Below are 57,671 nucleotides of genomic sequence, written 5' to 3' on the forward strand. Positions count from 1 at the left end.
TATATGCCCGAAATGAATCAAAAAAATGGGCTTGGATCGATAATTTAATTATTTACAACGCAACCATCTATCCCATGCTGTATTGGTTTTTATCGGCTCCCAGAAAATTTAACTGGTTTGTTGAAAATGAATTTATACATTTTCATGAGCCTTACTTAATTTCAATCTTGACGTGGATATATGCTTCTATTCTTGTTTTTTACATAATTAGAACAATCTATTTATCCCTTAAAACTAAATATTTTAATATTCCAAAAAATGCCATAATTGTTGGTACTATTTTATCCTGGTACTTTGGCATTGTATATTTTAATAACTATTTAATATTTACATTGCTAAATGTAGTTTCTCATGGAATTCCCTATATCGCCTTAATTTATCTCAATGAAATAGATAAAAAACCAGTATCAGAATTAAACTGGCTATTCTATTTTAAACAATTCAAAGGACTTTTACTATTTCTAATCGTGTTACTTTTTATTGCTTTCTCTGAAGAATACCTATGGGAAATTCTGGTTTGGAACGAACAATTTTCAGGCACAACAAAAGATTTTTCTAATTGGTATTTTTTAATTGTACCCTTGTTAACAGTACCTCAATTTACCCATTATCTCTTGGATGGTTTTATTTGGAAATCGAAAAAGGGTTAAAAAAAAAATCCCAAATTCCAGTAATGTTGGATTTTGGGATTTTTTGTTTTAAATTTTAAATAACCATCGTCAGCTGAATACGTTTCCTATCTTCATCTACTTCAGTTACTTTTACCTGTACTTGTTGGTGTAGCTTCACTACTTCATTTACATCGCTTACGAAGCCTGCTTTAAGCTGAGAGATATGAACCAAACCGCTTTCTTTGATTCCTAAATCAACAAAACAGCCAAAATTGGTAATGTTATTCACAATTCCGGGTAAAATCATTCCTGATTTTAAATCTTTAATCGTTTTTACCGTTGGATCAAATTCAAAAACTTTAGCGACTTTTCTTGGATCTAAACCTGGTTTTTCTAATTCTTTGATAATGTCCTTAATCCCTAAAATCCCAATCGTTTCATTGGTATAATTTTCTGCTTTTATCAAAGCTGTTTTTTCTTTGTTGGCAATCAAATCATTTACCGAAAGTTTTAAATCTTTGGCCATTTTTTCCACAATAGGATAAGCTTCCGGATGTACTGCCGAATTGTCTAATGGATTTTTTCCTTCTTTTATTCGAATAAAAGCCACACCTTGCTGATACGCTTTTTCACCTAATCGAGGCACTTTTTTCAATTGTTTTCTATCTTGAAAAGGACCATTTTCAGAACGGTATTGCACAATATTTTCGGCCAGCTTCTCTCCTATTCCACTCACATAACTCAACAAATGCTTGCTCGCCGTGTTGATATTAATACCCACCGAATTCACACAACGAATTACAGTGGAATCCAGTTCTTCTTTCAACTTATTTTGATCCACATCATGCTGGTATTGGCCTACGCCAATGGCTTTCGGGTCAATTTTTACCAATTCAGCCAAAGGATCACTCAGCCTACGACCGATAGAAACCGAACCACGAACCGTTACATCATAATTAGGAAATTCTTCTCGAGCAATTTTCGAAGCCGAATAGACCGATGCTCCAGCCTCAGAAACCACAAAAACCTGTACTTCTCGGTCAAAAGCAATTTTTTTGATAAAGAATTCTGTTTCTCTCGAAGCTGTTCCGTTACCAATGGAAATAGCATCAATGTTATACGCATTAACCATCGAACGGATTTTTTTCATTGCCATGGCCGATTCATTTTGAGGAGCATGCGGATAAATGGTTTCGTTATATAACAAATCGCCTTTTTCATCCAGGCAAACTACTTTACAGCCACTTCTAAAACCGGGATCAATGGCTAAAATTCGTTTTTCTCCTAAAGGCGGAGCCAATAACAACTGCCCTAGATTATTGGCAAAAACCTGAATCGAATTGGCATCGGCCTTTGCTTTAGCCTCCTGTAAAGTTTCATTTGCAATAGCGGGTTGCAACAAACGTTTGTAACTATCTTCAATGGCTAATTGCACATGAGGCGTAGTGGCATTTTGTCCTTTTAAAACCAATTCGTCTATAATATCATAAGCTTCATCAACATCCACTTCGACTTTAAACTTGATAAAACCTTCATTCTCGGCACGCAACATCGCCAATAATCGGTGCGATGGTGCTTTAGAAACAGGTTCTGACCAATCAAAATACTGACTGAATTTTTGGGCTCCCTCCTCTTCCTTTTTACTTTTAACCACTTTGGTTGTAATGGTCGCTTTTCGTTGGTACAATCGTCTTAATTGTTTACGAACAAAAATATTTTCGTTAATCCATTCGGCAATGATATCTCTTGCTCCTTGCAGAGCGGAATCTTCGTTTACCACATTTTCATTCAAATATTTAGAAGCTATAAAATCAACATCATCATTGTTTTGAGCCATGATAATTTTTGCCAAAGGTTCTAATCCGTTTTCGCGGGCTACATCGGCCTTTGTTTTTTTCTTCTTTTTGTATGGCAAATAAAAATCTTCCAGTTCTTGCAAATCAAAACTTTGCTGTATTTTTTTCTCTAATTCCGGCGTCAACGCTTTTTGCTCTTCTATAGATTTAAGAATGGCTTCTTTTCTTTTTACGATGCTCTCGTATTCTTTGTTTAATTTGGCAATCTGCTCAATTTGAACTTCATCCAGATTCCCTGTAGTATCTTTACGATAACGGGAAATAAACGGAATGGTGCAATCTTCTTCTAATAATTGAACGGTTTTTTGAATATTTATGGCTGCTGTTTGAACAGACTTAGCGATGAATTGTATGTTAGTCATTTTTTGAATTTTCTAACCGCAAAGAAGCGAAGTTTTCTCAAAGTTCGCAAAGTATTTTTAGTTTATTAGAGTATAATTATTTCAAAAATTTTATTGGGTTTGGATAATAATTCTTTATCTGATTACTTTTTATTTTTATAGCTACATAAATTGAATAACAAATGTTTAAAAAGGTAAAGCTATAATAAGCAAGGAAAATAGATACTATTCCTAATCCCAAATGCATTATTTTACCTAAAACCGCAATAATTAAGATTAGATTTGAAATTATTGAAAAGAGAATTTGAAAATTTAAAATATTTTTTCCTTGGTTGTTAACTTCAATTATACTATCTCTTTTATTTAACCATAAAATAAGCGGTAAAATGATATTTCCCAGAGGTATTATGATATTGGAAATTATTGATAAATGAAGAAAAATTAAATAACTATTATCTTCTTTTTTTCCAAAATCAAGTATTTCTTCAATGTTGATTTCTAAAACTTCACAAATCTGTTTTAACGTATTTCCTCGGGGTTCATTTTCATCTTTTTCAATTCTTTGTAATGTTCTTAAATTGATTTTTGACAAGTCAGCAAGTTCTTCTTGAGACATTCCTTTTTGCTTTCTAATTTTTGAAATTTTTGTTCCAATAGTTTCCATAATATAGCTTTTAAAAATTTCCTCAAAATTAGATTGCTTAACCTATTTTATCTTGCGGTTTGTTTACGACATGTTTACGACATTCCTGTCCAGAAGCTGGTTTTATTAGATTTACTGTATAAAATCTAAATAATTCTGCTTGTTAATCACTTCAAAACTGGCTTCCGGATAAGCTTTGGCGAAAGCCGTAGGAATCTTGGCTTTTCGGTTTTCATTCCATTTGAATTCGAAACCGTGTAAATTACCGTTCTCTTCTTCTACCCAGTCTAATTCTTGTTGGTCATAAGTGCGCCAAAAATAATTAGTAACCGTTTTTTGAGTATAATTTTGGTATTTAATTCGTTCGGAAGCGAGATAATTTTCCCATAATGCACCAACATCCGTTCTGGAATCCAAACGACTAAAATTGGCTATAATCGCATTTCGGATACCATTATCATAAAAATACCATCGGTTTGATTTTGTAATTTCCTTACGTAAATTTCTACTGAAACCTGGTACTTTATAAATAACAAAAACTTTAGAAAGTAAGTCTAAATAACTTTCGACCGTGTTTTTAGAAATACCCAATTGTCGGGCTAATTCCTGTAGCGACACTTCTTGCCCAACTTGAAAAGCTATTAATTTTAACAAATCCAGAATTTTATTCGATTGTTTAATACCTTCATAAACCAAAATATCCTTCAATAAATACGAATTGACTATCTCCTTTAAATAATTGATTTTCTCATTCCAATCCAGGTATTGTTCCAATTCCGGATACGATCCAAAAAGTAATCGTTCTTCTAATTTTTGAGTAGTTTCTTTGAAATTTTCATATTTAGCAAACTCCATTTGAGCCAATGGAAATAAATAAATAGTGTTTTTTCTGCCTACTAAAGGTTCGCCCAGCTTATTCGATAAATCAAAAACCGAAGATCCTGTAGCAATGACTTTTATATCTTCAATAGTATCTACAATCAATTTCAAAATCAATCCTATTTCAGGAATATTTTGGGCTTCGTCAATAACTAACAATTTTACATTCGCTAAAAGACGTTTGTAATTAACAACTGATCGTTCTTTCAATAAATCGGCATCTTGAATATCTTCCCCATTTAATTGTAAATAATCTTCTTTAGGAATCGTAGAAAGATAATTTTTGATGAAAGCCGTTTTACCCACACGTCTTGCTCCCAATAAAATCAAAACTTTATTAGGTAAAACTTTTTTGGAAAATACTGTATCTATTCCTCTTTCTAAAAAATTCATGACTTTGAATTTTTAACTATTTAGATACAAATATAATCAAAAAACGTTAATTCAGTCAGTACGTTGACTGAATTAACATTAATTCAGTCAGTATGTTGACTGAATTTACATTAATTTAGTCAATAGAAAACAAAAAAAGCCCGGTGAAATACCGAGCTTTTATTAATTTTTGGTGCGCAGCACCGCGAATTTTTATTTACAAGCAATTTTGTCCACTCTGTTTTGGTGTCTTCCACCCTCAAAAGCAGTTTCTAAAAAGGTTTCTACAATTTCAATAGCTTGCTGAATTGAAGTATATCGCGCCGGAATACTTACAATATTAGCATCATTATGCAAACGTGTTAAATAAGCAATTTCTTTAGTCCAGCACAAACCTGCTCTCACTCCTGCGTGTTTATTAACCGTCATTGCAATTCCGTTTCCGCTTCCGCAAATAACAATACCAAAATCTGCTTTTCCTTCTTCAACATCTGTTGCAACCGGGTGACCAAAATCAGGGTAATCAACAGAAGCATCTGTATCCGTTCCATAATTAGTTACTTCATATCCTTTAGCTTCTAACCATTTTACTATAGCTATTTTATATTCCGGACCTGCGTGATCATTTCCTATTGAAATTTTCATTATATATCTTTTTAATTTTTTGCAAATTTACCAAAACTATTTGTCTTTTAACAGATTTTAAAAAGGAAAACTATGATAGCTATAATTATCAGATTATTAGCAGCATAGGAGCTTATTAACATTTTTTAATAATGTATAAAATACTGGTAATCAATTCATAAAATAGATTTAATCTGTTAAAATTTTGCATTGTTAATAGTGAATTCTAATTCGTTGATTTTCAGTTAACTTTAATTTAACATGAATTGTTAATAAGTTAAGAAAGAAAATCAGAAGTTTTTTTTGTCTGTATCGAAAAAAAATCTAATCCAAAATTGGAATTTATAAACCTAAAAAAGTTTGAACGATTTTTAGAAAAGTTATAAACACAAAAAACAAGTTTATCAATATAATTTCAAAAATTACTTATTTACATTTTAAAATGATTTTTGGTTATCAACCATTGTTAACTAAAAATCAAAAACACTTTAAAATTAAATATTTAGCTTCATGTAACTATGTTAATAACTCATAATAACAAACTAAAACTTCATTTTTAAACTATTTCTAAAAAAATTATTGCAGCTATTAACACGCTATAATAACAAACAATAATTTAATTAATTTAAAATTTTCTTTTTTATAATATTAATATATGTTGACAACTTTGAAAAGATTAAACAATTTTTAGATTGTTATCGTTTCTCATTTCTTCAAGAATTGTTTTTACAGTTTCAAAATCGTTAGGATGAATTTTAAGTTTGATTCCTCCTAAAGCTGTGGAATACATAGGAGCGAAAGAAGACATGATTTCATTTTGAAAATAATATTGCAGACCTTCATGATTCAATCGGTGTTTTAGAATTTCGATTTCATGGATGTAATCAAAAGTGGCAATGGTTATAAAAGCTTCCATATCGAATTGTTTAATGTTGAAACAACTGCTAATCCGTTATATTTTATTTAAAACTGGCTTCATATCTCTTTTAAGTGTTAACTATTTTGTAATTTTCGACTTTTAAGAAAAGACGTATGGGAAAAAGATTAAGAAAGCCTGTTAAGAAAGAGAAAAGTTTCTCAGATAAAATTATAAAAATATTATCGAATAGTGCTAATAAAGCTTTCAATTATAAGCAAATAGCAGCAAAATTAGAAGTAGATGATACACAAAGCAGAAATCAGATTATAAAAGACTTAAAGATTCTTGCTGCGGAAAAGAAAATCACAGAATCTGAACCCGGAAAATATTTAATCAAGGCGGTGAGTCAGGATTATTATGAAGGAACAATTGATATGACGAGTCGTAAAACGGCTTATTTTATTTGTGATGAATTTGAAGAGGATATTTTCATTCCAACAAATAATTTAAATCGTGCTTTAGACAAAGATAAAGTAAGCGTTTATGTTTATAACAGAAGAAAGGGCAGAAGAGCTGAAGGAGAGGTAATTAAAGTTTTAGAAAGACATAAAACGGACTTTGTTGGAGTAATTGATATTCAAAAGAACTTTGCTTTTGTATCGACTGCAAATCCAAAAATGTATACTGATATTTTTATTCCAAAAGACAATTTAGGCGAAGCTGAAAATGGTGATGTGGTATTAGTTCACATCGAAGACTGGCCTAAAAGAGCTGATAGTCCGTTTGGGAAAGTGGTGAAAGTTTTAGGAAAACCCGGAGAACACGATACGGAGATTCATGCTATTTTGGCGGAATACGGTTTGCCTTCTGAATTTCCAATTGAAGTAGAAACTTACGCTCAAAAAATTGATACTTCAATAACAGAAGCTGAAATTGCGAAGCGTCGTGACATGCGGGATACGCTGACTTTTACGATAGATCCAAAAGATGCTAAGGATTTTGATGATGCACTTTCTTTTAAAAAATTAGAAAATGGTAATTACGAAATTGGTATTCACATTGCCGATGTTTCGCATTATTTAGAAGAAGGAACTATCCTTGATGATGAAGCGTATCAAAGAGCAACTTCGGTTTATTTAGTAGATAGAGTAGTGCCAATGCTTCCTGAAGTGTTGTCTAATTTTGCTTGTTCATTGCGTCCGCAGGAGGAGAAATATACTTTTTCGGCTGTATTTGAAATTACTGAAAAATGTCAGGTGGTCAATCAGTGGTTTGGCAGAACCGTAATTTATTCAGACCAACGATTTGCTTACGAAGAAGCACAATACATCATAGAAACCAAAGACGATACTATTCCGGAAGAAATTTCACTTACTGGTAGTTCTTATCAGGTTTCAGAAGAAATTGTCTCAGCAACGCTTAAATTAGATGAATTAGCTAAAATTTTCCGTAGAAAGAGAATGAATGACGGAGCCATTTCATTTGATAAAGTAGAAGTAAAATTTAATCTGGATGCCGAAGGAGAACCGGAAGGTGTTTATTTTAAAGTTTCAAAAGATGCCAATCATCTGATTGAAGAATTCATGCTTTTAGCTAATAAAAAAGTAGCGGAATACATTGGAAAACAAAAGAAAACTTTTGTTTACAGAATACACGACGAACCCAATGAAGATAAATTAATTGCGATGCAGAATGTAATTGCAAAATTTGGTTATAAAATTGATTTCCGTAATCCTGACGATATTTCCAAATCATTGAATCAGTTAATGGCTGATGTAAATGGAAAAAAGGAACAGAATTTAATTGATACACTGGCTATCAGAAGTATGAGTAAAGCCAAATATTCTACAGATAATATTGGTCATTACGGATTAGCTTTTGATTATTATTCGCATTTTACCTCGCCTATTCGTCGTTATCCGGATGTTATGGTACACCGTTTGTTACAGTATTATCTGGATGGAGGAAAATCAGCCGATGAGGAATTGTATGAAACCAAATGTCTGCATTGTTCTACGATGGAAGGTTTAGCTACTAATGCCGAAAGAGATTCGATTAAATACATGCAGGTAAAATACATGCAGGATCATCAGGATCAGGAATTTTTAGGTGTTATTTCTGGTGTTACCGAATGGGGAATTTATGTTGAAATTGTCGAAAATAAATGCGAAGGGATGGTTCGGATAAGAGACATAAAAGAAGACTATTATACCTTTGATGAAAAACAATATGCCTTAGTTGGCGCTACTTCAGACAAATTATTACAATTAGGAGATGAAATTTACGTTAAAGTAAAAAATGCCGATTTAGTCAAAAAACAATTGGATTTTAATTTTATAAGAAGAGCAGAATAAACAATTAAATTAATGAAAATGAGAAAATTATTTATAGCAGCATTAGTAATCCTGTCACAAGCAGGTTTTGCACAGTTAACAAAAACATTAGGTGATTTTAGCAGCTTAAAAGTGTATGATAAACTAACAGTAAAATTAATAGCTTCTACTGAAAACAAGGTGGTTATTAGTGGAAACAGAGAAAAAGAAGTAGAAGTGGTTAATAATAATGGGGAATTAAAGTTAAGAATGCCTTTCCCTAAATTGTTATCTGGGGATGATATTTCTATCAAATTGTATTATAAAAATATTGATGATATAACGGCTAATGAAGGATCGTCGGTATCCGGTGATGCTGTTTTTAAGCAAACTATTTTTAATTTAAATGCTAAAGAAGGTGCTTCTATTAACATAAAAGTAGATGCTCAGAAAGTCAATGTAAAAGCTGTAACGGGAGGAATTATAGAATTGAGTGGCGGAGCAATCAATCAGGATGTAATTATTATGTCTGGCGGGGTGTTAAAATCTAAAAATTTAGCTACTTCACAATCCACAGTAAGTGTTTCTGCAGGTGGAACTGCTGAGATTAATGCAAGTACTTTAGTCGATGCAAAAGTGAAAGCAGGAGGTAATATTTTTATCTACGGTAAACCGAAACAAATTAATCAGCAAACAGTTTTAGGAGGAAAAATTGAAGAAAAAGAATAAAAAAAATGTATTTTTATTCTAAAATAAATTCTGAAATTAATGATTAACGATATTTTATCAGGTATTCCCTGGGGAATTTTCCTGAGTTTTATGATTGGTCCTGTTTTTTTTATTTTACTGGAAACCAGTATTTTAAAAGGATTCAGAGCCGCTCTTGTTTTTGATTTAGGAGTAGTTTTAGGTGATATAATTTTTATTTCAATTGCTTATTTAGGTAGTTTCAGATTAATACAGAGTTTAAAAGATAAGCCGGCTCTTTTTATTTTCGGAGGTATTTTAATGTTTGCTTATGGTATAATATCATTAATAAGTTTAAGAAAAGAGAAGAGAATTAATACCAAAGAAATTGACAGGGAAATACTTAAAAAGGATTATTTCAGTTTGTTTATAAAAGGACTTTTTTTAAATGTTATTAATATTGGAGTTTTAGGATTCTGGCTGGCAGTAATTATTTCAGTTGGACCTAAATTAGATATGCAAACTTCCAGAATGATGACTTTTTTTACTACCGTAATTATTACTTATCTGTTAGTAGATTGCATTAAAATTTTGTTAGCTAAACAACTAAAATCTAAAATGACTCCTGGGAATATCCTCAGAATTAAGAAAGGAATCAGTGTTGTTTTAATGGTTTTTGGGATTGTTTTAATGATTCAGGGTTGGTTCCCTAAAGAAAAAGAAATGGTTACTAAAGCCTTTCAACATATTGAAGAACAAAAATAAAATGAATTATTAAACCGCTTATAATGAGCGGTTTTTTTATAGACTTAATATTTTTGAATATGAAAAATATCTCTGTATGTACTTTAATTATTAGTTTATTCTTTATTAGCTGTAATAATACTGATAAGTTTGAAAATCAATGGTTTTCCTTGAATAGTAAATTAAAAATTAATAACGATAAAACTTTGAATTTGAACGTTTTAATTCCATTTCTTCTTCTATTTCCAAAGGTAAATGGGAAGTTGTTAATGATACTTTGATTTTAAATAGTTTTCAAACTAATCAATGCTATTTTTATGAAAATTTCAAACTAAAACCTTTAAGAAAGAATGATAAATATATTCTTGTAAAGACTAATAAAGATTGTCATCCAAATCAAGGTTATGTAAATTTTAAAAATGAAAAATTTTATTTAAAAGATTCTATTTTAATTTATAAAACTGAAATAAATAATGACAATCCTAAGTTGAATACTATTTATAATTTTACTAGAAAAAGTAGATATATGTAGAATGAAATACCTCTAAATTACTTTGTAGGTTCTTGATTTATCGTTAGGATTCGAACCTAACTTTACTTAATTTTTCTCAAAAATTAGACATAAAAAAAACTCCAAATTACTTTGAATATTTTTGAGGTATCGTCCGGATTCGAATCTATCTTTATTTAATTTTTTCTAAAAATTAATCATAAAAAAAAGAGACACATTTCTGTGTCTCTTTTTGAGGCATCGTCCGGATTCGAACCGGAGTAGGAGCTTTTGCAGAGCCCAGCCTAGCCGCTCGGCCACGACGCCATTGTTTTTATGGACTGCAAAAGTAATTAAAAACTTTAAAGTTTAAAACTTTTACTCTAAAACTTTTAATTTTTAATTTCTGGTTTCTTCTAAAATTATGGTAACTGATTCAACATCACCACCAATAGGAGGATTGATTTTTGAGACTTCCACAATGGTTTTCATTACCATAGGAATTTCAGCCAATACTCTTGTATTAATTCTTTTAGCTACATGTTCTAATAATTTAGACCGAATAGCCATTTCTTCAACAACAATACGATTTAAATGCACGTAATCTACTGTATCTGCTAATTCGTCTGATTGTGTAGATTGTTGTAAATCGGCCTTAATTTCTAAGTTAACAGCATAATCAGAACCTATTTTTCCTTCTTCAACTAAACATCCGTGGTATGAAAAAGTTCGGATATTTTTTAATTTAATAGTTTCCATATTATTCTTGTTGTTATTAGTTGTTTTTTAATTCGGCACTAAAGTACAAAATATTTGAAATTTTTAGCTTTAAAGTAAATATGCAATTCTTCAAGTCCTTATTTAATCAACAATTTTGATAACTTTGTGTTTTTAAAACTTAGACATGTCAACTGAAGAAAAATCACTGCATTTTATAGAACAAATTATCGAAGAAAACTTAACTAATGGTTTTCCTCAAAATAAATTAAGATTCCGTTTCCCACCTGAACCTAATGGTTATTTACATATTGGACATGCTAAATCCATTTGTTTGAATTTTGGTTTAGGATTAAAATACAATGCTCCGGTAAATTTACGTTTTGATGATACCAATCCGGCTAAAGAAGAGCAGGAGTATGTGGATGCCATTAAAGAAGATTTGCAATGGTTAGGGTTCCAATGGGATAAGGAATTGTATGCTTCTGATTATTTCCAACAGTTGTATGACTGGGCTATTATTTTAATTAATAAAGGCAAAGCTTATGTAGACAGTCAATCTTCTGAAGCAATGGCAGAACAAAAAGGAACACCTTCTCAAGCAGGGGTTGACAGTCCGTATAGAAATCGTTCTGTAGAAGAGAATTTAGCTTTATTTGAAGGAATGAAAAACGGTGATTTTCAAGAAGGAACTCATGTTTTGCGTGCTAAAATTGATATGGCTTCTTCTAATATGTTAATGCGTGATCCTATCATGTACCGCGTTTTACATAAAGAACATCATAGAACCGGAAACGATTGGTGCATTTATCCAATGTATGATTATACACATGGAGAAAGTGATTATTTAGAGCAAATTTCACACTCTATTTGTACTTTAGAATTTGTCATGCACCGTGAATTATACGATTGGTTTTTAGACCAAATTTATGATGAATCTAAGGTTAGACCACATCAATATGAATTTGCTCGTTTGAACCTGAATTATACGGTAATGAGTAAAAGAAAGTTGTTACAATTAGTACAGGAAAACTTTGTTTCTGGATGGGACGATCCCAGAATGCCTACGATTTCCGGATTAAGAAGAAGAGGATATACAGCAGCTTCTATTAGAAAATTCTGTGATATTATTGGTGTTGCTAAACGGGAGAATATCATTGATTATTCGTTATTAGAATTCTGTTTGCGTGATGATTTGAATAAAACTGCACCTCGTGTAATGGCTGTTTTAGATCCGGTAAAAGTGGTAATTACTAATTATCCTGAAGGAAAAGAGGAGTGGTTGGATGCCGAAAATAATCAGGAAGATGAAAGTGCAGGTTTTAGAAAAGTACCTTTTTCTAAAGAATTTTATATTGAAAGAGAAGACTTTTTAGAAGTAGCTCCGGCTAAGTTTTTCCGCTTAAGTATTGGTAATGAAGTACGTCTTAAAAATGCTTATATCATTAAAGGAGAAAGTGTTGTAAAAGATGCTGATGGAACAATTACTGAAATTCATGTTACCTATGATGAAGACAGTAGAAGTGGAAGTGGAAGTGAAGCTTCTAAACGTAAAGTAGCTGGAACCTTGCATTGGGTTTCAATTCAACACGCTGTTGAAGCCGAAGTACGTTTATATGACAGATTGTTTATAGATGAAGCTCCGGACAGTCATAAAGAGAAAAATTTCCTTGATTTTATAAATCCAAATTCATTATCTATAGTAAAAGGATTCGTAGAACCAAGTTTAGAAACAGCAGTTTTAGGAGATAAATTCCAATTCCAACGTTTGGGTTATTTCAATGTGGATAAAGATTCAACGGCTTCTAAATTAGTGTTTAACAAGACTGTAGGACTAAAAGATGCCTGGGAAGAAAAAGGTAAAAAAGAAACTAATAGTATTAATAATGCTTTAAAAGATATCAACAAATATTTTAAAGTTAGTACCAGAGAAGAGCGTAATGCAATACGAAATGCAATAGGAGAGACCCTGGCCGGAATTTCGAATTATAGTTTATTGCAAAATTCATTTAAGAAAAATATCAACAATAATAAAAGTTCGTTGTTGTTTGCTAATTTGATTTTGAAATATGCTCCTTTAAAAGCATCTGATTACGATAGAGAAGATTTGCAAAAATTATTTACAATGTCCCTTAGAAGTGAATCGACTTTTGTTCGTTCGAGAACTGTTTTAAATTTGTATCATTTAGAATATGATTCAGAATTTAAAAATTCTTTCAGAGATGAAATTTTAAAGTTAGAATCGAATCCTCCAAAAAATTCCTCCGAAAGAGAAAAAGAATTTATAGAACAATTTTTAAATAAATTATAACTATTGAAAAGCGCTAATTAAGCGCTTTTTTTTATTATTATAAAATCCTATTTATATTTTTAAAACTATAATTTTTATAGATTAAAAAAGGCTTTCATATTTTAATTTTAAGCGATTTTTTAAAAGAATCCGATACAGAATATATTTTTATTTTTTGAATCGATTTAAAGGTTTAATTTGGGTTTTTAGTGTTCGTTTTTTGATAATTTAACTATTCCTGACCAGAGTTTCATATTTCGACTTTTTTTATAACCATTCCTTAAGAAAAGATTCGAAAATTAATTAGTATCTTTAAGGAAACTTAAAAAAATAAATAATTATGGCAACTAATACTGGAAACACAATAATAGCTCTTGTAAGTGGTGCAGCCATTGGAGCCGCACTGGGAATTTTATTTGCACCTGATAAAGGGGATAAAACAAGAAAAAAAATTAAAGACGGGTATAAGGATCTTGAAAAAGATTTAAAATCGAAATTAAATAATGCTAAAATAGATTTAGAAGAAACTTATGGAGAATTAGTTTCTAATATGAGCCATAAAACAGAAGATGTCATTTCGTTTTTAGAAATAAAATTAGCTGAACTTAAAGAGCAAAATGCTAAACTTCAAAAATAATTTTATAAAAATTGAAATAAAACAATATGGCTTTTGATGATTTAAAAGAGCATTCAGAAAACATTCAGGAACAAGCTAAAGATTATATCTATAAGAATTTATCTTATTATAAATTGGTAGCGTTCAAGATGGCTATGAAATCTACTACAATGGTTTTTAAGTTTACCTTGATTTTGCTGTGTTTTTGTATGGTTTTATTGTTTTGTTCCATCGGATTAGCTTTTGCTATTTCGAGTTATTTAGGAAGTTATACTTTAGGATTTTTAACTGTCGGTTTCATTTATTTGCTTTGTACCGGATTATTGTTTTTGGTAAAAGACAAAATTGTTGAAGGACCTATTTTAGAGAAATTTTCAGAAATCTTTTTTAATGATTAATTATGCAAACCAAAAAATATTCTTCTTATGCACAAATTGATAACGAATTAGAAATTCTGAAAATTGAAAAAGAAATCAGTTATCAGAAAATGGTTTTGAGTGTTCAGAAAACAAAAGAAAGTTTTACTTTTCTAAATGTAGCATCAAATGTAGCAGATGCTGTAAAAAGCACTTTTTTTAGCTCCTCTGGGACGATATTAAGTTTGATGATACCAATTATTATAAAATGGTTTACAAATAAAAAAAGAGGCAATTAAGCCTCTTTTTTGTGTTTAAGTATTTATTCTTCATCATTTTCATCATCGTTATCTGATGAATAATCTTCAGGTTCTTCTAATTTTGTTTGTTCTTTTTTAGGTAAAACTTTTCTGTTTTTCTTCATCATTTCACCTACCTGATTGGATGCCGAGAATGAAGCTACCATGTTATTCAGCATCTCGCTTCCTGCTTGTGGAGAATTAGGTAATAAAATTAAATTAGAATTGGTATCAGCTCCAATAGCTTGCAAAGTATCATAATGCTGTGTAACTACAATTAAGGCAGAGGCTTCCTGAGAATTGATTCCTACGCGGTTCAATACATCCACACTTTCTACTAATCCACGGGCAATTTCGCGTCTTTGATCTGCAATACCCTGTCCTTGTAATCTTTTGCTTTCGGCCTCAGCTTTTGCTTTAGCTACAATTCTAATTCTGGATGCTTCTGCTTCAAATTCAGCTACTGTCTTTTCTCTGTCGGCAGCATTAATTCTGTTCATCGCATTTTTTACCTGAATATCCGGATCAATATCAGTTACCAGAGTGTTGATAATGGTATACCCATAAGTAGTCATCGCTTCATTTAATTCTCTTTTTACAGCAATGGCAATATCATCTTTTCTTTCAAAAACATCATCTAATTTTAATTTAGGAACTTCGGCACGAACTACGTCAAATACATAAGATGTAATTTGATCATGCGGATATTCTAATTTGTAAAAGGCATCATAAACGGTTTCTTTAACTACCATAAACTGAACGGAAACTTTTAGTTTAACAAACACATTGTCTTTAGTTTTCGTTTCAATAATAACGTCTAATTGCTGAATCTTAAGATTTACACGACCTGCAATTTTGTCAATTATAGGAATTTTTAATTGCAGTCCGGAATGTCTGATACTTAGAAATTTTCCAAAACGTTCCACAATCACCGCTGTTTGCTGTTTGACCGTAAAGAAAGAAGAGAGGAAAATAAAGAGCGCAATAAATAATAGAAAAATCATTGGAATATTCATGATATATAATTTAGTTAAAATTTCCCTGTTAAATTACAAAAAAACTTTAGGTTTGTGTCTGTTTAAAACACTTATTATGAAAAAGCTTACGTTATCTTTTTGTTTTCTATTGATTTCCTTAGGTAGTTTTGCTCAATATGGTTATCGCGATTCTAACAGAATTGGGATTACTGCTGGAATCAATCAGTTTACCTTAAATACCAATAATTTTGATACCAAACCCCAAACGGGATGGAATGCAGGTTTATCTATGAGAGGAAATTTTCATGATAACTGGGATATGGTGTATGGCATTCAGTTTTCTGAAAACAATTTTTCTGTGGCTACTGACCAATTGGTTTTAGGAAAAGAAGATGTGAATTATAAATTACCATCCGCACAAATTTCGTTACAACTCAGTTATATTTTAATTGAAAATCATTTATCATTTGAGTTTGGTCCTTTGGTTCAGATAAACGGAAAATACAAAGTAGAGTCAGGCAAAGAAAACAATATAATTTCAGGGACTACTTTACAAGCTAAAGACATTGTGGATATTTCTAAATTTAATTTTTATCCCACGGTTGGAATTACAGCAGGAGTGAAGCATTTTAGATTAAATGTTTCCTACCAATATGGAATTTCAAATATGCTGGGTAATTTGAATTCTAAAAATCTGGGATATAAGTTCAAAGGAAACCCAGGAGTTCTAAACGGAAATGTTATTCTTTATTTATAAAAAAAGTCCCGACAATTAATCGGGACTTTTTTAGTTTTATATGTTTTCAATTGCTTTTTGAATTCTTGAAATGGTTTCTTCTTTTCCAATGACTTCCACAATATCAAATAGGTGAGGGCCTTTTAAGGCTCCAACCAAACTCAAACGGAAAGGCTGCATTACTTTACCCATTCCAATTTCGTTTTTAGTTAACCAGTCTTTTACAACTGTTTCAATAGTTACAGAAGTAAAATCGGTGATTTCTTCTAGAACAGAAACTAATTCCTGCATTAAAGCTGGTGTTTCTGCTTTCCAGTTTTTCTTTGCTTTTTCATCATATGAAGTTGGAGCTACAAAAAAGAAATCACTTAATTCCCAAAATTCAAATACAAAGTTTGCTCTTTCTTTGATTAACGATACAATTTTTGTAATCACTTCAAGTGAAGTATCGAAGCCTTTTTCTTTTAAAATAACATCAAAATCTTCTGCTAATTTTAAATCTTCTGCCTGAATCAAATATTGGTGATTGAACCATTTGTTTTTTTCCGGATCAAATTTAGCTCCCGCTTTATGAACTCGATTCAAATCAAAAGCTTCCACTAATTCTTCTAATGAAAATAATTCTTTATCTGTTCCGTCATTCCAACCTAATAAAGCTAAGAAATTAACCACAGCTTCCGGGAAGAATCCGTTTTCTCTGTAACCGGATGAAATTCCCTCTTGTGTTTTCCATTCTAAAGGAAATACTGGAAAGCCTAATTTATCTCCATCACGTTTGGATAGTTTTCCGTTTCCAACAGGTTTTAAAATCAAAGGTAAATGTGCGAATTCTGGAGCAGGCCATCCAAAAGCGTGATACAGTAAGACGTGCAATGGCATAGAAGGCAACCATTCCTCACCACGAATTACATGGGTAGTTTCCATTAAATGATCATCAACGATATTGGCTAAATGATAGGTTGGCATTCCGTCACTTTTAAACAAAACTTTATCGTCTAAAAGATTACTTTCAAATTTTACATGTCCTCGAATGATGTCTTTTAAATGTAAAATTTCATCTACCGGAGTTTTAAAACGAATCACATAATGTTCTCCGTTAGCAATTCTTTTAGCTGTTTCATCTGCAGAAATAACTAAAGAAGTATCTAACTTTTCTCTGTTGGTATGATTGTAAATAAAAGTTTTTCCTTGTTCTTCTTCAGATTTTCTATAAGCATCCAAAGCTTCTGGAGTATCAAAAGCATAGTAAGCCCAACCGGAATTAATCAATTGGTCAGCATATTGCTTGTATAAATCTTTTCTTTCGCTTTGACGGTAGGGACCAAATTTTTCATTTTTTCCAATAGTTTCATCCGGAGCAATTCCTAACCATTCTAATGCTTCCATGATGTATTCTTCCGCTCCTGGTACAAAACGGTTTTGGTCAGTATCTTCAATTCTTAGAAAGAAGGTTCCACCGTTTTTTTTGGCAAACAGATAATTAAACAGGGCAGTACGAACTCCGCCAATATGTAAAGGTCCCGTTGGACTAGGTGCAAAACGCACACGAATTGGGTTTGACATTTGATATATATTTTATACAAAGATACAATTTTAGTCAAAAGTCATTAGTCGAAAGTCGTAAAGCTTTTAATTCAAAATCATAACTTTTGACTTTAGACTTTTGTCTTTCAAACTTATGTTTATAATTATTACTTTTATGGGTTATTAAAAAGCAAAATAAATTTGAACAGTTCCAATTTCATATATCAAAAATTAGAGGCTTTTATTAGAAAGTATTATCTGAACGAATTGATACGAGGCATAGTTTTCTTTATCGGTTTGGGTTTACTGTATTTTCTATTTACGCTTTTTATAGAATATTTTCTTTGGTTAAAACCTACTGCAAGAACTATTTTGTTTTGGACTTTCGTTGGAGTAGAAGTGATTTTATTGTTCCGTTATATTGTATTTCCCCTTTTTAAATTGTTCAAATTCAAAAAGGGAATAGATTATAAGGAAGCTTCAGCTATTATAGGAAATCATTTTTCAGATGTAAAAGATAAGTTACTCAATTTTATTCAATTGTCAGATTCTGATATTCATCAGAATAAATCAGAATTGCTTCTGGCTTCTATTGAACAAAAAGCAAATGCTTTGCAACCAATTCCATTTAGTAAAGCAGTAAATTTCAACTCCAATAAAAAATATTTACCCTTAGCTATTGTACCTGTTTTATTGTTAGCTTCTTTTTATTTTTCAGGAAATAAAGGAGTCATTACTCAAAGTCTAAATAGAATAGTTCATTTTAATGCTACTTTTTTACCACCAGCTCCTTTTGAATTTGTGCTTTTGAATTCTAATTTACAAACGGAACAGAACAAAGATTTTACTGTTAAGCTTAAAACCGTTGGGAAAATCGTTCCAGAAAATGCAATGATTTTCATAAACGACGAAAGTTATTTTATGGAAAGTACTAAAGCAGGCGAATTTGAATTCAAAATAGAAAAACCTACTCAGGACATTTCTTTTCATGTTGAAGGAAATGCTGTTTCTTCTCAGGAATATCAATTGAAAGTTATTGCTGTTCCTTCTATTTTAAATTTCGAAATGCAGTTAAACTTTCCTGCTCATCTCAATAGAAAAGCTGAAATTATCAAAGGAACCGGAAATGCTATTATTCCCGAAGGAACTAAAGTTACCTGGAAAATTAATACTCAATCTACTCAAAAAGTAGTTTTTTCGAACGCTAATTCAGTTTCTGAATTCAATAAATCTGAAAATAACTTCATTTTAGCTAAAAATATTAATGAAAATACAGATTATCAAATCATTAGCTCTAATAATGCTGTAGTTGACTATGAAAAACTGAATTATCAGTTAACAGTTATCAAAGATCAGTTTCCAACCATTACCGTTAACCAGGCACCAGACAGTTTAAAGCTGGCTACGAATTATCTTTTAGGAAAAATTTCAGATGATTATGGCTTACGCCAATTACAGATTGTGTATTATGAATCGAATAAACCAACAACTGCCAAACGTGGAACAATTGCAATTAAGTCAGGAGTTTTTGATCAGTTTGTATTTGCTTTTCCTGCTAATCTTCCTGTTCAGGAAGGAGTCAATTATGATTATTATTTTGAAGTTTTTGACAATGATGTGTTGCATCATTTTAAAAGTTCTAAGTCAGCTGTGTTTTCTAATCGAATACGTACTGCACAAGAAATACAAGATTTGGTTTTACAACAACAATCAGATAATATTCAAGGTTTACAAAAATCTTTAAAGAGCCAGGATAAGCAATTTTCTCAATTGGATAAGATTCAAAAATCCGGAAAGGAAAAAGAAAATTTTGAATTTAATGATCAACAAAAGATAAAGGATTTTATCCAACAGCAAAAAAAGCAAGATGAATTGATGCGTAATTTTATGGATAAAATGAAAAATAATTTAGATGATTCTAAAACTAAAAAGGAGGATGAGTTTAAAAAAGAATTAGAAAAGCGTTTAGAATCTAATAACGAAGAAATAGAAAAAAACAAGAAACTGTTAGATGAGTTAAAAGCTTTAAATGAGAAGATGAAGAACGAAGATTTACTTGATAAGTTGGATCAGTTCAAACAAAAAAGTAAAAATCAAGTTAAGAATTTGCAACAACTTGTTGAGCTTACTAAGAAGTATTATGTTCAGAAAAAGGCAGAACAAATTGCTGATAAATTAGATAAACTTTCAGATAAACAGGATAAGCTTTCGGAAAATGAAAAAGAAAATACACTTTCAAAACAAGAAGAAATTAATAAAGAGTTTGATAAAATTCAGAAGGATTTAAATGATTTAAAAAAGGATAATAAAGAGTTAAAAGCTCCTTTGGATTTACCTCAAGATAATAATACAGAAAAATCTATTGATACCGATCTGAATAAAGCATCCGAAGAATTAAAGAATAAAAATTCTTCTAAAGCTAAACCGAATCAAAAAAATGCTGCTAAGAAAATGAAATCCATGTCTATGAAAATGGAACAAGGTATGGAAGGAGCAGAGATGGATCAAATGGAAGAAGATGTAAAAATGTTACGCCAGATTTTAGATAATCTATTAGCTTTTTCTCTTTCTGAAGAAGCCGTCATGTTGCGTTTTAAATCATTGAATACTGCTTCACCAGCTTTCAATAAGAACATAAAATTACAACAGGATTTACGTTTACAATTCAAGCATGTTGATGATAGTTTGTTTGCTATGTCTTTGCGTAATCCTAAATTAACGGAAGACATTACTCGAGAAGTTGGTAATGTACAGTATAATGTAGATAAAGCTTTAGAAACCTTATCCGATTCTCAAGTTTCAAAAGGAGTTTCTCATCAGCAATATGCAGTCGCTTCTGCTAATAAATTGGGTGATTTTTTAAGCGAAGTTTTGAATAATATGCAAATGTCTTTGTCTTCTATGGGACAAGGAAAACCAAAACCGGGTCAGGGTGAAGGGATGCAATTGCCGGATATTATTGCTAAACAACAATCTTTGGGTGACAAGATGAAGCAAGGGATGAAACCTGGTGAAGGTAAAGAAGGCAAAGGCAAAGATAAAAATGGAAAGGATGCCGGAGAAGGCGAAGACGGGGAAGGAGATGCTAAAGCTATAATGGAGATTTACAAACAGCAAAAGGAGTTGAGAGATGCTCTGGAAAGTGAATTGAAAAAGCAAGGTTTGGGTAATGCTGGACAAAATGCTTTGGACCAAATGAAGCAACTTGAAAAACAATTATTAAATAAAGGTTTTAAAAATGAAACGCTTCAGAAAGTAACGAATATTAAACAAGAATTATTGAAATTAAACAATGCTATTCAACAACAGGGAGAAGAAAATAAAAGACAATCTCAAACAAATAATAAAGAGTTTAATAATCAATCAAGGGCACTACCTAACAGCTTGTTAGAATATTTGAATAGTATAGAAATTTTAAATAGACAATCATTACCTTTGCGCTCCAATTTCAACCGTAAGGTTCAAGAATATTTTAAAACAAAATGATAAATTTTAACTACGAGAATGACTTTAATCTGGATAATGAAGAAGCAATTGCTTCATGGTTATCTGCTGTAATTGTATCTGAAAAAAAGAAAGAAGGTGAAATTAATTATATTTTTTGTGATGATGATTATCTGCATAAAATCAATCTTGAATACTTAAATCATGATACGTTGACAGATATTATTAGTTTCGATTATACGGTTGGTAATGAATTAAACGGAGATATATTTATTTCTGTAGAACGTGTTCAGGACAACGCTTCTGATTTTAATGTTTCTTTTGAAGAAGAATTAAAACGTGTATTGGTTCATGGTGTTTTACACTACTGTGGTTATAAAGATAAAGATGAAGAAAGTGAACGGTTGATGCGTTCAAAGGAAGATGAAAAAATTGCTATGTTCCACGTGGAACAATAAAGCTCTTTTTTGTCTTTCGATATAAAATGTTTCACGTGGAACATTTTAAAATTGAATATTGAAATGTCTCGTTTTCGAGACGGAATTTAAACTCGGGTTTTGATTTCAAAAATGTTTTTGAGATTAAAATTGCATCCCTGATTTCAGGGCAAATAATAAAAAGAATGTTTCTAGAAGAGTATGATGTAATTGTTGTTGGTGCTGGTCACGCAGGTTCAGAAGCTGCTGCCGCTGCCGCAAATTTGGGTTCGAAAACCTTATTGGTTACAATGAGTTTGCAAAACATTGCCCAAATGTCTTGTAATCCTGCTATGGGTGGAATTGCAAAAGGTCAAATTGTTCGTGAGATTGATGCGCTTGGTGGTTATTCAGGAATCGTTTCTGATAGAACAGCAATTCAATTTAAGATGTTGAACAAGTCTAAAGGACCTGCAATGTGGTCTCCTCGTGTTCAAAGTGACCGTATGCGTTTTGCCGAAGAATGGAGAATGATGTTAGAAGGAACTCCAAATCTTGATTTTTATCAGGAGATGGTTAAAGGTTTGATTATTGAAAATGGAAAAATAAAAGGAATCACTACTTCTTTGGGAGTTGAAATTAGATCCAAATCGGTGGTGTTAACCAATGGTACTTTTCTAAATGGATTGATTCATATTGGCGAAAAGCAATTTGGTGGAGGTAGAGCAGGAGAGAGTGCTGCTCATGGAATTACCGAAGATTTGATCAAAGCAGGTTTTGAAGCAGGAAGAATGAAAACGGGGACTCCTCCCCGAGTGGATGGTCGTTCTCTGGATTATTCAAAAATGAATGAAGAAAAAGGAGATGCAAAACCTTCTAAGTTTTCGTATTCAGATTTGACTTCGCCATTAACGCATCAGCGTTCTTGTTATATGACTTATACTTCACTTGACGTACATGATATTTTGCGTGAAGGTTTTGATCGTTCGCCAATGTTCAACGGACGAATTAAAAGTTTAGGGCCTAGATATTGTCCTTCTATCGAAGATAAAATTAATCGTTTTGCTGATAAAGAACGCCACCAATTATTTGTAGAACCGGAAGGTTGGAATACTTGTGAGGTTTATGTGAACGGATTTTCAACTTCACTTCCAGAGGATATTCAATTTAAAGCATTGAGTTCTGTTGCTGGTTTTGAAAAAGTAAAATTCTTTCGTCCAGGTTATGCTATCGAATATGATTATTTTCCTCCGACACAGTTAAAGCATACTTTAGAAACTAAATTAGTAGAAGGTTTGTATTTTGCCGGACAAATTAACGGAACTACAGGTTATGAAGAAGCAGCTTCTCAAGGATTGATGGCGGGAATTAATGCGCATTTAAAAGTGCATGAAAAAGCGCCGTTAATTTTAAAAAGAGATGAAGCTTATATTGGTGTTTTAATTGATGATTTAATTACAAAAGGAACTGAAGAGCCATACAGAATGTTTACTTCCCGTGCAGAATACAGAACCTTATTGCGTCAGGATAATGCCGATTTTAGATTAACACCAATGTCGTATGAAATAGGTTTGGCTTCTGAAGCCCGTTTGCGTAGAATGGAGCGTAAGCTAAATGAATCGGAAAAGATGGTTGCTTTCTTTAGAGAGACTTCCGTTTCAGTTGCTGAAACAAATCCTATCCTAGAAGAAAAAGGAACTGCTCCAATTTCTCAAGGGGATAAGATGTTTAAAATATTTTCTCGTCCGCAAATTGATTTAGAAGATATGATTAAGTTTGATAAAGTTCAGGCTTACGTTGCTGAGAATGATTTAGACGAAGAAATTTTAGAACAGGCAGAAATCCAAGTCAAATATTCAGGTTATATTGAAAAGGAAAGAAACAACGCTGATAAATTGACGCGTTTAGAAGATGTGAAAATTCCAGCTGATTTTGATTATAATAAAATCAAATCGATGTCTATAGAAGCCAAACAAAAATTAAACAAGATTCGTCCTGTAACTATTTCACAAGCTTCAAGAATTAGCGGGGTTTCTCCTAGCGATATTTCAGTCTTGTTGATTTATATGGGTAGATAAAAAAGTAGTCAGTGTTCAGTAAGTTTTTTTTACTTTAAGTTGAACACTGATTTCTGATTACTAAAGTTATGTTCCACGTGAAACTACGGCCGTAAGCCTTGATATCACTGGAAAGTTCCGATTCAAAAAAAAATAAAAGGAGTAATAGATATTTTGATTTATTACTCCTTTTAAAAATTACAATAAATTTTAATGTATAATTTCGTCCTCGATTTAACTGAATACTAAAAAGACCACTAACCGCTAAAAAATGGATATTTCAAATAAAACACATTTCCTTACTGTAAAAGATCATTCTGTTTCTAAGGAAATTTTCGAATTGTATTATGATAAAGATTTGGATATGCTAATTACACATCCACAACCCAGTCTTGAAAATTTAGGTAAATATTACGAGAGTGAGGATTACATTTCGCATACCGATAATAAACGTTCTTTATTTGAAAAAGCATATCATTTTGTAAAAAGCATTGCTTTAAAAAACAAATTGAATTTAATCAATTCGCAACAAACTGCAAAAGGTCGAATTTTAGATATAGGTGCAGGAACAGGTGACTTTTTAACGGTTGCTAAAAATGACGGTTGGCAAACTGTCGGAATTGAACCGAGCGATAGAGCAAAAGGAATTGCAATTAACAAAGGAATTTCATTTGTTGAAAATACAACTGTATTAGAAAATAATTCGTTTGATGTCATTACGATGTGGCATGTTTTAGAACATATTCCAGATTTAGATTTTCAAATCAAAGAATTAAAACGTTTGCTAAAACCGGATGGAACTTTGATTGTTGCGGTTCCTAATTTTAAATCTTTTGATGCAAACCATTACAAAGAATTTTGGGCAGCTTTTGATGTGCCTATTCATTTTTGGCATTTTTCAAAAAAAGCAATCCAGATGCTTTTTGAAAAAGAGAATATGAATTTGAAAAAAGTACTTCCCATGAAATTTGATTCTTTTTATGTGAGTCTGCTTTCCGAAAAGTATAAAAATGGAAAAATGAATTTTGTTAAAGCTTTTTTTATAGGATTACAGTCTAATTGGAAAGCAAAACAAAATTTAGAGTATTCTTCATTGATTTACGTCTTAAAAAACAACTAAAACGCGTTTTAAAGCTTTTTTACGGGTTTTTTTGGCATTGAACGTGAATTATATTTACCTTTTTTTATTTTTGCTTTATTTCAAATGTATTTACTTCGTTTTTAATAAATTTAAATTATTGCTTTTGTTCAAAGCATAGTAAATGATAATAGTTTAAATTTTTGCCATTTTTTCAGTGTTTTTTAGGATGCTGTCTATTTTTTTATATTTTTGCTCACACACACATTTTTTAATTACAATTTAGTTCAAAATGAAATCAATGATTCACGAATACCAAAAAGGAAATATTTTTAATATGAATAAAAGAATATTATTAATCATCGCAATTTCTATTTCAGTTATTGCTTGTAATAAAACTACAGAAGAAGTTAAAGAAGTTAAAACAGCTTATGTAGATACTTCTGAATTGATGAAAGAATATACAGAAGCAAAAGATCTGGAAGCAAAATACAAAGCGCAATCAGAAGAAAAAGGAAGACAGTTAGACGCAGAGATAAAACGTTTTAAGCAAGATGCTGCTAATTTTCAAAATCAAGCGCAAGCTAATGGTCAGGAATGGGCTCAAAAAAGAGCAGCAGAATTGCAAAAAAGAGAGCAGCAATTAGGTTATGCGCAACAAGCTTTAGCACAACAATTACAACAGGAAAGCGGTGCTGAGATGGATACCTTAATTTCAGGTATTAAAAAATTCATTAAAGATTACGGTAAGAAAAACGGTTATGCTTATATTTACGGTACTGGTGATGCAGCTTCTATCTTATATGCTGAAGACAAATACGATATCACTAAAGAAATTATTACAGCATTAAATGATAAATACAAATCTTCATCTAAATCAGAAGAAAAAGTTGAAGAAAAAGCTGAAGATAAAAAAGAAGAAAAAAAATAATCTGCTTTAAAAGTCAAAAAAGCCTTCAATTCTAATTTGGATTGAAGGCTTTTTTATTTAATTTAGTTTTTAAATCAATTTTTAAGAAAAAACCTATACTAGTTATCTAATGCAAACCTTATCCGAAGCCGCAAAATATACTTTACAGTTTATCAATCAAACCCAACGTTCGGTTTTTTTGACAGGTAAAGCAGGTACGGGTAAGACTACTTTGCTGCGCGAAATTATTGAAACCACGCATAAAAATACTGTTGTTGTAGCACCTACAGGAATTGCGGCTTTAAATGCCGGCGGCGTAACGATTCATTCGATGTTTCAATTGCCATTTAGCGGTTTTATTCCTTCGCATACTGCTGAATCACAGTTTTCAGAAACGATAAAATTTGAAACAAAGGAAAGTTTGCGCAGGCATTTTAAAATGAATGGTTTGAAGAAATCAGTCATTCGGAATATGGAATTGCTCATTATTGACGAAGTAAGTATGCTTCGTGCCGATTTGCTGGATGCAATGGATTATATGATGCAAACGGTTCGGAAAAAAGCTGCTCCCTTTGGCGGGGTTCAGGTACTGTTTATTGGAGATTTATTGCAATTACCACCCGTAATTCGTGATGAAGAATGGCGTACTTTACGCAATTATTACCGTGGAAAATTCTTTTTTCATTCGCATGTTATTCAGCAATATCCGCCTTTGTATATTGAATTGTCTAAAATTTTTAGGCAAACAGATTCTAGTTTTATTTCGGTTTTAAATAATTTAAGAAACAACCAAATCACGCCCGAAGATATTCAGGTTTTAAATCAGTATGTCAAACCTGATTTTGATTTAAAGGCCAACAAAGGTTATATCACTTTAACGACTCACAATGCTAAAGCCGATGCGATGAATGCACAGGCTTTGGAAGATTTGAAAGGGGAATTAATTACCTATACACCAGAAATTATAGGCGATTTTCCCGAGAAAATTTATCCCGTAGAATATAATTTGCAGTTGAAAGTAGGTGCCCAAATTATGTTTGTCAAAAACGATTTGGCTTTCGAAAAAAATTATTTCAATGGCAAAATGGGAATAATTAAATCACTTTCCAGCCAGGAAATTCTGGTTCATTTCCCTGAAGAAAATAAAACCATCGAAGTGGAACGCTATGAATGGCAAAACATCCGATACAAAGTCGATCCTTTGACTAAAGAGGTCGAGGAGGAGGTATTGGGAACTTTTGTGCATTATCCTATCAAATTAGCCTGGGCCATTACAGTGCATAAAAGTCAGGGATTGACTTTTGATAAAGCTGCAATCGATGTTTCGCAGGTTTTTATGCCCGGACAAGCTTATGTGGCTTTGTCGCGTTTACGTTCGTTAGAAGGCTTGGTTTTGCTTTCTCCGTTGCGTATGAATGGGATTTCTAACGACCAGGATGTGATGGATTATGCGCAAAATAAAGCTTCGGAAGAAGTTTTGAAAAATTCGTTGCATTTTGAAACTAAAAATTTCATTCATAATTATTTGATTAACAGCTTTGATTGGCAGGATTTGGCACAAGAATGGCGCAATCATAAGTTCAGTTATTCGGATAAAACGGAAAGTTCTGCCAAATCTAAGAATGCACTTTGGGCAGCCAAACAATTGGAGAATATCGAAGCGTATTTGGATCCATCCAAAAAATTCATCCTACAACTGAATAAAATATTTGCTAATGAAACGGTCGATTTAATTTATGTTTCCGAAAGAATTCAGGCAGCAATCACTTATTTTTTCAAACCCATGGACGAATTGGTTTTTGAAATTTTATGGAAAATTGAAGAAGTGAAACGACTCAAGAAAGCCAAAGCTTATTTTGAAGAATTATCCGAATTGGAAGAATTACAATCCAAAGCCGTTTTGCGCTTGATGAAAGCCAAATTGTTAATGGAAACCGTGATTGCAAACGAGGCGATTTCGAAAGAAAAATTAACTTCTGAAGAAATCAAAAAATATCTTTCGAGAAAAAAAGAAGCTATTCAAAATCAATTTAAAGAAACGCATGTGACTTTGATTGAAGATGAAGAAGATTTAAATCGATACACTTCGAAGAAAAAAGATAAAAAAGCACCCAAAAAATCGACTGTTGAAGAAACTTTTGATTTGTGGATAGCCAAAAATTCGATTCAGGATATTGCTGCTATTCGAAAATTAACAGTTAGCACTATTCAAAGTCATTTGGTCAAATTAATTCAGGACAAAAGAATTTCGATTAGCGAAGTTTTACCTCAGGATAAAATTGATGAATTGGCGGAAGCTTTTAAATATTACAAAGAAGAATCACTTACTCCAATGAAAGAACAATTTGGTGAGAAATACTCTTGGGAAGAACTGCGTATGTTTAAAGCGAGTTTGAATTAAAAATCATTACGAGTTCCGATAGCTATCGGAACGAAGCAATCTCACTAAATGTTATACAGTGTTTGATTTTTGAAATGAGATTTCTTTGTGAATTTTTGCGTAATCACTAAATCATTTATTTTTTATACTTTTGCAAAAAATATTCTCACTTAAACTGTTTATAGCATGCAACTGTACAACACCTTAAGCGCAGAAGAAAGAGCTGAACTCATTGATCAAGCGGGTAAACAACGTCTTACGTTGTCTTTCTATGCGTATGCCAAAATTGAAGATCCCAAAAAATTTCGCGACGATTTATTTCTTGCCTGGAATGCACTCGATGCACTGGGTCGCATTTACGTTGCTCACGAAGGTATTAACGCTCAAATGAACGTTCCTGCCGAAAATTTTGAAGCTTTCAGAGAAACACTGGAAGTTTATGATTTCATGAAAGGCATTCGTTTGAACGTAGCTGTTGAGCAAGACGATCACGCTTTTTTAAAATTAACCATCAAAGTGCGCCACAAGATTGTTGCTGACGGACTAAACGATGATACTTTTGATGTAACAAACAAAGGCGTACACTTAAAAGCCAAAGAATTCAATGAAATTCTGGAAGACCCAAACACCATTGTGGTAGATTTTAGAAATCATTACGAAAGTGAAGTCGGTCACTTTAAAGGCGCTATCACTCCGGATGTAGAAACTTTTAGAGAAAGTTTACCTATTATCAATGAACAATTACAGGATTTTAAAGAAGATAAAAAGCTGGTAATGTATTGCACCGGAGGAATTCGTTGTGAAAAAGCCAGTGCTTATTTCAAGCATCAGGGTTTTAAAAATGTGTTTCAATTAGAAGGCGGAATTATTAATTATGCCAAGCAAATTGAAGAAGAAGGTTTAGAAAGTAAATTTATTGGAAAAAACTTTGTTTTTGATAATCGTCTGGGCGAAAGAATAACAGATGATATTGTTTCGCAATGCCATCAATGTGGAAAACCATGTGACAATCATACCAATTGTGCTAACGATGGTTGTCATTTATTGTTTATCCAATGTGATGATTGTAAGGCAGCTATGGAAAATTGTTGTTCCAGTGAATGTCAGGAAATTATTCATCTTCCTTTAGAAGAACAATTAAAATTAAGAAAAGGAAAACAAGTTGGTAATAAAGTTTTTAGAAAAGGAAAATCAGAAAGTTTGAAGTTTAAACATTCCGGAGACTTAACTAATAAAGCATTAGCAACTGCGCAAAAAACGACTGATATTCGTCAAAAAATAAAAGTAAAAAAGACTTTAGTAGGTAAAGCAGAGCATTATTATGTGAAAGCTCAAATTGGACTTTTTACTATTGAAAATCAGGAATTGAATCTGGGAGATAAAATTATAATCTCAGGACCTACAACAGGAAATCAGGAATTGGTTTTAGACAAAATGTTTGTAAACGGATACGAAGGAACTCAGGCAAAAGCGGGAGATAAATTAACTTTTGCAGTACCATTTAGAATTCGTTTATCGGATAAATTATACAAGATTTTAGACTAAAACATTCTTCAACATACTTTAAAGCCTGTTTCAAATTTGTTTGTAACAGGCTTTTTTTATAAAAATTTTAATCTTTTAGGAAATTCTTAATTTTGCAACTTAAGATTAAAAAATACTATCTTTACAGATTAAACGTTTTAAGAACTTAAGTTGTGCCGGTCACAACACTACATATAAAATTATGGCATGTGCAAGTTGTTCAACTTCTGATGGTGGCGCACCTAAGGGTTGTAAAAATAATGGGACTTGCGGCACCGATAGCTGCAACAAATTAACGGTTTTTGATTGGCTTTCAAATATGAGTTTACCGGGAGGTGAAGCTCCATTTGATTGTGTTGAAGTTCGTTTTAAAAACGGAAGAAAAGAATTTTACCGTAATACCGAAAAGTTAACTTTGAGCATGGGAGACATTGTAGCCACAGTGGCTTCTCCAGGGCATGATATCGGTATTGTTACTTTGACTGGTGAATTAGTCCGTATCCAGATGAAGAAAAAAGGAGTAGATCCTAATAGCAACGAAGTTCCAAAAGTGTACCGCAAAGCTTCTCAAAAAGACATTGATATCTGGTCAGCGGCCAGAAACAGAGAAGAGCCGATGAAAGTGCGTGCCAGAGAATTGGCTATTCAGCATAAATTAGAAATGAAAATTTCAGATATCGAATTTCAGGGTGACGGATCCAAAGCAACTTTCTATTACACCGCAAATGATCGTGTTGATTTCAGATTATTAATAAAGGATTTTGCTAAGGAATTCAGTACCAGAGTCGAGATGAAACAAGTAGGTTTTCGTCAGGAAGCGGCCCGTTTGGGAGGAATTGGTTCCTGTGGACGCGAATTATGTTGTTCTACCTGGTTAACTGATTTCAGAAGTGTGAATACCTCGGCGGCACGTTACCAGCAATTGTCTTTGAATCCTCAAAAATTAGCCGGACAATGCGGGAAACTGAAGTGTTGTTTAAACTATGAATTAGACACTTATATGGATGCCCTGAAAGGATTTCCGGAATTTGAAACCAAATTAGTAACCGAAAAAGGAGATGCTGTTTGTCAAAAACAAGATATTTTCAAAGGCTTAATGTGGTTTGCTTATACCAACAATTATGCTAACTGGCATGTTTTAAAAATTGAGAAGGTTAAAGAAATTATCGCCGAAAACAAGTTAAAAAAGAAAGTTTCTGCATTAGAAGATTTTGCTATTGAAGTGACACAAGAAGTTGAAAAAGACTTTAATAACGCCATGGGGCAGGAAAGTTTAACTCGTTTTGATCAGCCTAAAAAGAATAAAAGACACAATAAAAAACCAAAAAAAGCAGTTGAAAATGCTGCGGGTGGTCCCAACAATAAAAAACAAACGAACAAACAAGGTAATAAACCGGCTCAAGGCAATCAGGCTCCTCAAGCCCAACAAAAACCCGCTGGTGAAAAAAAGCCTAAAGGACCCAGAAAACCTATAATTATTAAAAAGAATGAAACTAAAAAATAGCATTTTACTACTTTTAGTTAGCCTGATTTTTTTTTCATGTGATGAAAAAAGAGTTTTTGATGAATATAAATCCGTGGGAAGTGCCTGGCATAAAGACAGTATTGTTTCTTTTAGTTTACCTGAATTAGATTCAACAAAGCGATACGATCTTTTTATAAACATCAGAGATAATAATAATTATCCGTTTAACAATCTTTTTTTGATTGTAACTTTAGAAAAACCAAATGGTTATACTAAAGTGGATACCTTAGAATATCAAATGGCTGCTCCTGACGGAACTCTTTTAGGAAACGGATTTACAGATATAAAAGAAAGCAAATTGTATTTTAAAGAAAATGTAAAGTTCAGGGGAAAATATAAACTTAATATAAAACAGGCGGTAAGAGAAGGAGGTAAAGTTCCCGGAGTTACCCAATTAGAAGGAATTACCGAAGTAGGTTTACGAATTGAAAAAAAAGAATAAATAGTTATGGCAACTAATAAAAAAACAAATACAACTCGCGATTTTAAGTATTACAATAAAAAATTCTGGACACTTTTTATTTATGGAATGGGAGCTATTGTACTTTTTTTCCTGTTTGCTTCCTGGGGGCTTTTTGGTTCCATGCCTTCATTTGAAGACTTAGAAAATCCGGATTCTAATCTGGCTACCGAAATTATCTCTTCAGACGGAGTGGTTATTGGAAAATATTTTCAAACCAATCGTTCGCAGTTAAAATACTCTGATTTGCCTAAAAACCTGGTAGACGCCTTAGTAGCTACCGAAGATGAGCGTTTTTATGAACATTCGGGTATTGACGGTCGTGGTACACTAAGAGCTATTTTTACTTTAGGAACTAATGGTGGTGCGAGTACTTTAACTCAACAATTAGCTAAGCAACTTTTTCATGGTGAAGGGTCAAAATTTTTACCATTTCGTATTATTCAGAAAGCTAAAGAATGGATTATTGCTATTCGTTTAGAAAGACAATACACTAAAAATGAAATTCTTGCGATGTATTGTAATGTATACGATTTTGGTAATTATGCTGTAGGAGTGAGTTCAGCTGCACATACTTATTTTTCAAAATCCCCAAAAGAATTAACTGTTGATGAATCAGCAATTTTGGTTGGAATGTTTAAGAATTCAGGTTTGTATAATCCGGTAAGAAATCCTGTAGGTGTAAAAAACCGAAGAAACGTGGTGCTTGCGCAAATGGAAAAAGCCAATATGATTTCTAAATCTGAAAAAGAAAGATTGCAGGCTTTACCTATTACGCTGCATTTTAAATTAGAGAGTCACAGAGAAGGAACTGCAACCTATTTTAGAGAATATTTACGTGATTACATGAAAAAATGGGCCGAAACGAATAAAAAAGCAGACGGTACAGATTATGATATTTACAAAGACGGATTAAAAATATATACCACCATTGATTCCAGAATGCAACAGCATGCAGAAGAAGCTGTAAAAGCACACATGGCAAATCTTCAGGAGCAGTTTTTTATTGACCAGAAGAATAATAAAAATGCACCATTCGTTAATATTTCTGAAAAAGAGACCAATCGTATCTTAAAACAGGCAATGAAAGCGTCAAATCGATGGTATGTGATGAAATCAATGGATAAGTCTGAAGATGAAATTATAGAGTCTTTCAGTAAAAAAACAAAAATGACTGTTTTTACATGGAAAGGAGAGAAGGATACCATTATGACACCTTTAGATTCCATTCGTTATTACAAACATTTTTTACAGAGCGGATTGATGGCTATGGAACCGCAAACAGGTAACATAAAAGCATGGGTTGGTGGAATTGATTATAAATATTTCCAGTACGATCACGTAGCACAAGGAGCAAGACAGGTAGGTTCTACTTTTAAACCATTTGTATATGCTACCGCTATTGAACAACTGAATATGTCTCCTTGCGATTCCATTATTGATGCGCCATTTACAATTCCTGTAGGACGTCATCATGTCACCGCAACCTGGACTCCAAGAAACTCTAATAACACTTATCTGGGAATGGTAACTTTGAAAAAAGCACTGGCCAATTCGATTAATACTGTTTCGGCTAAATTAATTGACAAAGTAGGACCGGAAGCAGTTATTAAATTAACCCATAAGCTGGGTGTTAAAACCAGCATCCCTGCACAGCCTTCTATTGCACTTGGAGCAGTAGATATTACAGTGGAAGAAATGGTAGCAGCTTACAGTACGTTTGCAAATCAGGGAGTATATAATAAACCTCAGTTTTTATCCAGAATTGAAGATAAAAGCGGAGTAGTTATCTATGAACCTATTCCGGAATCGCATGATGTGCTGAATAAAGACATTGCCTTTGCCGTTATCAAATTACTGGAAGGCGTTACCGAAGGGGGCTCCGGGTCAAGACTGAGAACACAGTACGGAGGAAACGGAGATAAACGCTGGACGGGTTATCCGTATATGTTTACTAATCCTATTGCAGGTAAAACAGGTACTACACAAAACCAGTCTGATGGATGGTTTATGGGAATGGTTCCTAATCTTGTAACAGGAGTATGGGTTGGATGCGAAGATCGTTCGGCACGTTTTAAAAGTATAACTTATGGACAGGGTGCTACTGCAGCATTACCTGTATGGGGATATTTTATGAAGTTATGTTATCAGGATCCCGATTTAAAAATTTCGAAAAAACCATTTGACCGCCCTGCAAATCTTTCAATAAAAGTAGACTGTTATCAGGCACCAAAAGTAAAGGATACCACAGCTGTGATTCAGGATACTGATGAATTTGAATTTTAAAATAAACAAAAAAATAGCTTCTCAACAGGAAGCTATTTTTTTGTTTATCAACGAATGCGAATATTGTTTTTTCTTTTGGAAATAAAGCCTTATTTTTAGAATGGAAAAGAAATCAATTCGTTATGATTAATAAAAAAGTAAAATCCGTTCAGGAAGCACTTCAAGGAATTGAAGATGGAATGACTTTAATGTTAGGAGGTTTTGGACTATGTGGTATTCCAGAGAATTCTATTGCCGAATTAGTCCAAAAAGAAACTAAAAACCTGACCTGTATTTCTAATAACGCAGGTGTAGATGATTTTGGTTTGGGATTGCTTTTGCAAAAAAAACAAATCAAAAAAATGATTTCTTCTTATGTGGGAGAAAATGCCGAATTTGAACGCCAAATGCTTTCTGGCGAGCTCGAAGTAGAGTTGATTCCACAAGGAACTTTAGCCGAACGTTGTCGTGCTGCTCAGGCAGGAATTCCCGCTTTTTATACTCCGGCAGGTTATGGAACCGAAGTTGCCATTGGCAAAGAAACCAGAGAATTTAACGGAAAAATGCATGTAATGGAATTGGCTTTCAGTGCCGATTTTGCCATTGTAAAAGCCTGGAAAGGCGATACAGCCGGAAATTTAATTTTTAAAGGAACTGCCAGAAATTTTAATCCTGCTATGGCGGGTGCTGCTAAAATTACCATTGCTGAAGTCGAAGAATTGGTCGAAGCAGGAACTTTAGATCCCAATCAAATTCATATTCCGGGCATTATGGTGCAGCGTATTTTTCAGGGAGAGAAGTATGAAAAAAGGATTGAGAAACGTACTGTTCGAAAAAGAGAATAGAATAAAGAAACTAGAGAAAAGAAACTAGAGAAAAGAAATAGTGTTCAGTTTGAATAAAACTTAAATGACTTTTATGTTTCAAAAATATAATTATGGCTTTAACAAAAGAAGATATCGCAAAACGAATTGCTCAGGAACTCCAAGACGGCTTTTACGTTAATCTGGGAATAGGAATACCTACGCTCGTGGCAAATTATATATCGGAAGGAATAAACGTTGAAATACAAAGCGAAAATGGCGTTTTAGGCATGGGTCCGTTTCCTTTTGAAGGCGAAGAAGACGCTGATTTAATTAATGCCGGAAAACAAACCATCACAACACTTCCCGGGGCAAGCTTTTTTGATTCGGCGATGAGTTTTGGAATGATTCGTGGTCAACACGTTGATTTAACGATTCTGGGCGCTATGGAAGTGGCTGAAAACGGTGATATTGCCAACTGGAAAATTCCCGGAAAAATGGTTAAAGGAATGGGAGGGGCGATGGATTTAGTGGCTTCGGCCGAGAATATCATCGTAGCAATGATGCACGTCAATAAAGCAGGCGAAAGTAAAATTTTAAAAAAATGTTCGTTACCCTTAACAGGCGTTGGATGCGTAAAAAAAATAGTAACTGAATTAGCGGTTATGGAAATCACGCCAAAAGGAATTAAATTGCTCGAAAGAGCCCCAGGCGTTTCGGTAGAATATATTATCGCTTCTACTGAAGCCAATTTAATCATTGAAGGAGAAATTCCGGAGATGGTAATTGATTAAAAATATAAACCGCAGATTCACAGATTTTTAAAAATTAATCTGCGAATCTGCGGTAACTTTTTTTTTAGTATTAAAATCTAAGTGACTTAGCAACTTAGAGTCTCACATTATAAATTCTCAAAGAAATCATTTCCTTTATCGTCCGTAATAATAAAAGCAGGGAAATCTTTTACAGTGATTTTACGAACGGCTTCCATACCTAATTCTTCAAAATCAACTACTTCTACTTTCAAAATATTATCCTGAGCTAAAATCGCCGCTGGTCCTCCGATAGATCCCAAATAGAATCCGCCGTAAGTTTTACAGGCATTCATCACATCTTTAGTACGGTTTCCTTTAGCAAGCATTACCATGCTTCCACCATTTTTCTGGAATTCTTCTACATACACATCCATACGTCCGGCGGTCGTAGGACCAAAACTTCCTGAAGGCATTCCGTCCGGAGTTTTAGCCGGTCCAGCATAATATACGGGGTGATTTTTAAAGTATTCCGGCATTGGTTTACCAGCATCCAATAATTCTTTGATTTTAGCGTGTGCAATATCACGGGCAACAATCAAAGTTCCGTTTAGTTTCAAACGCGTTTTAATTGGGTATTGCGATAATTTTTTAAGGATATCAGCCATTGGCTGGTTCAAATCAATTTCAACCGCTTCCTCCAAATGTGGTGGTGTTTCAGGCAATAATCGTTTTGGATTTACTTCTAATTGTTCTACGAAGATTCCGTCTTTGGTAATTTTACCTTTGATGTTTCTGTCTGCTGAACAAGAAACTCCTAATCCTACCGGACAGGAAGCAGCATGACGTGGCAAACGAATCACACGAACATCATGTGTAAAATATTTTCCTCCAAATTGTGCTCCAATGGCACTTTCCTGGCAAATTTGCTGTACTCTTTTTTCCCATTCCAAATCACGGAACGCCTGACCTGCCATGTTTCCAGTAGTTGGTAAATTATCAAAATAACCTGCAGATGCTTTTTTAACTGCGGCTAAATTTGCTTCGGCAGAAGTCCCTCCAATTACTAAAGCCAGGTGATAAGGTGGACAAGCTGAAGTTCCTAAATCCATGATTTTAGCACGAATAAAAGCATCCATAGATTTTTCATTCAATAAGGACTTCGTTTGTTGGTACAAATAGGTTTTGTTAGCCGAACCGCCACCTTTTGCTAAAAACAAAAATTCATAAGAAGCGCCTTTTTTAGCATAAATATCAATCTGTGCCGGAAGATTAGAACCTGAATTCTTTTCTTCAAACATGCTGATAGGCACAATCTGTGAATAACGAAGGTTTCTTTCCTGATAGGTGTTAAAAATCCCTTTAGAAAGCCATTCGGCATCATCAACACCTGTATATACATTTTCTCCTTTTTTAGCCATTACAATCGCTGTTCCGGTGTCCTGACACGAAGGTAGTTCACCATCTACTGCTACGGCTGCATTTTGTAAAAGATTATAAGCTACAAAACGATCATTGTCCGTTGCTTCAGGATCGTCCAGAATAGCTCTTAATTTTTCCAAATGCGAAGTCCGCAACATAAAAGAAACATCTTTCATGGCTTCCTGTGAAAGCAATTCCAAACCTTTTGGGTCAACGGTCAGTATTTCTCTGTCACCTAGTTTTTCTACTTTTACGTAATCAGAAGTAATTTTTCGGTATTGAGTATCGTCTTTTAAAATTGGATAAGGATCCTGATATATAAAGTCCATGGGTATTTTATTTTTTTGGCAAAGATAAAAATTATTTAACGTAGGCACAGTCTTTTAATAGCTGCTATTCTTTCGTAAAATCAGACATTTTGTTATAAAATCAAACAAAAAGAGATGATATTTATCAAATACCACCTCTTAGTTTGTATAATTAATCTTTTGAAAACTAGGCTAATAAGCTCGTTACTAAAAAAAGAATAAGCAATCCTATCGCGATGTATTTGGTGTATTTTGACATTTTGTTAGTTGGTTTAATGATTAATAAATGTTTTTTTTCAAGAAATCAAAAGAATGAAAAATTGATTGAAAATCCTAAAATTATTTTCAGATAAATCCGTTGAGATAATCAAATCTATTTAGATGAGAGTCGTAGGCTCGGTATATTAAATTTAAAAAAACCAACTCGCCACAAAAATCGCCGTAATCACACAAATTAAATCCACTAATAGCATAATAGGCAAGGCATATCGGGTATTTTTGATGTTTACAGAACCAAAGTAAACCGCAATAACATAGAACGTACTTTCGGCACTACATTGAAAAATACTACTCAGTCTTCCGGTTAGAGAATCCGCACCAAAGGTGTTCATTGAATCAATCAAAAATCCTCTGGATCCTGCTGAACTGAATGGTCTTAACATCGCTACAGGCAAAGCATCTGTAATTTGTTTATTGACACCCATATTCGAAAAAACAAAAGCAATTCCATTGCTGATGATTTCAAATAAGCCACTGTTTCTGAATAACGAAATAGCGACTAACATCCCTAAAACATAAGGAAAAATAACCACTCCGGTTTTCACACCATTATTCGCTCCCACAACAAAAGCATCAAAAACGGTCGTGCCGGATTCGGCAAATTTCCTCTCTTTAAAAAAGGAAAAGATTAAAGTAAAAACGATGATGGCTACCAATATTAATGCTGAAAGATTAGAAGTAAAATAGTTTTTACCTATTAAATCCAAATGATTCACATACATTAAAAGGCCGATGATGGCTGCAATTAAAGTGATTAAAGCCAATACCAGAGAAGCACTTTTGAAATTGATTTTTTGTTTGACCCCAACAATTAAAAAAGCTGCAATAGTACCAATAAAAGAAGTAATGATACAAGGTAACATCACATCAGCAGGATTTGCCGCACCAGCTGCTGCGCGATATCCAATAATCGAAGTTGCAATTAAAGTCAGTCCCGAAGCATGCAAACACATGAACATAATTTGGGCGTCACTGGCTCTGTCTTTTTCAGGATTGAGTTCCTGCAAACTTTCCATGGCTTTAAGTCCAAAAGGCGTTGCAGCCGAATCCAATCCCAGGAAATTAGCAGCAAAATTTAAAGTCATATACGATATTGACGGATGATTTTTAGGAATAGTTGGAAATACTTTTACAAATACGGGACTCAAAACAACAGCCAGTTTCCCGGATGCTCCTGAGATGATTAAAAGCTCCATCAAGCCACAGAAAAAAGCCAGATAAGCAATCAACGGTAAAATCAAATCAACTAAAGTACTTTTACAGGTAGGTAATAATCCATCCGATTTTTGAACACCGCTGTAAATTTTTACCGTTTTTGCAGAATAAACATAAGTAGTATCCGGATTTGAAGTAATATTGTTAATGACCATCGTTTTATCGGGAGCATTTTCGATGCTGTCTTTTATAAAAACAGGCAATTGATCGATGTATTTTTCAGAAATTAAAATAGGTTCATCTTTCTTACCATTTAGTACATGATCAATCGTGTAACTGTTTCCAGTAAATAAACTCACCACAATAAAAACAATTGATGAAATAAAGATCACCAACCAAAATCTGCTTAATACCATAATTTATAATTTTTGTAAATGTAAATATTTAACCGCAAAGTTCACAAAGGGTTTTCGCAAAGAGCGCTAAGAAATAATTTGTTGTTTTTTATTTCGGTTTAAATAATATTTAATTACGAAGACAAGCATAGTTAATTGTTGAAATAATAGTATATACGCTCCATAAACTAACATTTCTGGGGCATTTATGAATACAATTGCAAAATAACCAATAGTAAGTATATTCAATGAAATAATAACTAGGTGTTTTTTGTAGAAATAAATTATGGGAGTAAATAGAATTGAAATAAATATTATTGATAACCAGATGCTATCAATAATAGAAAGTAATTCTAATTTAAAAAGTTTTATATTATCATAAAAATCTTGATATAAATATCTCGATTCATATGTTATAGTACTTGTTTCGAATCCACAGCCTATTACTGAATTTTCATAAAAAGGAAACGTTAATCCAATAACTCCCAATATATATAAAGCATATAATATTTTCTTTTCCATAATGGTTGATTACACATGAATAATCTCCTCCTCAATCAATAAATCTTCTCTTCTTAATCGAAGGAAAATTTGTGCTACGGCAATAGTGTCTTTTTCACAATAGGTTACAATTCGGTCAATGTCTTTGTCTACATAAAAAACATGACCTACCTGACTGCCATCGATATCGCCTTTGGGAGAAGGAATCCCCAGAACTTTACACATCAGTTTTAAAGAAGTGTAATGTTTGTAATCGCCAAATTTCCATAATTCTAAAGTATCTAAATGTGGAATTTCCCAAGGTTTTTTTCCAAATAAATTCAGTTTGTCCGGAATTGCAATTTGATTGATAATCATTCGGCGCGCCAGAAACGGAATGTCAAATTCCTTAGCATTATGTCCGCACAAGACATGTTGCGGTCCGTTGAAATGATTGTTTAATAAATTGCTGAAGTCTTTGAGGATTTTCTTTTCTTCTCCAAAAAAAGAAGTCACCCTAAAGTTCCGAATGTCATTTTTATTGGCAAAAAAGCCAACAGAGATACAGACAATTTTACCAAACTCAGCCCAAATTCCGGCACGGTCATAAAATTCTTCAGCTGAAAAATCATCCTTACGCTGGTATTGCGTTTTTTGCTCATACAAGGTTTTCATTTCATCATCTAATGAATTGAAATCAGCTGTTTCAGGAACCGTTTCTATATCCAGAAAAAGGATGTTGTTGAGGTTGATTTTTTCTATCATGTGTTATTTTTTGGTTTGTTGAAGCATTTTATAGGTTTCTTCTAAATAAATATAGAAATCATCGCTGTGCGGCGAACCGTTTGTACTGTGCTTACTCTGATGTCCCAGTCTTACAATAATTAATTGATCCTCAGGAATAATAATGACATATTGCCCTAAATGGCCCCGCATATAAAATACTTTTTTGTTATGAAAATTACTTAACCACCAGCCATAACCATATTCCGGAGAAATCGCAAATCGAGGGTTTACTGATTGGGCAACAAAAGCGCTATCCAGAATTTGTTTTCCATTCCATTTCCCATGCTGCAAATACAGTTTCCCAAAACGGGCAAAATCTCTGGCGTTACTGGCAATGCAGCAATAGGCTTTTACCATTCCGTTTTCACTATCCGTTTGCCAGAGCGCATCACTTTCGGCTCCCATAGGTTTCCAGAAGGATTCAGAAACATAATCCGCCAGACTTTTCGCTGTCGCTTTTTCAATACACATAGCTAAAAGTTGGGTATTTCCACTCAGGTATTTGAATGATTTTCCGGGTGCTTCGATGCCTTTTAAACCCAGAATAACTCCTTTTAGATTATCATCAAAATAGGCACGGGTGGTTATTGAAAACGGACTGTAGTAAGACTCATCCCAGTCTAATCCCGAAGCCATGGATGCTAAATCACCTACGGTCATAGTTGCGGATTTTCCTTTTTTAAATTCCGGGAAAAAATCAGAAACTTGCTGGTCTAAGCTTTTAATTTTTCCTTCCATTATGGCTTTTCCTAAGCAAGCTGTTACAATACTTTTGGCCATAGAAAAAGAATTGGATTTAGAATCTTTAGAGTAATTATTATAATAACTTTCGTGCCGGATGCTATCGTTTTTGATTATTAAAAATGCAACTGTACCAATGTCTTTATGCAGTTTTTCAAGCTTTTCGGTCGCTTTAATCTGGTTGTAGTTTTTAGCAATTTTCCAAGGTTGTGCTACGCTACTGTTGGCAATTGTTCTGTTATCAAAGTATTTATAATCGTCTAAAAATGCTGTTTTATGTCCGTTTAAATAAGTTACCCGAACGGCTTTAAATAAATAATCAATGTTGAAAACATAGAAAACAATTTCTACAAGGAGTATCAAAGCAATCAATCCGATTAAGAGTCTTTTTAGCCATTTCATGATGTAATGCTTTAGGATTCAGTACGAATTTACATAAATTAAGCCTTTCTTTTGGAATCGTTTTTTATTTTCTTAGAACAAACTTTGTTGGCTAGTTGGATTCTCATGTTCCAATAACCATTTTTTTCGCCATAAACCACCAGCGTATCCTGTTAAAGAACCATCAGTTCCAATAACTCTGTGGCAGGGAACCACAATCCAAAGCGGATTTTTCCCATTGGCGGAAGCCACAGCCCTAATGGCTTTGACATCACCCAGTTTTTTGGATAAATCTAAGTAACTCATCGTTTTTCCAAAAGGAATTTCCAGCAAAGCCTGCCATACTTTTTGTTGAAATTCGGTTCCCGAAGGATTCAGTTTAAAAGTGAAATCAGTTCTTTTTGCTTCGAAATAGTCTCGAAATTGTGTAACGGCTTCTTGTAAAACAGCCGGAATTTCGGAACTAATTTCGCCTTCATCAGTAATCGAAATTATTGAAATTCCATTTTCATCACCTGTAATTTCAGCAATTCCTAAAGGGGTTTGGATATAGGCAGTTGATTTTTCGTTAGTACTCATCTTTCAGGTTTTGTTTTGTTAGAAATTGTATGGCTAATTTCGAAATTTCCGATGGATTTCCTTTTGGTGTAACCAATAAAATATCGGTAAAATGATGTGCTTTTTTAAGTTCTAAAAATTCCAATTCCGGATAATTATGACTTTTCATTATTGCCGTTGGCACAATTGAAATTCCCAGTCCGTTTTTGACTAATTGAATTATCGATGAAATGTTATTTGATTCGTGAACTACTTTGGGTTTAAAACCATATTGGGCACAAATTTCTAATAAAGAATCATAGAAATAAGGCGCATATTGTTTGTTAAAAAACACAAAAGTTTCCTCTTTCAAATGTACCAAATCTTCTTCGGATGTGATATTATATTTATTTCGATTAAAGACCAATGAAAAACTATCTTTATACCACAATCGGGAGTCAATTTTTGGTGAATGCAAGGGCGCACGGATGATTCCGAAATCGATTTTTCCTTCTTCTAAAGCAGCAATTTGTTTGACTGTGGGTACTTCGTACAATCTGAAATTGACAAATGGATATTGAGCTGACAAAAACTGAATTAATGCCGATATATCTCCCGAAAAAGTCGAACTTACATAAGCAATTCGGAATTCGCCGCTTTGATTCTCACTGATTTTTTTGGTGGTAGCATTGATTCGCTCCAGGTTTTGAATTAATTCCAAAATTTCCTTTTGGTAATATTTTCCGGCATCGGTTAGGATGACGCGTTTGTTATTCCGCTCAAAAAGTGTCGCTCCCAGTTCTGTTTCTAATTCTTTAATTTGCCGGCTCAAGGGCGGTTGCGAAATAAATAGCTTATCAGCAGCGCGAACAAAGCTGAGTTCCTCAGCTAATTTCAGGAAATATTTTAAGTGGCGTAATTCCATAAATACTTTTTAGGTATTAATAATTGACAAAATAAGCATTTTTACGACATATATAAAAATGATAGGTTTGTAAAAAAACCAAGAATTATGAAAAAATCAACAGTAACAGAAATCAGAGAACGTTTTGACAATGAGGTAGAACGTTTCTCGAATTTAGAAACCGGTCAGGTAGCTACAATGGATGCTAAAATTGCATTAGAATTGATTACCTGCACGGCAAGAGCTATAAAACCGGAAGCAAAAACCATCTTAGATTTAGGTTGTGGAGCGGGAAATTATACATTGAAAATGTTGTCTAAAGTACCCGATTTAGAGTGTACTTTAATCGATTTGAGTCAGAATATGTTAGACAAAGCATTTGAACGTGTTTCTGAGGCAACAACTGCCAAAGTGGAGACGATACAAGATGATATTCGGAATGTCGAATTGCCTGACAACAAATATGATATTATTTTGGCAGGAGCCGTTTTGCATCATTTACGTGATGATTCCGATTGGGAATTGGTATTTCAAAAATTGTATGACAGCTTAACACCGGGAGGTTGTTTCTTCATTTCAGACTTGGTAACTCAGGATCATCAAGCGGTAAATCAATTGACCTGGAAAATGTATGGAGATTATTTAAAGCAACACGGAGGTTCAGAATACCAACAAAAAGTATTTGATTATATCGAAAAAGAAGATACACCAAGATCGATGACCTATCAATTGGATTTAATGAAAAAAGTGGGTTTTTCAAGTACTGAAATTTTGCATAAAAATGCCTGTTTTGGAGCTTTTGGAGGGATAAAGTAGTTGCTTTAAAGGGCAAAAATATGTTGTTTATAAATGTAAAAACCATTCGATGTTCCGAATGGTTTTTGTGTATGTAGCCCTGATGGCAGCGGCAGCCTTTTATGGAGGCGTTCGCCATAAAAGCTATAGCGTACAGCAGGAATAGCTTCTTATTTTAAATTTGAATAAATATAGGCTTCCAGACTTTGTAATTCTTTATCCGTGAAAGTTTTGGTAAGCGTTATATTCGCCTGCATTACTGGAAATTGTGAAGGATCGACAATAGCATCGCTTTCTCCTTTTAGAAAAGCCACCATATTCCCATTTTTTTCTTTATATACTTTAGCAATTTCCTGAACACTTGGACCTATTGTTTTGCTGTCTGTCTGATGGCAGGAAGTACAGTTTCCTTTGCCTTCAAAAATCACTTTTCCAATTTCTTCTGCAGTTAATTCTTTGTCTTCAGTGGCGACAGCAGTTTGTTCATTATTCCCAAAAGATTCTTCGGATTTATTTTTACAGGAAAAAGTAACAATTGCAATACTAAGAAGGATTAATTTTTTCATTTTTAAGTAATTTAATCTCAAATGTATATCATTTCCGTGCTTCCGGAAATGATATATGTCATATGTCAGTTTATTGATTTAAAAGTATAGCAGCTTCTTTAGCAAAATATGTTGAAATCAAACTAGCTCCGGCACGTTTAATACACATTAATTGCTCCATCATGATTTTGTCGTTGTCTAACCAGCCTCTTTCGGCAGCGGCTTTAATCATCGCATATTCGCCCGAAACGTGATAAACAGTTACTGGTACGTTTACGGCGTTTTTAACCTCTCTAACGATGTCTAAATACGCAATTCCGGGTTTTACCATAACCATATCGGCACCTTCTTCAACATCCCAAAGGGCTTCCTTGACGGCTTCAATGCGATTGGCATAATCCATTTGGTAGGTTTTTTTGTCTTTTGGTACCACAACATCAGCTTCTTTTGGAGCGGAGTCCAAAGCATCTCGGAAAGGTCCGTAAAATGCCGAAGCATATTTAGCCGAATAACTCATGATTCCCACATTATGGAAACCGGCAGCATCTAATCCCTGACGTAATCTTAAAACTCTTCCGTCCATCATATCTGATGGGGCAACAAAATCGGCTCCGGCTTCGGCATGAGAAACTGCCATTTTTACCAAAGCATCGTTAGTTGAATCGTTTTCCACATCGCCATTTGCAATAATTCCGTCATGACCATAAATAGAGTAGGGATCTAAAGCCACATCGGGCATTACAATCATTTCAGGACAAGCTGCTTTGATAGCACGAATGGCATTTTGCATTAAACCGTTGGGATTCCAGGCTTCTGTTCCGGCATTGTCTTTAAGTTTTTCGTCTACTTTTACATAGATGTTTACCGCTCGGATGCCTAAAGTGTAAAGTTCTTTGACTTCTTCAACGGTTAAATCAACCGAACGACGAAAAATACCCGGCATCGATGGAATTTCTACTTTTACGTTTTCGCCTTCGGCAATAAACATTGGAAACATAAAATCACTTGGACTTAAGGTTGTTTCTCTAACTAAACTTCTAATTGATTCGTTTACTCTTAAACGGCGGCCTCGTTGTAATGGGAACATATATTTTAGCTTTTAGCTGACAGCTTTCAGCAATTAGCTTTTAGCCGTTAGCAATTATAATTTAATTACTTATTTAATTTAGATATTAAACTATTGAGCATTTTTTTGATTTCTTCGACTTGAAATAAAAGCTTTTGACCATTTTCAAATTCAATGAATTTTAAATCAATGCTTAGTAATAGTTGGTACTCTAATTCATTTGCAGAACCAAATGCAATATATAAAAAACGACAAAAATCTTTATCTGAATTTCTACCGCAACCTTCAGCAATATTTGTAGGTATTGAACTTGAAGATCTCTTCATTTGACTGATTAATCCAAATATTTCATCTTTAGGAAAAGCAATGGTAATTCTATATACATCAAGTGTAAGTTGATGTGATTTTTCCCAAACCGAAAATTTCTTATAATCTCTCATTTTCTTGGCTAATATCAATTTATGATTTTTTACATAGCTCAAAAGCTAACTGCTAAAAGCTGATAGCTAAATTATCCAATCAACAGGATTTTCCAACACTTTCAATAACTTTTCTTCTTCGCTTTCTGCTTTTGGATGATGGTCGTAAACCCATTGAACATGAGGTGGTAAAGACATCAAGATAGATTCAATTCTCCCGTTGGTTTTTAAGCCAAATAAAGTGCCTTTATCATGAACCAAATTGAATTCTACATAACGACCTCTACGGATTTCCTGCCAGTTTTTTTGCTCTGCTGTATAAGGCAAATCTTTTCTTCGCTCAACTATTGGAACATAAGCCTGAAGGAAACTATTTCCGACTTCAGTAACAAAATTGTACCAGTTTTCCATTGACATCTGCTCTGTTTCTTTGCAATAATCAAAGAATAAACCGCCAATACCACGGGCTTCGTTGCGGTGCGCATTCCAGAAATACCCATCACATTGTTTTTTATATTTTGGATAAAACTCCGGATTGTGTTTGTCGCAAGCGGTTTTACAAGTCTGATGAAAATGAACCGCATCTTCTTCAAACAAATAATAAGGTGTTAAATCTTGTCCGCCGCCAAACCATTGCTGGATTACGTTTCCATTGTCATCATACATTTCGAAATAACGCCAGTTGGCATGAACCGTAGGTACCAGTGGGCTTTTAGGATGAATAACTAAACTCAGTCCGCAAGCAAAAAAATCAGCTTCGCCTACGTTAAATAGTTTTTGCATGGAATCGGGTAATTTTCCATGAACAGCAGAGATGTTCACTCCGCCTTTCTCGAAAACGGCACCGTTTTCAATTACACGGGTTCTTCCACCACCGCCTTCCGGACGTTTCCAAAGATCTTCTTTAAACTTAGCCTGACCGTCAACGGCTTCTAGTCCTGTTACTATTTGATCCTGAAGTGTTTGTATGTATTGGTAAAATTTGTCTTTCATATTCCTCACCCCCAACCCCTCTCCGAAGGAGAGGGGAGCAGAGGACTTATTTTATTAATAATTATTTTTTAAAACAGCAATTTTATTAAAAATATCAAATGAAAAAGTCTTGCTTGACGCTTGGATATAATTGTAAATCGCAATCGCTTTTTCTAAAAAATGGAATTGATTTTTCTGAGGCATTTCTACTAGAATATCTGCGAAATGTTCCTGATGATTCCAGTCCAGATGACAACGTTGAAGGAGTTCAATCAGTTCGTCTTCAGAAATTTCGTTTATTCTTTCTAAGTCTAAACCAAAATTTTTTAACTGCTCATCAATAGCTTTAAAATCATCATTATCATTCCATTTTGGTACAAAAACCAACGAATGCAAGGTTTTAAGAATATTGTCTATTCTTATTTTTTCCTTATCTCTTAAGCTTTTGTTGAGCATTTCTTTTTAGTTATTGGTTGATTGTTGTTAGTTGATAGTCGTTAAGTATTTTCTAACAACTATCAACTAAAAACCGTCAACTATTTATTTCCGTACTCTTTCACCGCATCAATGAACGCTTTGGCGTGATCCACAGGAATGTTTGGTAAAATTCCGTGACCCAGATTTACGATGTATTTGTCTTTTCCGAATTCGTCAATCATTTCGTGTACCATTTTTTTGATGGTTGGAATTGGCGAAAGCAATCTTGAAGGATCGAAATTCCCTTGTAAAGTTACGTTTCCTCCTGATAAATAACGGGCATTTCTGGCCGAACAAGTCCAGTCTACACCAAGAGCTGAAGCCTTACTTTTCCCCATGTCGTTCAAAGCAAACCAACATCCTTTTCCGAAAACAATTACCGGAGTTACTTCAGCAAGAGCTTCAACGATTTGGTTGATGTATTTCCATGAGAATTCCTGATAATCAACCGGAGAAAGCATTCCTCCCCAGGAATCAAAAATCTGAACGGCATTCACGCCTGATTTTACTTTTTCTTTTAAGTATAAAATGGTAGTATCGGTGATTTTTTGTAATAAAGTGTGAGCAGCTACCGGATTTGAGAAACAAAATCCTTTAGCAGTATCAAAGCTTTTCGAACCTTTTCCTTCCACAGCATAGCAGAAAATTGTCCAAGGTGAACCTGCGAAACCAATTAACGGAACTTCGTCATTCAGCATTTCTTTGGTCAATTTCACGGCGTCAAAAACATAACCTAAAGTTTCATTCACATCCGGAACATAAACCTGATTTACCTGTTCCATGGTGCGAATTGGATTCGGGATAATAGGTCCCAAATTATCTTTCAATTCCACGTGAATTCCCATAGCTCTTGGAACAACTAAAATATCCGAAAATAAGATAGCGGCATCCGGAGCAATACGACGAATAGGTTGTACTGTGATTTCGGCAGCCAGTTCCGGAGTTTCACAACGGGTAAAAAAATCATATTTATCACGTAAAGCTCTAAATTCTGGTAAATATCTTCCTGCCTGACGCATCATCCAAACCGGTGGACGTTGTACAGTTTCTCCTTTTAGTGCTTTTAAAAACAAGTCATTTTTTAACATAATTCTATCTTTTTTTATTCCTCAACGGGGTTTTTGGATTTTTTTATTGTCAGCTAGACACTTTCAGATTTATAATACTCTATAACTTCAACAATAACATCTTCAATTGTTGGTGTTTCCGGAATTATAATTTTTTTGATTTTATTTGCTTCTAATGTTTTTGCGGTGGTATTACCGATGCAAAAGCAAATTTCTTTTTTGATTTTATTATTTGTTAAATAGCTTTCAACAGCTGAAGGGCTAAAAAACAAAATTCCATCAAATTTTTCCTCTTTGGATATTTTAAAAGGAGCTAATGCAGTTTGATACACTTCAATTTCATTGAATGTGATGCCTGCATTTTTTAATGCTTGGGGTAAAGTTTCTTTGCGTAGGTTTCCGCTGAAAAAAGTATAGCTTTCTTTGTTGTAAATTAACGTAATAATTTCGGCTAATTCCGAGGCATAGTCCATATATACATCTACTGTAAAACCGTTAAGCTCCAGTAATTCTTTAGTTTTTATGCCCACACAGAAAACACTTTTGGTTTGCAGTTTTTCCCAGCCGTTTTGTTCCATTAAACTTAAAACGGCATTTTGACTGCTGAAAATCAGATTTGTATTGAGGTCTTTTAATTCGAAATTACTGTTTTTAATTTCGATAAAATCTTGTTCTAAAAGATCAAAACCAGCATCAAGAAATGCTTGTCTTTGTTCGGGGGATAAGGTTTTGGTAGACAGAATACTTATTTGACTCATTATTTTTTCAAATTAGTTTTAATTGCTGCCATCAGTTCAGCTCCGCCATTTTCCAGAATTTCTTTTGCCATATAAAATCCTAATTTCTTCCATTCGGATATATCCACGATTTTATGGACTTCGATTTTTTCTTTTCCGTCTAATGAAAACAAAACGCCATCAAAATGTATGGTGTCTTCCTCTTCATTGTATTTTACCAAAGCACCAATAGGAGCGGTACAACCACCTTCTAAAGTTCTTAAAAACTGGCGTTCTATATGCGTGCAAATTTGGGTTTCAACATGATTTAAATTAGAAAGAGCATCCAGTGTATAATTGTCATTCCCCATAGCAACCACTAGCATAGCGCCTTGAGCCGGTGCCGGAATCATCCAGTCTAAATCGATGTAATCGCTTGGTTTTAAATTGATTCTTTCCAGTCCTGCTGCTGCAAAAACAGCTCCGTTCCAGTCGTTGTCCTGTAGTTTTTGCATTCTGGTATTTACATTTCCACGCAAATCGACTACGGTATGATTTGGGTATTTGTTCAGCCATTGTGCCTGACGTCGTAAACTTCCGGTGGCAATAGTTCCGTTGCCTTCCAAAAAGTCTAAGTTTCCTTTATGCACTAAAATATCTAAGGTATTGGCTCTTTCTAAAACAGCAGCCTGAACAATTCCAACAGGAAGAGCCGTTGGAACATCTTTCATCGAATGTACGGCAATATCGACATCACCGTTAATCATGGCAATATCCAGAGTTTTGGTAAAAATTCCGGTAATTCCTAATTCGTAAAGGGGTTTGTCAAGAATAATGTCGCCTTGGGATTTTACGGCTACAATTTGAGTTTTATAACCTAAATCATTTAGTTTATTTTGAACAGTGTGGGCTTGCCATAATGCGAGTTCGCTATCTCTTGTACCTATACGTATTGTTTTTTCTGCCATTTTTATATTTTATTCCAAAAATAGGATATAAATTAATATCCATTAAGGAATTGAGGTTCTTTCTTTTTTTCTGGTTTATTTACTTACCAGTGCTTCAATTTTAAACACTTTTTCAATCCATTCAATGCTTTCATCTACCATGGTATTCTCATCTTTGAGGTGATTGGCAAAATGAGTCGTGATTTTCTGAATGATTCTGTTGCTGATGATTTCGGCTTGTTCTTCGTTAAAATCAGCCATTTTTTTACTTTGAAAATCCAATTCTGAATTTTTAATATCGTTCAGTTTGGCTTTTAAGGCGTTGATAGTTGGAGCAAATTTTCTTCCTTTTGTCCAGCTTCTGAATTCGTCTTTTATTTCTTCTATAATAGCTTCGGCAGCAGGAATATGTTTTTTTCTGTTTTCTAAAGTTTCATCGGTCATTTGCGCTAAATGATCCATATGGATGAGTGTAACACCTTCAATTTCGGTAACATTTTCATTCACATTTTTAGGAATCGATAAATCTAAAATCAACAATGGTTTCTTGAGATTTAGAATTGCTTTATCCACAGTCGGATTCTGAGCTCCGGTTGCCACTACTAAGACATCAGCTTTTTGTAATTCCAGTTGCAGATCAGCATAATCTTTAACTACTACATCCAGTTTCTCAGCCAGTCTCTCGGCTTTATCTTTGGTTCTGTTAATTAAAGTAATTTGTTCGTGTTTGGTATGTTTTACAAGGTTTTCACAGGTGTTCCTGCCAATTTTTCCCGTTCCGAAAAGTAAGATATTTTTATTCGAAATATCTGCTACATTCTTGATAATATATTGAACCGATGCAAAAGACACTGAGGTTGCACCGGAAGAAATTTCAGTATCTGTTTTGATTTTTTTACTAGCCTGAATCACAGAATTTACTAAACGCTCCAAAAAGTTGTTTACTAAACCATAGGATTTACTTTGGTTAAAAGCATTTTTTATCTGGCTGATGATTTCAAAATCTCCTAAAATCTGACTGTCTAATCCTGTTCCTACACGAAACATGTGATTAATTGCATCCTGATTTTTATAAATATAAGCGACTTCCTGAAATTCCTGAACCGAACCTTTACTATTTTCGCAAAGTAATTTGATTAATTCATAAGGATGATTGGCAAAACCGTAAATTTCAGTTCTGTTGCAGGTAGAAGTAACTATTAATGATTCGATTCCTTCGGCTTCAGCCTGCATTAATAAAATAGATTGAGCCTTGGCGTCTAAGCTGAATTTTCCTCTAATCGTTGCATCTGCTTTCTTGTAACTTAGACCTAAAGCGTAAAAAGTGCTGTTTCTGGACATGTTAAAATTTTCCATAATTATACTTTCCTTAAAAAGTTCAACAAAATTATTATTAACTATTTTATAAAAACAACGCTGTAAGTTCTTTTTGTATCGCTTCATGACAAATTGATTCAAAATAGTGTTTACAAAATCGATTATATTTAAAAATAGAGTAAAATCAGGTGTTCTTTTGCTATTTATGTAGATTTGTTCTAAATAACAAAACGATTAGACTTTAGTTTGGGTTACGAAAAAATATCGCTTAGAGTTCTTTTAAATGTTATTAAAATACAATTCATGTTTTCATTTACTAGAAAATATAACAATTCCAGTTGTCTGATTAAATTGTATTTTGATAAAAAAATGCTGCCTGACATTTGAAGGCAGCATTTTTTATTTTAATAGAATTATTTTTGAACAATTGGTGCTCTCAATGATTCTAGTACAGCAACGATATCAGCGTATAGTTCTGTATTTGCCTCAACTTTATTAGCAACTGCAGCAGCACCTACGTAACCCACAAATTTTGTGTAATCGGCATTAGAAGATTTTGTTCCCATACGAGGGTTTTTAGCCGGATCATGAGCATCAACCATGTTTAAACCTGAATAGGTGTTTACCGGATTTGTTCCTCCTGTAGCAGAAGAGAAAAAATCAGTCAGATTATCAACTAGAACTGCTAATTTAGTAGTGTTACCAGCTCCAACTTCTGCTAAAAGTGGTGCAAAATGAGCTCCTAGATTTCCGGATGCATTATTTTCTACGTCAGCAACAATAAGTCCTACGGTAGAGTTTACCACTTTACGGTAAGATAATCTTCCTGCTTCAATCATTTTACTTGAATCATCAGGGTCAGTAACCATTTTTGTTCCGCCTAAACGAGTGTAAATTGACTCTTCTACCGGATCTGGTTTTGGATCATCATCGTCACTGCAGGAAGTAAATGCTGCTGACGCAATTAGTAATACACTTAGTGTAATCTTAGAAAAATTTCTCATAATAATTGAATTTAAGGATTAATTAAAAAATTGATTTATTGTTTTTGATGCTTTGTATGCGAAACTGTTCTGATCCACCGGGCAAACTTCTTTATTTTCCATATTGGCAGGTAGTAAAAAGCGTTTCGCTTCATAAGGTCTTTTAGTCATTAATTCGTTATAAACTTTTTCTGAATTAGTGATTTTATTGTTGTGGAAATACACGACAACATTTTTTTTTACAATAATGGAATCAGATGTTAAGCCTTTGATGGTTCTTAAATCGGCACAAATTTGCTTGGCCTGAACCGAATCAATATTGGCTTTAAAATCAATACGACTGACTTGTAAATTTGGGCTATCATAAACGGCTGGTTTTGCTGTAATAATGTGAAAAAGCAAAATAGCTATGAACAGCACTGCAATTCCCGAGATTACGTAGAGTAATTTTTTGACTGTTTTATTCATTTTAATAATTTTTTAGGTTTTCAAAATTATTTACGAATGTTTTTTTGCTGTGGTTTTAGAATTTATGAGAAAAAGATTAATTTAGAATTGTTTTAAATACCGATTTGTTTTGAAGTAGGGTAAAAAAGGCGGTTTTTCTAAAATACTCTTAACAAATTAAAACCAAAAAATACATCTCCTTTGGTCCAGTCTCCGGTAGTCTGACCTAAATACCCTGCTTCATGAATCCCCTGAGAACTGGTAAAATGCATTTGAAAAACATGTCCACCCGTCTCTAAATCAAAACCTACTGAAAGTGGATTTTTGTAAACAGAATTGGAAGCTCTGTTTAGATGTGCGGCATAATCAATATTAAGCGACCAGCGTTTGGATAATTTATAGCGACCGCCAATACCAATGGCATATTGTGTATTATCCTGTTGTGCATTGTCTACAAAATTTTCGTGAAAAATGGTTGGTGCTAATTCCAGAGATAATTTTTCAGAGTATTTTCTGGAAATCAATACTTGCTGTACATACGTAAACCGATCATCGAATTGTAGTTTAGGGTACAAACTTTCTTTGAGTGTATTGTTAATGGCTAAACTTGAAAAACCCGCAATAGTTATTGGGAAACCATCTGTAATCTGGCTCATCAAAGTATATTTTGCAGAAAAATCATAGGCTAGTTCGCTTCTGGCACCACTGATTGTTAACCAGTCGGTTAACCCGTAAACAAATTTCAGTTGTGTGTTTGCATTATCCAAGCCAAAAAAACCTTCAAAACCATCTTTTACGGAGCCAAACCGGTGCGCAACAATAAAATACAAGTCGCCTTTTGCAGCCAGTTTAGTCGATTCCAGATTGACAATTTTTAAACCTTTGAATGCTGAGGATACTTTTTCTTTTCCGGAAATTGTATCGATCCCTTTTAATAAATCTTCTTGCGAAAAAGAGATTAGCGGGAATAATAATAAGAGTAGGAGGAACTTTTTCATAAAATATAATTTTGGATTGTTAGTTAATTGGTTTGCTATCTAATAACAGAACTCTGGTCAAGTTTAAATTCTTCTAATAAGTCGTCATAGCCCAGAAATCGCCCTTTAATTATGATAGTTTTTCCCGGAAGAATGTTTTCTGGCAAGCTTTCATTGAACGTGGCAAATACTTTATTGTCCAGAATAATTGCTTTGTTTTCAATGTCAACTGCCGTTATTTGTGCCTTCAGTTCGATAGTCTGATCCTGATATTTTAATAATGCCAGACTATCATTAGTCGTAAATTCTTTTTCTAATTCGGGAATGCTTATACTATAAGTTGCTGCTTCAGTACTAATGTCACGGTGACTTTGGTAGATGTAGCCATAAAAAACAATGACAATAACAGCTGAGATAAGAATTCCGATGAGGATTTTTTTCTTCATGGCGGTGGTTTTAAGGTGTAATTTCATCTACGTTAAAACAGAAAGATTGGTTTTTTTAAAATAAAAAGTGTGGGACAAAACTGGATAAGCATTTTCAACGTACATGAGTTATCTAAGAGATGCAATCCTTTTTTTAATCTAAAACCAATTGTTATGAAACCAAAAAATCTTTTTCCGCTGCTGTTGTCAGCCAGTTTTTTAATGTCCTGTTCGAATGATAATCCGGATACTCTGATGGAGGATGTACCTAATGATACTGCCGTAACATATCAGCAAAATGTAAAATCTATTATCGATAATAATTGTATTTCCTGTCATGCGGCAACGCCCAGAAATGGCGCTCCAATGGCATTAGTGACCTATGATCAGGTAAAAAATGCCATTCAGAACAGGGGTTTACTCAATAGAATTTCATTAAATAACGGAAATAGTTTATTAATGCCCCAAGGCGGACCCCGCTTGCCTCAGGCTACTATTGATATTGTAGCACAATGGCAACAAGATGGTTTGTTACAACAATAATTTAAAAAAATACGATGAAAAACTACTTGATAATAGCAATGATACTGGTTTCAGGATGGACAATTGCTCAGGATAAAATGATTTGTAAAACGGGGAATATTACTTTTGAAGCTTCGGTACCTTCTTTTGAAGAGGTTAAAGCCACTAATACAAATGTAACGGTAGTTTTAAACCCTAAAACAGCAGAGATAGCCAGTTTAGCTTTGGTGAAAGGTTTCCGGTTTAAAGTGGCATTAATGGAAGAGCATTTCAATGAAAATTACATGGAAAGCGACCGCTATCCAAAAGCGCTTTTTAAAGGGAAAATAGAAAATTTTAATGTCGATAGTCTAAATGAAACCCCTAAAAACTTTACAATCAACGGGAAATTAGAACTTCATGGTAAAACGGTTGCGGTAAAAACCATTGCCCAAATGAGCCAATCCGGTTCCGGTATTACTTTAGTGTCTGATTTTTCAGTGAATGCCAGTGATTTTGATATTTCTATTCCGGCTGTGGTTAAGAAAAAGGTTTCCAATAAAATCAATATTCATGTCGATGCGCTGTTGAAATAAGCGGTCTAAACAATAAAGATTTTATAAAATTAGAAGGAAGTAAACAATAAATCCTCAAAAAGATTTAATTTTGAAAGACCAAAAAGAGTCGTTTGACTAAAAACGACAATAGTAAGTTGAATTAAGTAAATCAAAAAAATGGAGGAAGAAATAAAAATTGACGATGATTTTATTTTAATTCGTTTTCAAAACAATACTGATGAGGTACTCACTTTTCAACGTCCGGTACAATTAGGGCTGATACAATTTCATTTTGGTTTGAAAGGAAGCGCTAATTACATTTTTAATCAGGGCAATTATGTACTGAATTTAAAAGAAGAAAAAGCCTTATTGTTTTATAATACCGAAAAAGAATTGCCGCTTAATGTAGAAATTGCACCAAAAACCTGGTTGATTTCCATATTTGTTTCCATTAAAAAATTCCATGGATTATTTACCAGTGATGCCGAGCATATTCCGTTTTTAAGCAAAGAAAATCAGGAAAAAAAGTATTATAACGAAAGCGAAATTAGTCCGTCGATGGCTATTGTTTTAAACCAGATGTTTCATTATAACCTTAATCCATCCATAAAAAACTTGTATTACAAAGGAAAAGGATACGAGTTATTAAGTCTTTTTTTTAATCGAAATGAAGACCCAGATGCCGAACAATGTCCGTTTCTGGTTGATGAGGAAAATGTATTGAAAATTAAGAAAGCCAAAGAAATTATAATTGCTAATATGTCTGAACCACCGGGATTACAGGAATTAGCCGATCAGGTAGGATTAAATTTGAAAAAACTCAAAATGGGTTTCAAACAAATTTACGGCGACACTGTTTATGGTTTTTTATTTGATTACAAAATGGATTTTGCCCGAAAACTACTCGACAGTGGTTCTTATAATGTAAACGAAGTAGGTTTAAAAATTGGTTACAGTACCGGAAGTCATTTTATTGCTGCCTTCAAAAAGAAATTTGGAACCACTCCTAAAAAATATTTAATGTCCATTTAAACAGCAATCTCAGGCACAGTATTGATTTTGAATATTAAAATATAAATAAAAAATAACATTTATCATATTTCTCAAAAGCAGCTCGCAGTACTTTTGAAAAAAATTAAAAAACTACCTATGAAAGGCGTATTACTAGTAAATTTAGGATCTCCGGAGAGTCCGACTCCCAAAGATGTAAAACCGTATTTAGACGAATTTTTGATGGACAAATACGTTATTGATGTTCCGTTTTTGTTACGCGCTTTACTGGTTCGTGGAATTATTTTAAGAAAACGTCCGGAAGAATCCGCCCATGCTTATGAGAAAATTTGGTGGGAAGAAGGTTCGCCATTAATCGTTCTTTCAGAAAGAATGCATAAAAAAGTCAAAAAATTAGTAGATACGCCTGTTGCATTAGCGATGCGATATGGTACTATGACTATTGAAAAAGGACTTCAGGAATTGCACGATCAGGGTGTTACTGAGGTGTTGCTTTTTCCGTTGTATCCGCAATACGCTATGGCTTCCACATTAACCATTTTAGTAAAAGCCGAGGAAATCAGAAAAAAGAAATTTCCCCATATGACTTTTACCGATGTTCCGGCATTTTACAATAAACCCGATTATATTGAGAACGTGGCTAATGTGATGAAAAAACATCTGGAAGGATTTGATTATGACCAGCTGGTCTTCTCGTATCACGGAATTCCGGAGCGTCACATTCGAAAAACCGATGTCACTAAATCACATTGTAAAATAGATGGTTCTTGTTGCAACACGCCATCGCCGGCACATGATTTTTGTTATCGCCATCAATGTTATGAAACCACCCGACAAATTGTAAAATTACTTGGAATTCCTGAGGATAAATATTGCCTTACTTTTCAATCCAGACTCGCAGGTGATAAATGGTTAGAGCCTTATACCGATGTAGAAATTAATAAAATGCCGGCCAGAGGAATTAAGAAAATTGCAGTGGTTACCCCTGCATTTGTTACAGATTGTTTAGAAACATTAGAAGAAATTGCGATGCGTGCCAAAGAAGAATTTGAGGAAAATGGCGGACAAGAGTTTCTGGCAATTCCATGTCTGAACGATGATGATTCCTGGTGTGAGACCGTAAGTAACTGGATTAAGGAATGGGCTGTTTCTGCACAAAAAATGGCATAAATGGCAGTATCCGCGGAAGAATTAGGCTCTCAAAGTATTAAAAAACTCCTTGTAAAACAGGCTGTTCCTGCTTCAGTTGGGATTTTATTTCTTTCGTTAAATATTTTAATTGATACCATATTTGTTGGGCAATGGATTGGTTCACTGGCAATTGCTGCTGTGACCGTCGTATTGCCCATCACTTTTTTAATTTCTTCTCTGGGAATGGCAATTGGAGTAGGAGGAGGCTCGGTTCTTTCCAGAGCTCTGGGTGCCCAGAATAAAGAAAAAGCCGAACATACTTTTGGAAATCAGATTATGATGACCTTGGCTTTATCATTGTTTTTTATGTTCTTATGTCTGTT

54 protein-coding genes and 1 tRNA gene (2 of these 55 running past the window's edge) are annotated in these 57,671 nt (G+C 33.5%); 27 read left to right on the top strand and 28 right to left on the bottom strand.

Going from position 1 to position 57,671, the window contains the following annotated elements; all coding sequences use genetic code 11:
- Positions 1 to 650, top strand: partial view of a hypothetical protein gene (locus ABS764_RS04275; protein WP_408080317.1) — the 3' portion only. 367 nt of this gene lie to the left of the window's left edge; only the last 650 of its 1,017 coding nucleotides appear in the window; its start codon lies off the left edge, out of view; the stop codon is at positions 648 to 650.
- Between the two features lie 55 nt (positions 651 to 705).
- On the opposite strand, the gene ABS764_RS04280 is transcribed toward ABS764_RS04275, so the two are convergent.
- From ABS764_RS04280 to ABS764_RS04300, 5 genes are all read right to left on the bottom strand, one after another.
- A complete protein-coding gene (locus ABS764_RS04280) occupies positions 706 to 2,829 on the bottom strand; it encodes a Tex family protein (RefSeq protein WP_408080319.1) in 2,124 nt (707 codons plus the stop codon).
- A gap of 76 nt (positions 2,830 to 2,905) precedes the next feature.
- Positions 2,906 to 3,472 (bottom strand): DUF4870 domain-containing protein, encoded by a 567-nt coding sequence (locus ABS764_RS04285; RefSeq protein WP_408080321.1) that lies wholly within the window; start codon positions 3,470 to 3,472, stop codon positions 2,906 to 2,908.
- 111 nt (positions 3,473 to 3,583) lie between these two features.
- On the bottom strand, positions 3,584 to 4,723 hold the full coding sequence (locus ABS764_RS04290; protein ID WP_408080323.1) for an ATP-binding protein: 1,140 nt from the start codon (positions 4,721 to 4,723) through the stop codon (positions 3,584 to 3,586).
- A gap of 192 nt (positions 4,724 to 4,915) precedes the next feature.
- Positions 4,916 to 5,347, bottom strand: a complete 432-nt coding sequence (gene rpiB, locus ABS764_RS04295; RefSeq protein WP_408080325.1) for a ribose 5-phosphate isomerase B — start codon at positions 5,345 to 5,347, stop codon at positions 4,916 to 4,918.
- A gap of 655 nt (positions 5,348 to 6,002) precedes the next feature.
- Positions 6,003 to 6,242, bottom strand: coding sequence for a DUF2007 domain-containing protein (locus ABS764_RS04300; RefSeq protein WP_408080327.1), 240 nt, complete (start codon positions 6,240 to 6,242; stop codon positions 6,003 to 6,005).
- Between the two features lie 116 nt (positions 6,243 to 6,358).
- Between ABS764_RS04300 and rnr the strand changes: the two genes are divergently transcribed.
- Genes rnr through ABS764_RS04315 form a run of 3 tightly spaced genes read left to right on the top strand, consistent with a single transcriptional unit; the run spans position 6,359 to position 9,949 of the window.
- A complete protein-coding gene (gene rnr / locus ABS764_RS04305; protein ID WP_408080329.1) occupies positions 6,359 to 8,539 on the top strand; it encodes a ribonuclease R in 2,181 nt (726 codons plus the stop codon).
- 18 nt (positions 8,540 to 8,557) lie between these two features.
- Positions 8,558 to 9,226 (top strand): head GIN domain-containing protein, encoded by a 669-nt coding sequence (locus ABS764_RS04310; protein WP_408080331.1) that lies wholly within the window; start codon positions 8,558 to 8,560, stop codon positions 9,224 to 9,226.
- 39 nt (positions 9,227 to 9,265) lie between these two features.
- Positions 9,266 to 9,949 (top strand): LysE family translocator, encoded by a 684-nt coding sequence (locus tag ABS764_RS04315; protein ID WP_408080333.1) that lies wholly within the window; start codon positions 9,266 to 9,268, stop codon positions 9,947 to 9,949.
- Between the two features lie 725 nt (positions 9,950 to 10,674).
- On the opposite strand, the gene ABS764_RS04320 is transcribed toward ABS764_RS04315, so the two are convergent.
- Together ABS764_RS04320 and folB are read right to left on the bottom strand one after the other, a co-directional pair.
- Positions 10,675 to 10,745: transfer RNA gene (locus ABS764_RS04320), tRNA-Cys, on the bottom strand.
- Positions 10,746 to 10,817: 72 nt separating this feature from the next.
- Positions 10,818 to 11,177 carry a dihydroneopterin aldolase gene (folB, locus tag ABS764_RS04325; RefSeq protein WP_408080335.1) on the bottom strand — a complete coding sequence of 120 codons (360 nt, stop codon included), beginning with the start codon at positions 11,175 to 11,177 and terminating at the stop codon, positions 10,818 to 10,820.
- 145 nt (positions 11,178 to 11,322) lie between these two features.
- Here folB and ABS764_RS04330 point away from each other — a divergent pair, with 145 nt between their 5' ends.
- From ABS764_RS04330 to ABS764_RS04345, 4 genes are all read left to right on the top strand, one after another.
- Positions 11,323 to 13,446, top strand: coding sequence for a glutamine--tRNA ligase/YqeY domain fusion protein (locus ABS764_RS04330; protein WP_408080337.1), 2,124 nt, complete (start codon positions 11,323 to 11,325; stop codon positions 13,444 to 13,446).
- Positions 13,447 to 13,765: 319 nt separating this feature from the next.
- The gene (locus ABS764_RS04335) at positions 13,766 to 14,062 is read left to right on the top strand and encodes a YtxH domain-containing protein (RefSeq protein WP_408080339.1); all 297 of its coding nucleotides are present in this window, start codon (positions 13,766 to 13,768) and stop codon (positions 14,060 to 14,062) included.
- Positions 14,063 to 14,088: 26 nt separating this feature from the next.
- On the top strand, positions 14,089 to 14,439 hold the full coding sequence (locus ABS764_RS04340; protein ID WP_408080341.1) for a competence protein: 351 nt from the start codon (positions 14,089 to 14,091) through the stop codon (positions 14,437 to 14,439).
- A 2-nt stretch (positions 14,440 to 14,441) separates the two neighbouring features.
- Complete coding sequence (locus ABS764_RS04345; protein ID WP_408080343.1) at positions 14,442 to 14,696, top strand: DUF6327 family protein; 255 nt, start codon at positions 14,442 to 14,444, stop codon at positions 14,694 to 14,696.
- Between the two features lie 23 nt (positions 14,697 to 14,719).
- Here ABS764_RS04345 and ABS764_RS04350 read toward each other — a convergent pair whose 3' ends face one another.
- On the bottom strand, positions 14,720 to 15,712 hold the full coding sequence (locus ABS764_RS04350) for an SPFH domain-containing protein (protein ID WP_408080345.1): 993 nt from the start codon (positions 15,710 to 15,712) through the stop codon (positions 14,720 to 14,722).
- A 76-nt stretch (positions 15,713 to 15,788) separates the two neighbouring features.
- Between ABS764_RS04350 and ABS764_RS04355 the strand changes: the two genes are divergently transcribed.
- The gene (locus ABS764_RS04355; protein WP_408080347.1) at positions 15,789 to 16,430 is read left to right on the top strand and encodes an outer membrane beta-barrel protein; all 642 of its coding nucleotides are present in this window, start codon (positions 15,789 to 15,791) and stop codon (positions 16,428 to 16,430) included.
- 36 nt (positions 16,431 to 16,466) lie between these two features.
- Here the strand turns inward: ABS764_RS04355 and gltX are convergent, their stop codons facing one another.
- Entirely contained in the window at positions 16,467 to 17,972 is a 1,506-nt protein-coding gene (gene gltX / locus ABS764_RS04360) for a glutamate--tRNA ligase (protein WP_408080349.1), read from the bottom strand.
- A 162-nt stretch (positions 17,973 to 18,134) separates the two neighbouring features.
- On the opposite strand from gltX, the gene ABS764_RS04365 reads away from it, so the two are divergent.
- The 12 genes from ABS764_RS04365 (at position 18,135) to ABS764_RS04420 (ending at position 35,589) form a co-directional block, all read left to right on the top strand.
- The gene (locus ABS764_RS04365; protein WP_408080351.1) at positions 18,135 to 21,419 is read left to right on the top strand and encodes a DUF4175 family protein; all 3,285 of its coding nucleotides are present in this window, start codon (positions 18,135 to 18,137) and stop codon (positions 21,417 to 21,419) included.
- Positions 21,416 to 21,835: an rRNA maturation RNase YbeY gene (gene ybeY / locus ABS764_RS04370; protein ID WP_408080353.1), complete on the top strand. Its 420-nt coding sequence runs from the start codon at positions 21,416 to 21,418 to the stop codon at positions 21,833 to 21,835. Before ABS764_RS04365 ends, ybeY begins: the two co-directional genes overlap by 4 nt.
- 164 nt (positions 21,836 to 21,999) lie before the next feature.
- The gene (mnmG, locus tag ABS764_RS04375; protein ID WP_408080355.1) at positions 22,000 to 23,871 is read left to right on the top strand and encodes a tRNA uridine-5-carboxymethylaminomethyl(34) synthesis enzyme MnmG; all 1,872 of its coding nucleotides are present in this window, start codon (positions 22,000 to 22,002) and stop codon (positions 23,869 to 23,871) included.
- A 250-nt stretch (positions 23,872 to 24,121) separates the two neighbouring features.
- Positions 24,122 to 24,970 carry a class I SAM-dependent methyltransferase gene (locus ABS764_RS04380; RefSeq protein ID WP_408080357.1) on the top strand — a complete coding sequence of 283 codons (849 nt, stop codon included), beginning with the start codon at positions 24,122 to 24,124 and terminating at the stop codon, positions 24,968 to 24,970.
- Between the two features lie 259 nt (positions 24,971 to 25,229).
- The gene (locus ABS764_RS04385; protein WP_408080746.1) at positions 25,230 to 25,859 is read left to right on the top strand and encodes an OmpH family outer membrane protein; all 630 of its coding nucleotides are present in this window, start codon (positions 25,230 to 25,232) and stop codon (positions 25,857 to 25,859) included.
- 109 nt (positions 25,860 to 25,968) lie between these two features.
- Entirely contained in the window at positions 25,969 to 28,239 is a 2,271-nt protein-coding gene (locus tag ABS764_RS04390) for a helix-turn-helix domain-containing protein (RefSeq protein ID WP_408080359.1), read from the top strand.
- 165 nt (positions 28,240 to 28,404) lie between these two features.
- Positions 28,405 to 29,763, top strand: coding sequence for an oxygen-dependent tRNA uridine(34) hydroxylase TrhO (gene trhO / locus ABS764_RS04395; protein ID WP_408080361.1), 1,359 nt, complete (start codon positions 28,405 to 28,407; stop codon positions 29,761 to 29,763).
- Between the two features lie 181 nt (positions 29,764 to 29,944).
- On the top strand, positions 29,945 to 31,246 hold the full coding sequence (locus ABS764_RS04400) for a PSP1 domain-containing protein (protein ID WP_408080363.1): 1,302 nt from the start codon (positions 29,945 to 29,947) through the stop codon (positions 31,244 to 31,246).
- Complete coding sequence (locus ABS764_RS04405; protein ID WP_408080365.1) at positions 31,230 to 31,709, top strand: gliding motility lipoprotein GldH; 480 nt, start codon at positions 31,230 to 31,232, stop codon at positions 31,707 to 31,709. The genes ABS764_RS04400 and ABS764_RS04405 overlap by 17 nt, the downstream gene beginning before the upstream one ends.
- Before the next feature lie 6 nt (positions 31,710 to 31,715).
- Entirely contained in the window at positions 31,716 to 34,013 is a 2,298-nt protein-coding gene (locus ABS764_RS04410) for a penicillin-binding protein 1A (protein WP_408080367.1), read from the top strand.
- Between the two features lie 122 nt (positions 34,014 to 34,135).
- Complete coding sequence (locus tag ABS764_RS04415; RefSeq protein ID WP_408080369.1) at positions 34,136 to 34,837, top strand: CoA transferase subunit A; 702 nt, start codon at positions 34,136 to 34,138, stop codon at positions 34,835 to 34,837.
- A gap of 92 nt (positions 34,838 to 34,929) precedes the next feature.
- Positions 34,930 to 35,589, top strand: coding sequence for a CoA transferase subunit B (locus tag ABS764_RS04420; RefSeq protein ID WP_408080371.1), 660 nt, complete (start codon positions 34,930 to 34,932; stop codon positions 35,587 to 35,589).
- 107 nt (positions 35,590 to 35,696) lie between these two features.
- On the opposite strand, the gene ABS764_RS04425 is transcribed toward ABS764_RS04420, so the two are convergent.
- The 6 genes from ABS764_RS04425 to ABS764_RS04450 all read right to left on the bottom strand — a co-directional run bounded on the left by ABS764_RS04425 (position 35,697) and on the right by ABS764_RS04450 (position 42,956).
- On the bottom strand, positions 35,697 to 37,298 hold the full coding sequence (locus ABS764_RS04425; RefSeq protein WP_408080373.1) for a fumarate hydratase: 1,602 nt from the start codon (positions 37,296 to 37,298) through the stop codon (positions 35,697 to 35,699).
- A 389-nt stretch (positions 37,299 to 37,687) separates the two neighbouring features.
- Positions 37,688 to 39,127, bottom strand: a complete 1,440-nt coding sequence (locus ABS764_RS04430; RefSeq protein ID WP_408080375.1) for a nucleoside recognition domain-containing protein — start codon at positions 39,125 to 39,127, stop codon at positions 37,688 to 37,690.
- 510 nt (positions 39,128 to 39,637) lie between these two features.
- The gene (locus tag ABS764_RS04435; protein WP_408080377.1) at positions 39,638 to 40,351 is read right to left on the bottom strand and encodes a 3'-5' exonuclease; all 714 of its coding nucleotides are present in this window, start codon (positions 40,349 to 40,351) and stop codon (positions 39,638 to 39,640) included.
- A gap of 3 nt (positions 40,352 to 40,354) precedes the next feature.
- Positions 40,355 to 41,515, bottom strand: a complete 1,161-nt coding sequence (locus tag ABS764_RS04440) for a serine hydrolase domain-containing protein (protein ID WP_408080379.1) — start codon at positions 41,513 to 41,515, stop codon at positions 40,355 to 40,357.
- Between the two features lie 72 nt (positions 41,516 to 41,587).
- Positions 41,588 to 42,073: a methylated-DNA--[protein]-cysteine S-methyltransferase gene (locus tag ABS764_RS04445; protein WP_408080381.1), complete on the bottom strand. Its 486-nt coding sequence runs from the start codon at positions 42,071 to 42,073 to the stop codon at positions 41,588 to 41,590.
- On the bottom strand, positions 42,063 to 42,956 hold the full coding sequence (locus ABS764_RS04450; protein ID WP_408080383.1) for a LysR family transcriptional regulator: 894 nt from the start codon (positions 42,954 to 42,956) through the stop codon (positions 42,063 to 42,065). Before ABS764_RS04450 ends, ABS764_RS04445 begins: the two co-directional genes overlap by 11 nt.
- An 87-nt stretch (positions 42,957 to 43,043) precedes the next feature.
- On the opposite strand from ABS764_RS04450, the gene ABS764_RS04455 reads away from it, so the two are divergent.
- Complete coding sequence (locus tag ABS764_RS04455; RefSeq protein WP_408080385.1) at positions 43,044 to 43,751, top strand: class I SAM-dependent methyltransferase; 708 nt, start codon at positions 43,044 to 43,046, stop codon at positions 43,749 to 43,751.
- A 149-nt stretch (positions 43,752 to 43,900) separates the two neighbouring features.
- Here the strand turns inward: ABS764_RS04455 and ABS764_RS04460 are convergent, their stop codons facing one another.
- The 13 genes from ABS764_RS04460 to ABS764_RS04520 all read right to left on the bottom strand — a co-directional run bounded on the left by ABS764_RS04460 (position 43,901) and on the right by ABS764_RS04520 (position 54,109).
- A complete protein-coding gene (locus ABS764_RS04460) occupies positions 43,901 to 44,296 on the bottom strand; it encodes a c-type cytochrome (protein ID WP_408080387.1) in 396 nt (131 codons plus the stop codon).
- 70 nt (positions 44,297 to 44,366) lie between these two features.
- On the bottom strand, positions 44,367 to 45,362 hold the full coding sequence (hemB, locus tag ABS764_RS04465; RefSeq protein WP_408080389.1) for a porphobilinogen synthase: 996 nt from the start codon (positions 45,360 to 45,362) through the stop codon (positions 44,367 to 44,369).
- A 65-nt stretch (positions 45,363 to 45,427) separates the two neighbouring features.
- A complete protein-coding gene (locus ABS764_RS04470; protein ID WP_408080391.1) occupies positions 45,428 to 45,781 on the bottom strand; it encodes a four helix bundle protein in 354 nt (117 codons plus the stop codon).
- A 66-nt stretch (positions 45,782 to 45,847) separates the two neighbouring features.
- Positions 45,848 to 46,753, bottom strand: coding sequence for an oxygen-dependent coproporphyrinogen oxidase (gene hemF, locus ABS764_RS04475; RefSeq protein ID WP_408080393.1), 906 nt, complete (start codon positions 46,751 to 46,753; stop codon positions 45,848 to 45,850).
- A 54-nt stretch (positions 46,754 to 46,807) separates the two neighbouring features.
- Positions 46,808 to 47,188 carry a hypothetical protein gene (locus ABS764_RS04480; protein WP_408080395.1) on the bottom strand — a complete coding sequence of 127 codons (381 nt, stop codon included), beginning with the start codon at positions 47,186 to 47,188 and terminating at the stop codon, positions 46,808 to 46,810.
- Between the two features lie 80 nt (positions 47,189 to 47,268).
- Positions 47,269 to 48,297, bottom strand: coding sequence for a uroporphyrinogen decarboxylase (gene hemE, locus ABS764_RS04485; protein WP_408080397.1), 1,029 nt, complete (start codon positions 48,295 to 48,297; stop codon positions 47,269 to 47,271).
- Between the two features lie 53 nt (positions 48,298 to 48,350).
- Positions 48,351 to 49,034: a uroporphyrinogen-III synthase gene (locus ABS764_RS04490; protein ID WP_408080399.1), complete on the bottom strand. Its 684-nt coding sequence runs from the start codon at positions 49,032 to 49,034 to the stop codon at positions 48,351 to 48,353.
- Positions 49,034 to 49,960, bottom strand: coding sequence for a hydroxymethylbilane synthase (gene hemC, locus ABS764_RS04495; protein WP_408080401.1), 927 nt, complete (start codon positions 49,958 to 49,960; stop codon positions 49,034 to 49,036). The genes ABS764_RS04490 and hemC overlap by 1 nt, the downstream gene beginning before the upstream one ends.
- Positions 49,961 to 50,035: 75 nt before the next feature.
- On the bottom strand, positions 50,036 to 51,295 hold the full coding sequence (gene hemA / locus ABS764_RS04500; protein WP_408080403.1) for a glutamyl-tRNA reductase: 1,260 nt from the start codon (positions 51,293 to 51,295) through the stop codon (positions 50,036 to 50,038).
- Between the two features lie 374 nt (positions 51,296 to 51,669).
- On the bottom strand, positions 51,670 to 52,260 hold the full coding sequence (locus tag ABS764_RS04505; protein ID WP_408080405.1) for a hypothetical protein: 591 nt from the start codon (positions 52,258 to 52,260) through the stop codon (positions 51,670 to 51,672).
- An 18-nt stretch (positions 52,261 to 52,278) separates the two neighbouring features.
- On the bottom strand, positions 52,279 to 52,707 hold the full coding sequence (locus tag ABS764_RS04510) for a hypothetical protein (protein WP_408080407.1): 429 nt from the start codon (positions 52,705 to 52,707) through the stop codon (positions 52,279 to 52,281).
- Positions 52,708 to 52,844: 137 nt separating this feature from the next.
- On the bottom strand, positions 52,845 to 53,684 hold the full coding sequence (locus ABS764_RS04515; RefSeq protein WP_408080409.1) for a DUF5777 family beta-barrel protein: 840 nt from the start codon (positions 53,682 to 53,684) through the stop codon (positions 52,845 to 52,847).
- 35 nt (positions 53,685 to 53,719) lie between these two features.
- A complete protein-coding gene (locus ABS764_RS04520; RefSeq protein WP_408080411.1) occupies positions 53,720 to 54,109 on the bottom strand; it encodes a hypothetical protein in 390 nt (129 codons plus the stop codon).
- Between the two features lie 153 nt (positions 54,110 to 54,262).
- Here ABS764_RS04520 and ABS764_RS04525 point away from each other — a divergent pair, with 153 nt between their 5' ends.
- The 5 genes from ABS764_RS04525 to ABS764_RS04545 all read left to right on the top strand — a co-directional run.
- Positions 54,263 to 54,631: a c-type cytochrome gene (locus ABS764_RS04525; RefSeq protein WP_408080413.1), complete on the top strand. Its 369-nt coding sequence runs from the start codon at positions 54,263 to 54,265 to the stop codon at positions 54,629 to 54,631.
- 14 nt (positions 54,632 to 54,645) lie between these two features.
- The gene (locus tag ABS764_RS04530) at positions 54,646 to 55,185 is read left to right on the top strand and encodes a YceI family protein (RefSeq protein ID WP_408080415.1); all 540 of its coding nucleotides are present in this window, start codon (positions 54,646 to 54,648) and stop codon (positions 55,183 to 55,185) included.
- Between the two features lie 138 nt (positions 55,186 to 55,323).
- On the top strand, positions 55,324 to 56,178 hold the full coding sequence (locus ABS764_RS04535; RefSeq protein ID WP_408080417.1) for a helix-turn-helix domain-containing protein: 855 nt from the start codon (positions 55,324 to 55,326) through the stop codon (positions 56,176 to 56,178).
- 117 nt (positions 56,179 to 56,295) lie between these two features.
- Positions 56,296 to 57,327: a ferrochelatase gene (gene hemH / locus ABS764_RS04540; RefSeq protein WP_408080419.1), complete on the top strand. Its 1,032-nt coding sequence runs from the start codon at positions 56,296 to 56,298 to the stop codon at positions 57,325 to 57,327.
- A protein-coding gene (locus ABS764_RS04545) for an MATE family efflux transporter (protein ID WP_408080421.1) crosses the window boundary here: on the top strand, positions 57,328 to 57,671 show its start. It continues 1,012 nt past the right edge of the window; 344 of the gene's 1,356 nt are visible here — the first part of the coding sequence; its start codon is at positions 57,328 to 57,330; its stop codon lies off the right edge, out of view.

Source organism: Flavobacterium plantiphilum, assembly GCF_046000495.1.
Taxonomy (GTDB): Bacteria; Bacteroidota; Bacteroidia; order Flavobacteriales; family Flavobacteriaceae; genus Flavobacterium; species Flavobacterium plantiphilum.

What these genes read in the sequence shown, in the direction of transcription:
- ABS764_RS04280 (WP_408080319.1), bottom strand. Translation starts at nt 2,829, where the DNA reads ATGACTAACATACAATTCATCGCTAAGTCTGTTCAAACAGCAGCCATA.
- ABS764_RS04285 (WP_408080321.1), bottom strand. Translation starts at nt 3,472, where the DNA reads ATGGAAACTATTGGAACAAAAATTTCAAAAATTAGAAAGCAAAAAGGA.
- ABS764_RS04290 (WP_408080323.1), bottom strand. Translation starts at nt 4,723, where the DNA reads ATGAATTTTTTAGAAAGAGGAATAGATACAGTATTTTCCAAAAAAGTT.
- rpiB (WP_408080325.1), bottom strand. Translation starts at nt 5,347, where the DNA reads ATGAAAATTTCAATAGGAAATGATCACGCAGGTCCGGAATATAAAATA.
- ABS764_RS04300 (WP_408080327.1), bottom strand. Translation starts at nt 6,242, where the DNA reads ATGGAAGCTTTTATAACCATTGCCACTTTTGATTACATCCATGAAATC.
- rnr (WP_408080329.1), top strand. Translation starts at nt 6,359, where the DNA reads ATGGGAAAAAGATTAAGAAAGCCTGTTAAGAAAGAGAAAAGTTTCTCA.
- ABS764_RS04310 (WP_408080331.1), top strand. Translation starts at nt 8,558, where the DNA reads ATGAGAAAATTATTTATAGCAGCATTAGTAATCCTGTCACAAGCAGGT.
- ABS764_RS04315 (WP_408080333.1), top strand. Translation starts at nt 9,266, where the DNA reads ATGATTAACGATATTTTATCAGGTATTCCCTGGGGAATTTTCCTGAGT.
- folB (WP_408080335.1), bottom strand. Translation starts at nt 11,177, where the DNA reads ATGGAAACTATTAAATTAAAAAATATCCGAACTTTTTCATACCACGGA.
- ABS764_RS04330 (WP_408080337.1), top strand. Translation starts at nt 11,323, where the DNA reads ATGTCAACTGAAGAAAAATCACTGCATTTTATAGAACAAATTATCGAA.
- ABS764_RS04335 (WP_408080339.1), top strand. Translation starts at nt 13,766, where the DNA reads ATGGCAACTAATACTGGAAACACAATAATAGCTCTTGTAAGTGGTGCA.
- ABS764_RS04340 (WP_408080341.1), top strand. Translation starts at nt 14,089, where the DNA reads ATGGCTTTTGATGATTTAAAAGAGCATTCAGAAAACATTCAGGAACAA.
- ABS764_RS04345 (WP_408080343.1), top strand. Translation starts at nt 14,442, where the DNA reads ATGCAAACCAAAAAATATTCTTCTTATGCACAAATTGATAACGAATTA.
- ABS764_RS04350 (WP_408080345.1), bottom strand. Translation starts at nt 15,712, where the DNA reads ATGAATATTCCAATGATTTTTCTATTATTTATTGCGCTCTTTATTTTC.
- ABS764_RS04355 (WP_408080347.1), top strand. Translation starts at nt 15,789, where the DNA reads ATGAAAAAGCTTACGTTATCTTTTTGTTTTCTATTGATTTCCTTAGGT.
- gltX (WP_408080349.1), bottom strand. Translation starts at nt 17,972, where the DNA reads ATGTCAAACCCAATTCGTGTGCGTTTTGCACCTAGTCCAACGGGACCT.
- ybeY (WP_408080353.1), top strand. Translation starts at nt 21,416, where the DNA reads ATGATAAATTTTAACTACGAGAATGACTTTAATCTGGATAATGAAGAA.
- mnmG (WP_408080355.1), top strand. Translation starts at nt 22,000, where the DNA reads ATGTTTCTAGAAGAGTATGATGTAATTGTTGTTGGTGCTGGTCACGCA.
- ABS764_RS04380 (WP_408080357.1), top strand. Translation starts at nt 24,122, where the DNA reads ATGGATATTTCAAATAAAACACATTTCCTTACTGTAAAAGATCATTCT.
- ABS764_RS04385 (WP_408080746.1), top strand. Translation starts at nt 25,230, where the DNA reads ATGATTCACGAATACCAAAAAGGAAATATTTTTAATATGAATAAAAGA.
- ABS764_RS04390 (WP_408080359.1), top strand. Translation starts at nt 25,969, where the DNA reads ATGCAAACCTTATCCGAAGCCGCAAAATATACTTTACAGTTTATCAAT.
- trhO (WP_408080361.1), top strand. Translation starts at nt 28,405, where the DNA reads ATGCAACTGTACAACACCTTAAGCGCAGAAGAAAGAGCTGAACTCATT.
- ABS764_RS04400 (WP_408080363.1), top strand. Translation starts at nt 29,945, where the DNA reads ATGGCATGTGCAAGTTGTTCAACTTCTGATGGTGGCGCACCTAAGGGT.
- ABS764_RS04405 (WP_408080365.1), top strand. Translation starts at nt 31,230, where the DNA reads ATGAAACTAAAAAATAGCATTTTACTACTTTTAGTTAGCCTGATTTTT.
- ABS764_RS04410 (WP_408080367.1), top strand. Translation starts at nt 31,716, where the DNA reads ATGGCAACTAATAAAAAAACAAATACAACTCGCGATTTTAAGTATTAC.
- ABS764_RS04415 (WP_408080369.1), top strand. Translation starts at nt 34,136, where the DNA reads ATGATTAATAAAAAAGTAAAATCCGTTCAGGAAGCACTTCAAGGAATT.
- ABS764_RS04420 (WP_408080371.1), top strand. Translation starts at nt 34,930, where the DNA reads ATGGCTTTAACAAAAGAAGATATCGCAAAACGAATTGCTCAGGAACTC.
- ABS764_RS04425 (WP_408080373.1), bottom strand. Translation starts at nt 37,298, where the DNA reads ATGGACTTTATATATCAGGATCCTTATCCAATTTTAAAAGACGATACT.
- ABS764_RS04430 (WP_408080375.1), bottom strand. Translation starts at nt 39,127, where the DNA reads ATGGTATTAAGCAGATTTTGGTTGGTGATCTTTATTTCATCAATTGTT.
- ABS764_RS04435 (WP_408080377.1), bottom strand. Translation starts at nt 40,351, where the DNA reads ATGATAGAAAAAATCAACCTCAACAACATCCTTTTTCTGGATATAGAA.
- ABS764_RS04440 (WP_408080379.1), bottom strand. Translation starts at nt 41,515, where the DNA reads ATGAAATGGCTAAAAAGACTCTTAATCGGATTGATTGCTTTGATACTC.
- ABS764_RS04445 (WP_408080381.1), bottom strand. Translation starts at nt 42,073, where the DNA reads ATGAGTACTAACGAAAAATCAACTGCCTATATCCAAACCCCTTTAGGA.
- ABS764_RS04450 (WP_408080383.1), bottom strand. Translation starts at nt 42,956, where the DNA reads ATGGAATTACGCCACTTAAAATATTTCCTGAAATTAGCTGAGGAACTC.
- ABS764_RS04455 (WP_408080385.1), top strand. Translation starts at nt 43,044, where the DNA reads ATGAAAAAATCAACAGTAACAGAAATCAGAGAACGTTTTGACAATGAG.
- ABS764_RS04460 (WP_408080387.1), bottom strand. Translation starts at nt 44,296, where the DNA reads ATGAAAAAATTAATCCTTCTTAGTATTGCAATTGTTACTTTTTCCTGT.
- hemB (WP_408080389.1), bottom strand. Translation starts at nt 45,362, where the DNA reads ATGTTCCCATTACAACGAGGCCGCCGTTTAAGAGTAAACGAATCAATT.
- ABS764_RS04470 (WP_408080391.1), bottom strand. Translation starts at nt 45,781, where the DNA reads ATGAGAGATTATAAGAAATTTTCGGTTTGGGAAAAATCACATCAACTT.
- hemF (WP_408080393.1), bottom strand. Translation starts at nt 46,753, where the DNA reads ATGAAAGACAAATTTTACCAATACATACAAACACTTCAGGATCAAATA.
- ABS764_RS04480 (WP_408080395.1), bottom strand. Translation starts at nt 47,188, where the DNA reads ATGCTCAACAAAAGCTTAAGAGATAAGGAAAAAATAAGAATAGACAAT.
- hemE (WP_408080397.1), bottom strand. Translation starts at nt 48,297, where the DNA reads ATGTTAAAAAATGACTTGTTTTTAAAAGCACTAAAAGGAGAAACTGTA.
- ABS764_RS04490 (WP_408080399.1), bottom strand. Translation starts at nt 49,034, where the DNA reads ATGAGTCAAATAAGTATTCTGTCTACCAAAACCTTATCCCCCGAACAA.
- hemC (WP_408080401.1), bottom strand. Translation starts at nt 49,960, where the DNA reads ATGGCAGAAAAAACAATACGTATAGGTACAAGAGATAGCGAACTCGCA.
- hemA (WP_408080403.1), bottom strand. Translation starts at nt 51,295, where the DNA reads ATGGAAAATTTTAACATGTCCAGAAACAGCACTTTTTACGCTTTAGGT.
- ABS764_RS04505 (WP_408080405.1), bottom strand. Translation starts at nt 52,260, where the DNA reads ATGAGAAATTTTTCTAAGATTACACTAAGTGTATTACTAATTGCGTCA.
- ABS764_RS04510 (WP_408080407.1), bottom strand. Translation starts at nt 52,707, where the DNA reads ATGAATAAAACAGTCAAAAAATTACTCTACGTAATCTCGGGAATTGCA.
- ABS764_RS04515 (WP_408080409.1), bottom strand. Translation starts at nt 53,684, where the DNA reads ATGAAAAAGTTCCTCCTACTCTTATTATTATTCCCGCTAATCTCTTTT.
- ABS764_RS04520 (WP_408080411.1), bottom strand. Translation starts at nt 54,109, where the DNA reads ATGAAGAAAAAAATCCTCATCGGAATTCTTATCTCAGCTGTTATTGTC.
- ABS764_RS04525 (WP_408080413.1), top strand. Translation starts at nt 54,263, where the DNA reads ATGAAACCAAAAAATCTTTTTCCGCTGCTGTTGTCAGCCAGTTTTTTA.
- ABS764_RS04530 (WP_408080415.1), top strand. Translation starts at nt 54,646, where the DNA reads ATGAAAAACTACTTGATAATAGCAATGATACTGGTTTCAGGATGGACA.
- ABS764_RS04535 (WP_408080417.1), top strand. Translation starts at nt 55,324, where the DNA reads ATGGAGGAAGAAATAAAAATTGACGATGATTTTATTTTAATTCGTTTT.
- hemH (WP_408080419.1), top strand. Translation starts at nt 56,296, where the DNA reads ATGAAAGGCGTATTACTAGTAAATTTAGGATCTCCGGAGAGTCCGACT.